Source organism: Priestia sp. SRI_019 (assembly GCF_057586255.1).
On sequence record NZ_JBYCZN010000002.1, the window covers coordinates 173015 to 228342 of the forward strand.

Below are 55328 nucleotides of genomic sequence, written 5' to 3' on the forward strand. Positions count from 1 at the left end.
ATGCCAAAAGAGCTGAAGCTTGGTATTAATGGATGCGGTATGGCCTGTTATGGTGCTGTTCAAGAAGATATCGGCATTGTCTATAGAAAAGGTGCGTTTGATTTATTTTTAGGAGCTAAAACCGTTGGACGCAATGCGCATTCAGGTCAAATTGTGGCGGAAGGTATAGCGCCCGATGACATTGTTGAAATAGTGGAGAACATTGTCCATGAATATAAAGAAAAAGGTCATCCTAATGAGCGATTTCATAAATTCTTTAAGCGTGTGAAGAACGTTTATGGATTCGACTATCAAGATATAACACCAAAAATAAAAGTAGAACCAGCTCCGTGTGGAGATTAAAAAATAGGAGGGCATTATATGAAATCAGTTTTATTTGTCGGTCATGGAAGCAGAGATCCTGAAGGGAACGATCAAATTCGCGAATTTATTTCGACTATGAAGCATGATTGGGACGCATCTATTTTAGTAGAAACGTGTTTTCTAGAATTTGAACGCCCAAATGTAAGTCAAGGCATTGATACATGTGTGGCAAAAGGAGCAAAAGATGTAGTTGTAATTCCAATTATGCTCTTACCTGCTGGCCACTCTAAAATACATATTCCGGCGGCTATAGATGAAGCTAAGGAAAAATATCCACACGTAAACTTCGTATATGGACGTCCCATTGGCGTTCATGAAGAAGCCCTTGAAATTTTAAAAACGAGATTACAAGAATCGGGAGAGAATTTAGAAACTCCAGCTGAAGACACGGCTGTTATTGTCTTAGGGCGAGGAGGAAGTGATCCTGATGCAAACAGTGATTTATATAAAATTACGCGCCTTCTTTGGGAAAAAACAAATTACAAAATCGTTGAAACTTCTTTTATGGGCGTGACCGCTCCACTGATTGATGAAGGCGTGGAGCGATGTTTGAAATTGGGCGCTAAAAAAGTGGTTATTCTCCCGTATTTCTTATTTACAGGAGTACTAATTAAGCGTTTGGAAGAAATGGTGAAGCAGTATAAAATGCAGCATGAAAACATTGAGTTTAAGCTAGCCGGCTATTTCGGTTTTCACCCAAAACTGCAGACAATTTTAAAAGAACGTGCTGAAGAAGGATTAGAAGGTGAAGTGAAAATGAACTGCGATACGTGTCAATATCGCCTCGGCATTATGGAGCATATTGATCACCATCATCATCACGATCATGACCATGATCACGGACACCATCACCACGATCACCATCATGACCACGACCACCATGAAGATAAGGTCGGCGAGCTAAAATGATTTTATTGTTAGCCGGAACTAGCGATGCACGTGCATTAGCCGTGCAAGTGAAAAAAGCAGGTCATGAGGTTACGGCAACGGTTGTAACCGAAAACGCAGCTATCGAATTGCAGCGTGCAGAAGTGAAAGTGAAAATTGGACGTCTCACAAAAGAAGATATGATGGATTTTGTAAACGAACATCGTGTAAAAGCTATTGTGGATGCAAGTCATCCCTTTGCGGAAGAAGCGTCTAAAAATGCTATCGGCGTCGCTGCTGAAACAGCACTTCCTTACATACGCTATGAGCGGGCTTCGCAGGCTTTTGCCTATGATAATATGACGATGGTTTCTACGTATGAAGAAGCAGCAGAAGTAGCAGCTGAGAAAAAAGGAGTTATTATGTTGACAACAGGCAGCAAGACGCTGCAGGTTTTTACAGAAAAGCTGCTTCCTCTCTCAGATGTACGGCTTGTGGCTCGTATGCTTCCAAGGTTGGATAATATGGAAAAGTGTCAGCAATTAGGCTTTCCGCAAAAAAATATTATTGCTATTCAAGGGCCGTTTACAAAAGAGTTTGATCGAGCGCTGTATAAGCAATACGGAGTGACGGTTATGGTCACAAAAGAAAGCGGAAAAGTTGGATCTGTGGATGAAAAAGTAGAAGCAGCTAAAGAGTTAGGCTTAGATATTATTATGATTGGGCGACCGAAAATTGAGTATGGGACCGTGTATTCCACGTTTGAAGAAGTGGTTCATGCTTTATTAAACCAAACTAGGAGTTGATTGAGATGGATTTTCGTACAGAATTTAAACCGTTAACTGTTCAGCCTCAGCAAATTGAAGGAAAAAGTTTTGAAATGATTACAGAAGAGCTTGGGCCTCATCCGTTTACAGACGAACAGTACCCAATTGTTCAGCGCGTAATTCATGCGTCTGCAGACTTTGAGCTTGGACGCAGCATGCTGTTTCATCCGGATGCGATTCAAGCGGGAATTAAAGCCATTCGCAGCGGCAAGCAAGTGGTTGCAGATGTACAAATGGTACAAGTAGGAACAAACAAGCAGCGAATTGAAAAACACGGCGGTGAAATCAAAGTTTATATTTCAGATCCGGACGTAATGGAAGAAGCAAAGCGCTTAAATACAACGCGTGCAATTATTTCGATGCGAAAAGCCATCAAAGAAGCAGACGGTGGAATTTTTGCAATTGGGAACGCACCCACAGCTTTACTTGAATTAATTCGTTTGATTAAAGAAGGAGAAGCGAAGCCTGGGCTTGTTATTGGTCTGCCGGTAGGATTTGTTTCAGCAGCTGAATCTAAAGAAGAACTTGCAAAGCTTGACGTGCCGTTTATTACAAACATCGGGCGAAAAGGCGGCAGTACGGTAACGGTTGCTGCATTAAATGCAATTTCAATTCTTGCAGAACAGGTGTAACGCATGAAGGAAGTACCAAAAGAACCTAAGAAACTCAGAGAAGGCTATACGACGGGCGCTTGTGCAACGGCAGCTACGAGAGCAGCTCTGCTTACGCTAATTTCGGGAGAAGTGCAAGATGAGTCAACGATTTACCTACCTGTCGGCCGCTTTGCTACGTTTCATCTTGAAGAATGCGAGTATCGCACAAGCAGTGCTGTAGCCAGCATCATTAAAGATGCTGGAGACGATCCCGATGCCACGCACGGAGCGCTGATTATTTCTGAAGTTTCGTGGTGTAATGGTGCAGACATTATCATTGATGGGGGAGTGGGAGTAGGGCGTGTGACAAAGCCCGGTCTCCCAGTTCCTGTCGGTGAGGCAGCCATTAACCCTGTTCCAAGAAAGATGCTGAAAGAAACAGCTGAACAGCTTCTAGCCCAATACAATATACAAAAAGGCGTTAAGATTGTCATCTCGGTTCCTGAAGGAGAAGAAATGGCGAAAAAGACATTAAATGCGCGTCTAGGTATTTTAGGAGGCATTTCGATACTGGGGACGCGGGGGATTGTCGTTCCGTTCTCAACAGCTGCTTATAAAGCAAGTATCGTGCAGGCCATCAGCGTTGCTAAAGCGAGTAACTGTGAGCACGTTGTCATTACGACAGGGGGCCGAAGTGAAAAGTATGGAATGAAACAGTTCCCAGATCTTCCGGAAGAAGCATTTATCGAAATGGGAGATTTTGTTGGATTTACTTTAAAACAATGTAAAAAGCAAGGAATGAAAAAAGTGTCGCTCGTAGGCATGATGGGAAAGTTTTCAAAAGTTGCGCAAGGCGTTATGATGGTTCATTCAAAAAGTGCACCCATTGATTTTAATTTTTTAGCAAAAGCAGCTTCTGAGTCAGGCGCTTCTGCTGAACTGGTAGAGGAAATAAAAGGTGCAAACACAGCTTCTCAAGTGGGAGATTTAATGACGCAAAGCGGTCATCATCAGTTTTTTGAAAAACTGTGCGAGTACTGCTGTTTATCAGCATTAAAGGAAGTAGGGGACGGAATCGGTGTCGATACGTCTCTTTACACATTAAAAGGAGATTTTTTAGGACAGGCGGTGCAACATGGCAATTAAAATTATTGGAATTGGTGACGATGGGAAGTTAAGTTTGCTTCCTATGTATGAACAGTGGGTGTATGAAAGTGATGTGCTAATTGGAGGAAAGCGTCACCTGGATTTTTTTCAAGATTTTGAAGGAGAAAAAGTAGCGATTGAAGGGGGTCTTTCTCCTCTTGTCGAACGTTTAAAAAACGAAGAAGGAAATGCCGTTGTGTTAGCCTCAGGCGACCCGTTATTTTACGGAATAGGAAGCTATCTTTCTACGAAGCTAGACGTTGAAATATATCCTTATTTAAGTTCTATTCAGCTTGCATTCTCACGTCTAAAAGAGCGATGGCAAGACGCTTATTTTACAAGCGTGCACGGCAGAAGCATGAAGGGACTGGCTCAGCGTATTGACGGCTATAAAAAAGTGGCGATTTTAACAGATGAGCAAAATTCTCCTAGTGCTCTGGCAAACTACTTATTATCATTCGGCATGACAGAATACAAGATGTTTGTAGCAGAGAACCTAGGTGGGGAAACGGAGCGCTGTCAGCTGCTTTCGCTGGAAGAGGCGGCGAACCAACTCTTTTCTCCGCTTAATGTCGTGATATTAAAGCAGGTAGAAAAAAGCCCAGTTTGGCCTCTTGGAATAGAGGACGATGAATTTATTCAACGCAAGCCGGACAAGGGGCTTATTACTAAAAAAGAAGTTCGTACACTTAGTGTTAGCGCCCTGCAGCTAAAGAGAGACAGCGTCGTATGGGATATCGGAACATGTACGGGTTCAGTCGCAATTGAAGCGGCTAAAATTGCGCGTGAAGGACAAATTTTTGCCGTGGAAAAAAATGAAGCAGACTTAGAAAACTGCAGAGAAAATCTAGCGAAATTTCGAGTAGACGCCCACACTGTGCACGGAAAAGCACCGGAAGGGTTAAGTGAGTTTGCTGATCCTGATGCGGTGTTTATTGGAGGTACAGCAGGAGGCATGGAAACCATTTTGGACGTGTGCTGCAGCCGATTAAATGCAGGAGGGCGCATCGTATTAAATGCCGTAACGATTGAAAATTTAGCAGAAGCGATGAAAGCTTTTAAAGAACGAGGGTTTGAGACTGCTGTTACCCTTGCACAAATTTCAAGAAGCAAGCCCATTTTACATTTAACGCGATTTGACGCTTTAAACCCCATTTATATTATTACAGCCAAAAGAGGAGAATGAATATGATTGGAACATTGTACGGACTTGGAGTTGGACCGGGAGATCCAGAACTTATTACAGTAAAAGCATTTCGTAAATTAAAAGAATCACCCGTTATCGCGTACCCGAAAAAGCAAAAAGGAAGCAAAAGCTACGCTCAAAAAATTATTGATGTCTATTTTAGTGCAAATGAAAAAGATATGCTGGGCCTTGTGTTTCCAATGACAAAAGATCCTGCTATTTTGGAAAGAAAATGGACCGAAACGGTAGAACGAGTATGGGAAAAGCTCCAGGAAGGAAAAGATGTAGCATTTGTCACAGAGGGCGACCCTATGCTTTACAGTACGTTTATTCACATGATGCGTCTAATGCAAGAACGTCACCCCGAAGCTCCGATTCAAGTAATTCCTGGTATTTCATCTATTAATGGAGCTGCATCTCGTTTAGGTATTCCGTTAGCAGACGGGGATGAACACGTAGCAATTGTTCCTGCTCGTGAAGATTATGAAACAATGAAAAAAGTATTAATGGAAAACGACTGCGTCATTTTTATTAAAGTGGCCAAAGTCATCGATTTTATGGTCGGTCTTTTAAAAGAGCTTGATTTGCTTGAAAAAGCGTCAGTGGTGACAAAAGTAACGTCAGATGAAGAAATTATCTGGAAAGCTTCAGAATTAGAAGGAGCCGATTTACAATACTTAACGCTAATGGTGGTGCGAAAATGAAGTTATACATAATCGGAGCTGGACCCGGAGATCCAGATTTAATTACCGTAAAAGGCTTAAAATTACTTCAGCAAGCAGATGTTGTTTTATACGCTGATTCACTGGTAAGTCAAGAGCTAGTTGCTAAGTCTAAACCAGGAGCTGAAGTGTTAAAAACAGCGGGTATGCATTTAGAAGAAATGGTCGGTACGATGCTTGAACGCATGCGTGAAGGAAAAATGGTTGTAAGAGTTCATACGGGAGATCCTGCTATGTACGGAGCCATTATGGAACAAATGGTACTTTTAAAAAGAGAAGGCGTTGATATTGAAATTGTTCCGGGCGTCAGCTCCGTATTCGCTGCTGCAGCAGCGGCTGAAGCGGAATTAACCATTCCAGATTTGACTCAAACAGTTATTTTAACTCGTGCTGAAGGAAGAACGCCTGTGCCTGAGTTTGAAAAATTAACTGATTTAGCAAAACATAAATGTACGATTGCGTTATTTTTAAGCGCGACGCTCACAAAAAAAGTAATGAAAGAATTTATAAACGCCGGTTGGAGTGAAGACACGCCGGTTGTAGTAGTCTATAAAGCAACGTGGCCAGATGAAAAAATTGTTCGCACAACGGTAAAAGACCTAGATGATGCTATGCGAACAAACGGCATTCGCAAGCAGGCGATGATTTTGGCAGGGTGGGCACTTGATCCACACATTCATGACAAAGATTATCGTTCAAAACTTTATGACAAAACATTTACCCATGGCTTTCGAAGAGGAGTGAAGTCAGAATGATTCAACTCCAAGAAGGAAAAAAAGCCCTCATTACACAGCGCGGAGAGTATGCCGTTGTAGCTATCACAAAACACGGCGTAGAAATTGCAAGAAATCTAGGCCGCACTTTTCAGCAGTCTGACGTGTATTACATGAGCAAGTTTGAAAAAGGAGACGAACAAGAGCAGAACATCCAGCTGTTTTCAGGAAGTGTTCGGATGCTTTTGCCTTCTCTTTTTGAATCGTATAAAGGACTTATTATTATTATTTCACTCGGAGCAGTTGTGCGTATGATTGCCCCTATTTTAAAAGATAAGAAAACGGATCCTGCGGTTGTTGTCATTGATGATAAAGGTGAAAATGTCATCAGCGTGCTTTCGGGTCATATCGGAGGAGCAAATGAGCTAACGCGTGAAGTTGCGGCAGCTCTTGAAGCTCATCCTGTTATTACAACAGCATCCGATGTGCAAAAAACAATTCCGGTTGATTTATTTGGTAAGCGCTTTGGATGGGTGTGGGAATCAGCAGAAAAACTAACGCCTGTCAGCGCTTCTGTGGTGAATGAAGAAGAAATAGCGGTGGTTCAAGAATCAGGTGAAAAGGGCTGGTGGCATTATGAGCACCCTGTTCCAGCTAACATTAAAACGTATTCATCGATTCAGACAGCTCTTGGAGCATCGCCACATGCAGCCTTGGTTGTAACGCATCGCAATTTAGAAGAAGAGGAAGAAGCGATCTTAGAAAACGGTGTTCTTTACCGTCCAAAAGTACTGGCGATTGGGATGGGGTGCAACAGAGGAACAAGCGCAGCGGAAATTGAAGCCGTTATTGAAAAAACGCTTGCTGAACTTCAGTTTTCCATGAAAAGTGTAAAAGCATTATGTACAATAGAGATAAAGAAAGATGAAGAAGGGCTGTTAGAAGTGGCGTCTAAGTACGGCTGGGAGTTTGTCTATTATTCGCCCCAAGAGCTAAACACCATAAGTATCCAACAGCCTTCAGATACTGTCTTTAAATATACAGGTGCATATGGCGTTAGTGAACCTGCTGCTATGTTATACAGCGGTGCTGATAAGCTTGAACTTGTGAAGAAAAAGTCAGGGAATGTCACCATTTCAGTGGCGCTTATTCCCTATGACTAAAGGAGAGAACAACATGTCAAACAGAAGACTCGTCATTGCCGGTACCGGAAGTGGCGTAGGGAAAACAACACTTACAATCGGGCTGATGGCAGCATTAAGACAAGCTGGTTACAGAGTTCAAGGGTTTAAATGCGGACCCGATTATATTGATCCAACGTATCATACGGCTGTTACAGAACGAACGTCTCGAAATATAGACAGCTGGATGCTTGAACACGATATGGTTAGAGAAATTGTCGCTCGTGCTAGTGAAGATGCTGATATTTCCATCATGGAAGGAGTTATGGGATTTTTCGATGGGAAAAACCCGTTAACGAACGAAGGAACAACAGCAGAAATCAGCTTAATCACCAATAGCCCTGTCCTTTTAGTTGTCAATTGTGCTAGTATGGCTAGAAGTGCAGCGGCGATTGTAAAAGGGTTTCAGCAATTTTTACCGGAAGCTAACATCGTCGGTGTAATTGCTAACCGAGTTGGAAGTGAAGGGCATTATAAACTTGTTAAGGCGGCGATTGAGCAGGAATGTCATATCCCTGTAGTAGGCTACTTGAAAAGAAACGATGATCTTACGATTCCTGAACGTCACCTCGGGCTCATTCCGTCGATTGAACGAGGAGAGTTAACACCGTTTTTTGAACAGTTAGGAAAGCTTGTTCATGATACAATTGATATCGAAAAAGTATATGAACTGGCTTTAGCTCCTAAAATAGAAATTAATGATCCTATCTTTACAAAGCCGTCCGTACCTCAAGTGAAAATTGCTGTAGCGAGAGATGCGGCTTTTAACTTTTATTATGAAGAAAATTTCGAATTGTTAAAAGCTTACGGAGCAGAGCTTGTAGAATTTTCGCCTTTAAAAGGAGAAACAGTTCCCAAAGATGCTGATGGCCTTTATATAGGAGGCGGATTTCCAGAAGAATTTGCTGAAACGCTGGCTCAGCAAATCGACGTTAAAAACTCTGTTCGAGCAGCCATCCAAAGAGGGCTGCCTACGCTTGCTGAGTGCGGAGGCTTTATGTTTTTAACAGATGGTATTGTCACAACAAATGATACATGCCATGAAATGGTGGGGCTTATTCCCGGACAAGTAAGAATGCAGACAAAATTAGCTGCTTTAGGGTACCGAGAAGTGACGGGAAAGCCGGGGAATTTTTTATTTAAAGGCGATATACAAGCTAAAGGCCATGAATTTCATTATTCAACCTTTCATTCAGAGAAAGAGTTTTCGCCTGCCTATGATACAAAAGGGATGCGAGGAATGAAAGAAGAAGGCTATATGAACAATAATTTAATTGCCGGCTATACGCACTTTCATTTCGGCTCTTCTACGAAGATGGTAGAAAACTGGGTGGAACAGTGTAAAGCGGTAAAAAAAGAAAGAAGAGATGCCGTGTGACAGTTGGAAAAGTATATTTAGTAGGAGCCGGACCAGGAGATCCGAAGCTGATAACCGTATATGGAATGGAGTGTATTCAAGAAGCGGATGTCATTTTATATGACCGCTTAGCTAATGAACAGTTGTTAAACTATGCTAAAAAAGACGCGGAGCTTATTTTTTGCGGAAAATTACCGGGCAAGCACGGAGTCATCCAAGATCGTATTCATGAACTGCTTGTTGAAAAAGCACTTCAAGGAAAAGTAGTGACACGCTTAAAAGGAGGCGATCCTTTTGTGTTTGGCCGCGGAGCAGAGGAAGCTGAAGTGCTTGCTAATCAAGGAATTCCTTACGAAGTAGTGCCTGGTATCACGTCAGGAATTGCAGCTCCAGCTTATGCAGGAATTCCTGTTACCCATAGAGATCATGCCACTTCTTTTGCGATTGTAACAGGTCATGGAAGAGAAGAAAAAGGAAAAGATTATTTAAATTGGTCAGCGCTTGCTCAAGGAATAGATACAATTGCGTTTTACATGGGCGTTGGAAATTTACCTCATATATGCAAGCAGTTGATGGACCATGGACGAGATAAACATACGCCAGTAGCGCTTGTTCAATGGGGCACAACGAAGTATCAGCGCACCGTAACCGGAACGCTTGCCACAATCGAAGAAATAGCAAAAAAAGCAGAAATTGCTCATCCTGCCATTGTGCTTGTAGGTGAAGTAGTGACAATTAGAGAAAAAATAAAATGGTTCGAAGAAAGAGCGGAAAATATTCTGCTTTAACGTTAAAAGGAGGAGACAATATGACGATTATCTCACAGCTAAAAGAACGAAGAGCGGTACGAGATCATGAAGCACGTGAAGTGGAGCAAGAGAAAATCGAACAGCTGCTTGAAGCAGCGACATGGGCTCCAAATGACCGAATGAGAGAGCCTTGGAGCTTTTATGTGATTCAAGGAGAAGCAAAAAAGAAGTATGAAGAACTGGCTGAAGCGTATTTAAAGGAGCGCTTTCCTACAAAGCCTCATTTAGTAGAAAGTTCGTTAAAAGCAGTGAAAAATACGCCTGTACATATCGTCGTAACAGCTGATACAGTTGAAGGAGACGACGAAGCCACTGAAGACAATAAATATGCGGTTTCATGCGCGATTCATTCCATGTGGCTAGCAGCTAAAGAACTAGGTCTCGGATTCGTTTGGAGAACAAGAGGCGTTGGTCTTGTTCGAGACGAGAGGCTGTATGAGTTTATCGGCAAGCCTTCAGGTAAAGTCGTAGTAGGAAACGTATTTCTAGGCTATCCAAATGAAGAGTCTCTTACAAAAATGAAAGAGCCTGCTAGAACACCGTTTACAGAAAAAACAACATGGCTGTAAACTGAAATTCGAAGAAAAAGAGGTTTTTAGATTGAAAGACAAACGGGGTCTTACGTTAATTTATACCGGAGACGGAAAAGGGAAAACAACCGCTGCTTTAGGTCTTGCGTTGCGCGCTACGGGACGCGGACAAAAAGTATTAATGATTCAATTTATTAAATCTCCTCAGCGTACATATGGCGAAAAGCTGATGTTTGACAGAATAGGAATTGAAATGATTCAAACCGGAGTCGGCTTTACGTGGACAAAAACACCGCCTGAACATCGTGAAGCGTTGCAAAAAGCTTGGGCGCTAACGAAGGAAAAAGTCTTCTCGAACGAATATGATGTAGTTATTTTAGACGAGTTAAATAATGCACTGGCTATCGAGAAATTTCCTATTGATGATGTGCTACCGCTACACGAAGTAATTGACCTTATTCAAAAGCGCCCTGAGCATATGCATTTGGTCATTACCGGGCGTTCTGCCAAAAAAGAAGTGATGGATGCAGCAGATCTTGTGACGGAAATGAAGCCTCATAAACATTATTATGACGAAGGAATTCCGGCTGTAAAAGGAATTGAATTTTAAAAAGCCCTCAGTGAAGAGGGCTTTTTTTATTGAGCAGGAGCATCTACTTTTTCAGCTTGCCAGTAAAATTGGCTAATGACATCAGACAGTGCTTTTGTTGTGTTGGTTAGTTCATCAAAGTTATTATCAACCCCGCCCACTTCAATTAAAATCGCATTTTTAGAAACATCTTGGTTATATACACCGTTACCGCTGGATTTGTTTTTGCCAATAACTCCACGGCTTAACCCAGGGTATTTCTTTTCAAGACCTTCATGAAGCGCTTTTGCCATTTTTAAGTTTTGTTCAAAGTTTTGATTCGCTTTCCCTAAAACAAACACAACTTTTGCATACGATTTATTGTTAATCTTAATGGTTGTATTATCTTTTCGAAGCGAATCTCGGTGCAAATCGATAAAGTAAGTTAAATCTCTATTCTCAGTCATCGCCGTTTCAATTACTGTGCGAGACATGGCGTACGATTGGTTGGTGTTCCAGCCTTTTTCTTTTAATTTCTGTCCAATATTGGTTTGATCCACTTCTGCCCCAATTCCCTGAGCCTCTAAATCTTTTCCTAGCATATTTGCGACTATATTAATATTGGTTTTGCTATCCACTGCTTTATTAGCATCTGGATCACCTTCAAGCCCTAACAGAGGCAAGTAAGATTCCCAGCTGTGTGTATGATAAATATAAAATACCTTTTTTCCGCCAGTTGTATTATTATTTGGAGCGTTCGTACCATTGTTTTCTTTAGGCTGTTGAACTTTTGTAGTAGAATTTCTTTCTTTTAGTGTTTCATCTAGCGGCGGTGCAGATTCTCTAGGGAAGTTGGTGAAATTTGTGCCTTCACCGGCGATAATGATATTGGAGTCGTAAATACTGAATCCAGGAAGTTCGGAACCAAACAAGCTTCTCGCGTCTTCTGCTCGAATACTTGTTGACAACTCGAGCAGTGTAGAAGAAAGACCTGGAGGCGAGTAATTTTTATCAAAAGCCGTTGAAAAGTGGTGGTTTTCCTGGCTCATCAAATAATAAAGGCTTTCTGCTTTATGCTTTGATAACGTTTGATAGACAATAGAAGAATTGAACTGTTCTTTAAATGCTGAGTAACTTACTAGAACAATGATAGATGATGTCATTAAAACAACGGATAAAATAACAAGAACCATCTTATATGTTAACACTACAAAATTGGCGCGATTACTAGATTTCAATGGCGAAATCTCCTCTCTATGTCAGCGTCAGGCTAATAGGTATGAAGGACTTTGCTAATCTAGTAATGATTATATGAATGGAGGTTTCTAATTATGATAAGCATTTAATAGAGAAAGTAGTCTTCAAAATCAAAAAAGAAGAATCACGTGAGATATAATCTCATATTCTCCGTGATTCTTCTTCAAATAGACATCGGATGGCTTCTCCTTTTGGAGTGAGGCTGAATCCTTTTTTCTCTTTTTTAAGCATCTGATAGTTTTGTAATTCTTGTAAATACGTAACAATGCGCTTGCGCTTTATGGAATTTAATAATCCAAACGCGGGTATTATATCGAGCTCTTTTTGACGAATACTGTTAGTAGAAACGCCTTCTAAAATTTGTACGTAAACCTGCTGAGTTTCCGTTTTTTTTAAAGTATCTATAAGTGTTAATAGCCGTAACATTTGGTTTGAATCAAAAGTTATTTGACCGATTTTTAGCGGAGTTGAAAGCAGGTCCTGACGCTGCTTATGAAGTTCATTTTCTATCTTAGCGCTTATTTCTGTCAGCTTCGTTTCTATTTCGTTTGGACTCATATAACATGTAAATTTGTTTGTTTCCTGCAGCAGAGTGACATCTGGAAAATCCCACTGTGAAAACCATTGAATGGAACCAACTTTGAGATTGGCATTCGGTGTCTTTACATGTAATACGTTTTGAATGAAGGAAAGAAAGGGATCGTTTTTCTGTAAAACTTGTTCTTCATTAAGTTGATAAGTGGTTAGGCTGCACAATTTGTCTTGGATCTCTTTGATGTGCACTTCATGGTGCTTTAAAAGACTTTTCCATTTGAAAAAGACAAGCAGTTTTTGAATTACTTCTTCATTTTCATCTATAATCTCTTCGAACTGCCGCTGAGTTGTAGCTAATCGTTTCGCTGCTAGCACTACATTATACTCATCATCGAGTGAAATAGTATCATTTGTGACATCATATGTTACGGCGAGACCCCTGTTTTCTGAAGTTAAGCGAATGATCTCGTTTTCTCCATGAACAGTTAATACCGTATCTTCCGTATCTGAAAAACCTCCCTCAAAGGCGGTGGAAGAAAGAGAGCGAAAAGGTCTCATAATGATTTCAATCCGATTGCGCCAAAAAGCAATTTGCTCAGGGTTTTTCATAATAAAAAGCAAAGGTGATTTTTTTGATTGTTCAATTGCTTCAATCACATCTGCATTTCGATGATAAAGGGAAATGAGCGGATGTTTGAAGAAACACTTATTAATATGTTGAATCCATTCTTCTTTGGAAGAATCATGTATCCTAGCGCAAAACATGTAATCTTTCATAATACTTCCGAGGTAGTTTTCCAACTCATTTTTAGTTAAAACCGTAAAATCTTGAGAATAAAGCTCATCATGATGAATAGGAATGCCGCGATTCTTATTATATTCTTTCCATAGGAATGAAGTTGGTTTCCAAAAGTGAGGATAAACGTCTTCATTTTTATCAATTGCGACGGGAAAACCGCCCCTATGACTTCCATATAAGAACGTTTGAAAAAGGACTATATCTTCTTGAGATAACTCATTCATTGCTCGCTCAAAGTAGTCATTTAAACGTCCAAGCAGCCCTTTAGTATGTTTACTTCCTACGGACCGAATCGATTTATTTTTGCGTCCGAGCGGAAGGAATGTTAAGTGGTTGTAAGCTGTAAAATCAACAGGCAAATTTTCTGGTAAAGTCATTTGTCTAACTCCTTTCATTTATTGAGTATTTTACCTATTAAAGAAGAGAAGAAAAAGTTTTAGTGTGTCTTGAATATAAGAGTTATTCTTTAAAATTTTCTGTTAATTAATCTGTATAAATTAAGAAAAGGGATTCAAAGTGATTTTGAATGGGTATAGTAATAAAAATTTTGACACATATTATCGAATATATATGAATGTTGTCAAAAAAAACAACAAAAGTGATGATTCATCCAAAGGAGGAAGCTTATGGAGAATAAAGGTCCGTTTAAAAAGACGATATCCCTATTAGATTTAACATTGATTGGATTAGGGGCTATTTTTGGCTCCGCTTGGCTGTTTGCCGTTAGTAATGTCGCTACGCAAGCAGGTCCTGCAGGAAGTTTTTCTTGGGTTATTGGTGGAGTTATTATTTTATTAATAGGCCTTGTATACGCTGAGCTAGGGGCTGCCTTGCCTCGTACAGGAGGAATTATTAGATATCCTGTTTATTCACACGGTCATCTTGTAGGCTATATGATTTCGTTTATTACTATCGTAGCTTACACTAGTTTAATCGCTATCGAAGTAACAGCAGTGAGACAGTATGTGGCTTACTGGTTTCCAGGTTTAACAAAATCCGGTTCTGACTCACCAACGATATCCGGATGGATTCTACAATTTGTGTTGCTTTGCTTATTCTTTTTACTCAATTACTGGAGTGTAAAAGCATTTGCGAAATCGAATATTATCATTTCTATTTTCAAATATTTTGTACCGCTTACGGTAATTGTAACGCTGGCATTTTATTTTAAGTCAGGAAACTTTACGATGGGAGAGTTTGCTCCCGGGGGGTTTGATGGTATCCAGGCCGCCATTGCCACAGGCGGGGTTATGTTTGCCTACTTAGGCCTTCATCCGATTGTATCTGTAGCTGGAGAGGTGAAAAATCCTCAGCGTAATATCCCAATTGCTCTTGTGATTTGTATCATTCTAGCGGCACTTATTTATACCGCTCTGCAAGTCTTATTTATCGGGGCCATTCCATCTGATATGATCACGGGCGGTTGGTCGGGCATTCAAGATAAATTTTCACTGCCGTTTAAAGACATCGCTGTTGTTCTTGGCCTTGGCTGGCTAGCAACACTTGTTATTTTAGACGCTATTTTATCACCGGGTGGTAACGGTAATATTTTTATGAATACAACATCTAGACTTATCTATGCTTGGTCTCGTAACGGTACGCTATTTAAAACGTTTGCTCATGTGGATAAAAAAACAGGGATTCCTCGATCATCTCTATGGCTTTCATTAGGACTTTCGATTTTTTGGACACTGCCATTTCCTTCATGGAATGCACTCGTAAACGTATGCTCTGTTGCGCTTATTCTTTCTTACGCGATTGCACCAATTTCATCAGCGGCCTTTATGGTGAACGCAAAAGATTTGGAAAAGCCTTTTAAATTAAGAGGAATGAGTATAATTGGTCCATTATCCTTTATTTTTGCTTCCTTTATTGTCTACTGGTCAGGATGGAAGACTATTTCATGGCTGTTAACTTCTCAATTGGTTATGTTTGTTATATATTTGATTTTTGCTAAATATGTGCCTAAAAATGAAGTAAGTCTTCGTCAGCAGATTAAATCAACATGGTGGTTAGTTGCTTATTATATCATCATGCTCTTTATTTCTTATATCGGTTCGTTCGGCGGAGGGAAAGGTTTAATTGATACGCCTGTAGACTTAATTATCATAGCGGTCGTATCTCTTGGGATTTATTATTGGGCTAAATATACCGGCCTTCCAAAAGCGCTTATTGATTACGATCACCATCCTGAACAGGAAGAAAAAGCACCTGTATAACCTGTAAAGCAGCGATATTCGCTGCTTTTTTCTATGTTATTTGAACATGAATTTCTAAAGTTTGTCGTATAATTTAGTAGGAAAGAAGGAATTAGCACATTATTGTTTAATTAATGTAATGTAACCGTTTTAAATCCAACGCTTGGAGGAAGAGTATGATTGAAAAAATAATAAATTCACTTCGAAAGCGGCTGTGGGAAAACAATAATGTTATAGAAGTGTGTAAAAATGAAGGAGAAGTATACAGAACCACGTGTGCTTTTTTTGATGGAGTAAGCAAGAATCAACTGAATGTTTTTGAAGAAGAAATGCATGTATCACTTCCTGAAGACTACAAGCAGTTTTTGCAGCTAACAAATGGGTGTAATTTGTTCATTGATGCTGACAAAAAAATAGCAGGGAATCTTTATAGCTTAGAAGATGTAAGAGAAACAGCTTATAAAAGTCAGAGTCTTTATATGACAATTGGGTCTGTCGGAGAAGAAGAGATTATCATTGACTCTAAAAAATCAGCGCACTCTGCATATATAATAGTAAAAAAGCGGAACGCATCGTTTCAAGATGCACATGTATTACATATGAATTTTCAGAAATGGCTGGATTGTTTTATAGTGAGTCAAGGGAATTGTTTTTGGCACTGGAATGGGCTTTGTAATAAAGCTCATTCAACGGATAAAAAGACAACGGCTCAATAACGTTATCTTCTCGAATGTAAAAGCAGAGCGTGTTAATCGCTCTGCTTTTTATGTAGTCATCATAAGCTAGAACAGCGTATTCATTCTAAAAGGTTATGTATATGCTTATAAAGCACTTGTCTAATATTTGAATTGTGGATAAGTATAAGTATAGGTAGGTAATAGTAAGATGAATTTAAATAAAATGAAAAGGGAGAATGGGGATGAGTCTAACAAAGCGAGGTCCTATCATTTCATCATTGGTGATAGTATTTTAAATGAAATGCTTATGACCATGTTAAAAGGATTAAATGAACCGAATACAGCTTTAGCACAAGTAAATGCGCTGATTTTCAGATAGCAGCAAGCACTTCTTATTGCTGCTATCGTTGGAGTGATTGCCCACGTCTTATCTTTTTTCTAAAATGAATGCATGCTCGGGAAAATGCTTCAACAAGTGTTTCTATATAAATAAACGAGCACGTTAGTGTGCTCGTTTATTTATATAGAAGGAAGACGTTCCCAACCGTAAGCTTCGTCTTCAACTTTAGTTTCTCCAAACTGACTTGTGCGATTCAAGATTTTTTTGCCGCCTAATTTTTTATAAAACTGAGTCGCTTTCTTATTTTTCTTCATAGCCCAAATAATCATAGACGTATATTGCTGATCAGCAAATTCTTTTACTGAATGAGAAAATAGAAGATGACCAATTCCTTGGCTTTGCACTTCCTTGCAAACGTATAGCGCGTATATTTCAGCGCGTGACAAATGAGGCTTACCCGCTGAAAAGCCGACGATCTCTCCTCGTTCATCGATAGCGAGCAAAATAAAATGAGAAGGATCGGTAAGAAAAAGGGACCATTTTTCTGCACTTTGTTTATAAGACAAGTTGTTTAAATAAGCATCAGGTACTAACTCTTTGTATGTAATGCGCCAGCTGTCTACGTACAGACGGGCAACAGAAGGGATGTGAGAGGAAGTAGCTTTAATAATTTTCATTAAAAAATCTCCTTTTTTAAAATATTAAGGCATATAGTATACCTTTCAGCCTAAGAATATTATGAAAAATAGATCATAATTTTCCAGTAATTCATAAAATGGTAAAAAAGGTGGTGTTCATTCTCACTCTATCACGGTAAAGTGAGAATATACATTTGTTTTGTTGTTTTAATTTTTGCTACATGTATAATGTCTAACGATCTATTTGTTATTCACCTTTACTAGTCTATCAAATAGTTTTGTTAAAGCCAAAGGGGCATAGGGTAAGAAATGTCAATTCAGCTGCGTTTTGTTTTAACGTATATCAGTATTGTGTTTGTCTTTATTATTTTGCTTTTTTTATCGGGCTTTCTCATTTTCTTCTCCATTACTGGAGACGCCGATTTTGTAAGAAAACTGTACAGTCACTCCTATGAGTACAAATTGTTAACGCCAGAAGAAGAAAATGCATTCTTGGATTTAAAGTTATTGAGTGAAGAAAAACCGGAGCAGCTGCTGCGGCCGGATATGGTTAAAAAATATGAATTTGAAAATATTGATATTGTGATTCAAAAAAACACAGAGGTTGTATATGCTTCAGAATCCATTAAAGGAGAAAACCTTCGTAAATACTTGCCAAAGCATCAAAAAAGTAAAGGAAATCATTCGTATCAGCAGGACATGCTGCGCATAGGCAAGCAGTACTTTACATATATCAACCTTGATTTTCCTTTCTCGAATCAAGAAAAAGGAAGCATTTACGTTTTGCGAAAAATCAGCCCTTATGTAGGTATTATTAATCGAATTTTCCCTTTTTTAATCTTTCTACTATTAATTTTAGTCATTGTTATTATTGGATTTTTAAACTATCTTGTTTCAAGAAGCATTATTAAACCTATTCGTGAATTAAAAGAAGCGGCTGAAAAAATAAAACAAGGTGATCTTCACTTTGAGATCTCTGCTAATTCAAAGGATGAAATAGGCGAATTAACGCAAGCTTTTGAAGAAATGAGGCAAAAACTAAAATCTTCTGTTGAACTGCAAATTCAATATGAAGATAATCGAAAGCAGCTGCTTTCAAGTATTTCACACGATTTACGAACTCCTATTACTTCCATTGTAGGATATGTAGAAGGAATTCAAGATGGAGTAGCTAATACGCCGGATAAGCTTTCTAAATATTTATTAACGATTTCAACAAAAGCAAAAGACATGAATGCGTTAATCGATGAGCTGTTTTTATTTTCTAAATTGGATTTGCACGAAATTCCATTTGTGTTTAAAAAACTTAATATTTCAGCATTTATGGAAAGTTATGTGCAAGAGCTTCAGTTTGAAATGAGCGAACATGATATTGATGTTTTATTTTCTAATGTTTCTCTAACAACGCTGTATGCCAAGGCAGATGCTGAGCAGCTGCGAAGAGTTTTAATAAATTTAACAACCAACAGCATTAAATTTATGGATAAAGAAAGAAGAAAAATCGATATCGTTCTTTCTGCTACCGAAAGTGAACTCATTATTGAAGTAAAAGACAACGGCTCTGGGATTTCACCGGAAGCATTAGCGCATATTTTTGACCGGTTTTATCGAGCAGAACAGTCCCGCAATAGCAATACTGGAGGAAGTGGACTTGGACTGGCCATTGCAAAACAAATTGTTGAACGCCACGGGGGAGACATCTGGGCACTAAGTAAGCTTGGCGAGGGAACAAGTATTTTCTTTTCTTTGCAAAAAATGAATGAAAATGGTGATACACATGAAGAAGATATTATTAGTTGAAGATGAAGTAAGTATTGCTGAATTGCAAAGAGATTATTTAGAAATTAACGATTTTGAAATAGACGTTCAATATAGCGGGGATAAGGGATTAGAAAAAGCGTTAAATGAACATTTTGACCTGGTTATTTTGGATATTATGCTTCCTAAAGTGAGCGGATTTGAAGTGTGCAAGCAAATTCGAGCTGCAAAAGATATTCCAATCATTTTAGTTTCAGCTAAAAAAGAAGAAATTGATAAAATTAGAGGGCTCGGTCTAGGTGCAGATGACTATATTACAAAGCCATTCAGCCCTGGGGAGCTGGTCGCAAGAGTCAAAGCGCATTTAGCTAGATATGAAAGACTCTCTGATAAGCAGGAAAAGCGTATGATTCGCATTCATGGCTTAGCGATTGACACGCTCGCTAGAAGAGTATTCGTGAATGACAAAGAAGTGTTTTTTACAGCGAAGGAATTCGATTTGCTGAAGTTTATCGTTTCTCATCCAAATCAAGTATTAAGTAAAGAACATCTATTTGAAAAAATTTGGGGATTTGATTCTTCAGGAGATATTTCAACCGTAACAGTTCACATTCGAAAACTGAGAGAAAAGTTAGAAGAAAACCCAGCAGATCCTCAGTACCTAGAAACGGTTTGGGGAGCAGGATACCGGTTTAATATTTAAAAAAAGAGATCCGAACGATTAATCGTTCGGATCTCTTTTTTATTACGTAGTAACGATTCTATGACGAGCTTTAATCTTACTCACGGGAGGTTCGGAAGAAAATATATTTTTTTCACCGATTTTATCATATAGACCGGTTGACTTTAACATTTCTTTCGGCTGGTGCTGTAAGCCAGAAATAACGACTTGGCTATGCGAATCTTTCAAACGTTCGACCACCTTCGATAGTAAAGCTTCTCCAGATGTATCAATAAAGGAGACTTGGCTCATTCGAAGCAATAAAACTTTCGGTTTCGCTTCAGCGATGTTATCAAAGGAATCTTCTAATACTTCAGCTGATCCAAAGAAAAGAGATCCTTGCATGGTATATTCCATCAACTCAGATTTGTGAGCGTTTTCAGATGTTTCCGCTAAAACCTTTGATATCTTCAGTGATCCGCTCATTCGTTTCACGAACATAACAATAGCTAAAAGTAGACCCACGCCTACACCTGTTGTTAAATCGATTGAAACTGTTAATAAAAACGTAGCTACAAGTACAAATGAATCAGCCGACTTTGTTTTTAAAATATGAACAAATTCTTTACGCTCACTCATATTCCAAGCGACAAACATTAAAATAGGGGCCATACTTGCCAGCGGAATGTTTGATGCATAAGGAGCCAGCATCACAAGGACTAATAAAACAACTAAGCCGTGTATGACTCCTGATAGCGGAGAAGCTGCGCCGTTTTTGATATTAGTAGCCGTTCTGGCGATAGCACCAGTTGCTGGAATTCCACCAAACAGTGAGGTAGCAATATTAGCAATTCCTTGGCCCACAAGCTCTTTATTGCTATTATGCTTGGTTTTGGCCATATTATCAGCAACAACAGCCGATAGTAAAGACTCAATACCTCCAAGCATCGCAATTACGCAGGCAGCCGGAAATAGCATCACGATGTTATCCCATGTTAAATCTGGAAAGCTAAAAGATGGTAGTTTACTAGGAATGGCACCGTAAGTAGAGCCAATCGTTGCAACTTTTCCTGGGAACAGTGTAATGGCTACAAGTGTGGAAACAAGAAGACCTAGAAGGGCACCCGGAATTTTAGGTAAAAACTTTGGCGTTGTAATCACGATAGCTAAACAAATAGCGGCTATGATGACGCTGTAAATGTTAATCGTTGCAATTTTTCGTAGGATTTCAATCATATTTAAATGAAATTCCTCATGTTTTGCAATTCCTTTTAATCCTAAAAAGTTAGCGATCTGACCTGAGAAAATAATAATCGCAATTCCTGCTGTAAATCCAATCGTCACAGGGCGCGGAATAAACTTTATAAATTTCCCTAGCTTAAATATTCCGAGAAGCGTAATCATAATTCCAGCCATAAAGCCGGCGATAATGAGGTTCTCGTAATCATATTGCATGACAACTCCAAGCAGCACCGGAACAAATGCACCTGTTGGACCTGCAATTTGAAATTTCGATCCGCCTAATATTGAAACCATAATCCCTGCGATAATGGTTGTATAAATCCCGTATTCAGGTCTTACACCAGAAGCGATGGCAAAGGCCATTGCTAAAGGAATAGCAACGACCCCAACAACCAAACCGGCGATAATATCTTTTTGTAAATGCCCTGCTGAATAGCCTTGAAATCGGTTATCTTTTAGCATTCGATAAAATCCTCCTTCATGAGCTTACGGTTTCAGTTCGGTCTTTAGAATAGCCGTTTACAACAACGTCAAGCTTTCCTGTTGAGGGGTGAATAACCATTCCAGAAACAAGCACGTCTTTTGGTAATAAAGGGTGATTTCGAATCATATCCACACTGTTTTCGACACTATCTTCTACACATTCAAACCCAGTCAACCATGATTCTAAATCAATACCGGCATATTTTAGATTACGAATCTGTTCCGCGCTGATCCCTCTTTGTTCAGCAGAGGCTAAAATAGCTTCAGCTTTCATGCCTGTCATTCCACATTCATGATGACCGATGACACATACTTCATCAGCTTGCAAAGCGTAGACGGCAACCAATATACTTCTCATGACGCTGCCAAAGGGATGGGAGATAACAGCTCCGGCATTTTTCACTATTTTTGCATCTCCATTTTTTAGCCCCATGGCTTTAGGAAGTAATTCTAACAAACGTGTATCCATACAAGTTAAGATGACTATTTTTTTGTTAGGAAATTTGGATGTTTGAAAAGCCTCAAATTGATTATTTGTTACAAATTTTTCATTAAACTTTAAAACTTCAGATAGACAAGTCATTGTTTTCCTCCTGCGTTATTTATTTTTAACTTATTTTTTAGTCTAAAGATAAAGTTTAAAAACGAACTAAATAAAATATTAAAATTTTCTTAAAATATTCAGAAAAAACTTATAAATAAATCACATTTATATGCGTGAAATTATGTAAGCGCATTCTTTATTTGTTTTCACGAAAAATAGGAATTATATGTTAAAATGGTACAAAGTTGGAATTGTCTAAAAGAATGGTAGGAAGGAGGAAGGTAAAAGTGAAGGCTCTTATAGCAATAGGCATTATTTTTTGTTGTTTAGTAGGGTGCAGTTCTAATGCTCAAGTGACCAACGACAAAGAAATGGGAGAGAATATTCAGCAATCATTTGAAAAAAAAGGTGTAAGGTCAGTGGATGTATCGAAGTTAAGTGATTTTAAATGGGAAAAAGGATATTTATTCACAAACAAAAGCAAGAAAGCCGACGTAGAAAAACTTGTAAACGCACCGATCAGTGAAGAGGTAATGAAAAAAATATCTGCTGCTAATCAAATGCTTGTATTTGTACACGAAGGAGAAGTTGTCCGCTATGTAGAACTACCCCAAGATTTCATAGCGCATGATAAAAGACAACTTGAATTTTCATCTTCTCATTCTGAACTAAAACTTAATAAAAAAAGGGAGGGCAAGCCTATAAAAGCAGGAGATAAAACGTTAAGTTCAGAAGATGCTTTAGCTGTAGAATCAATTATGAAACAAATTCAATGGAAAAAAGCTGATTACAGCGTCGCTCTTGACCCAGATGTACAGCTTACTTATGAAGGAGTCGTATACAATGTACGATTCACCTCCGAGAGTGCGGAACTTATTTCTAAAAGACGGGGAGTATATGGTAAAGTAACAGGAGAAACAGCACAGCAGCTATATGACCTATTGATGTAACCTATTGATTTATCAATAGGTTTTTTGGTGCACATATTTTTTAAATTTACATAAAATGTCTTGGTATTGTTGACATTAACGTTAACGTTAATCTATAATGGTAATATACAATTGACGTTAACGTTAATGTTAAAGAGAGGTGAAGGGGAAAGCATGTATCTAATCGATGACGTGACGAAAATGACCGGTTTGACCAAGCGTGCTCTTCGTTATTATGAAGAGATTGGACTCATTTTGCCCCCGCAGCGCACGAAAGGAAATGCACGGATTTATTCCGAAGAAGAGGTAAAAGAACTAAAAAAAGTAGCAGAAGCAAAAGAAGTTCTCGGTTTTTCTTTACAGGAGCTGCAGCAGTTTATGTCGCTCAAAAGAATGATTGAAGAAAGAAGTGAGCAGCAAGGGTTATCAGCCAAAGAGATAACTAAAATAGAAAATTTACTGGAAAATCAAATCAAGATGATTGGATTTAAAGTGGTTAAAATGCAGGCATTTAAAACAGAATTAAAAGAAATGCGAGAATCTGCTATGGAAATACATGAAAAAACAAAAACAAAAGGAGAGATGAAAGAGTGGAAGGACAGCATTCAAATAACCGATTAGGTCAAATTATTACGGTAGTAGCTACTTTTTTAGCGTTTATGGGGATCGGGGTAGTAGATCCGATTTTACCGGAGATTGCTAAGCAAATTGGAGCTTCCCATTGGCAAGTAGAAATGTTATTTACTTCCTATTTGCTAATGATGGCTATTATGATGATTCCAGCAGGCATCTTAGCATCACGTGTAGGAGACAAGCGTTTGATGGTAACAGGACTTATTATTGTGACGATTTTTGCAGCACTATGCGGGTTTTCTAACAATATTCCTCAGCTTTCTATTTTCCGAGCAGGATGGGGACTTGGCAATTCGTTTTTCTTTGCAACAGCTATGACGCTGCTTATTGCATTATCAGGTGAAGTGAAAAAAGCAGTAGGGTTATATGAAGCTGCGATTGGTTTGGGAATGGCCGGAGGACCGCTTGTAGGAGGCGTGTTAGGAAATGCTTCTTGGAGATTGCCGTTTTTCGGTACAAGTGCTTTAATTTTTATCGCCTTTATTTTAGTATTAACGATTGTTAAACAGCCTACAAGCACTAAGCCTCGTAAAGCAGCGGGTTTTAAAGACATGGTAAAACTTTATAAATTAAAACCATTTACTCAAGGCGCTGTATCAGGCATGCTTTATTACTACGGATTTTTTACAGTGTTAGCTTATACGCCGCTTATTCTATCGATCGGAGCTCTTCAAATTGGCTTTGTTTTCTTTGGATGGGGATTATGTTTAGCTTATGGCTCAGCGGTTTTAGCGCATCAGTTAGAAAAAAGATATCAGCCAAAACAAGTGTTACATGTTAGCTTAATTGTCTTTTCACTTATTTTAATTTGTTTATTTGCCTTTGATGCAACATGGTTACGCATTGTTTTAATCATGGCCGCAGGTCTTGTATCAGGACTTAATAATGCATTATTTACGAGTCATGTCATGGAAGTATCTCCTTATGAACGAGGAATTACATCTGGAGGATATAATTTCTTAAGATGGTTAGGTGCAGCGTTTGCTCCTTTATTATCAGGAGTTATCGGCAATGCCGTAGCGCCTCAAGCTCCTTTTCTCGTAGCAGCAATTCTTGGGTTGCTCGCTTTTGTTATTATGGTTATAAAAGTAAAAACAACTTCTCAAACGAATGAAGCTGTATCTAAATAAACGTTGAAATAAAAGGCTTTTTCTTGTGAAAAGCCTTTTATTTTGTTTTATGTTATAATAGTAAAAACGTTTTTAATCATAAAAATGAAACTCTTTACCAACTTGTACGTATACTTTATATGTACATAAATCTTTTTAGGAGCGTGATGCCCATGGCCACCTGTCAAAATTGTAATCATAAATGGAACTGGAGGACAACCTTTAAACAACTGTTAACATTTAGAAACGTTTTAGAATGCCCACACTGTGACAAACAACAGTATATCTCTGCAAAATCCCAAAAGCGATTATCAATCTACTCATTTGCACCCCTTATTATTTGGCTTATTCTCTCACTATTTGACTTTTCCTTTCCATCCATTGTTGTCGCGGAGCTTATTTTCTTCATAGCAGCGGTTGTTATGATGCCACTTTCTTATGAAGTAAGCAGCGAAGAAGAACCCTTGTGGTAATAAAAAAACCTTCCGTTAAAACGGAAGGTTTTTTTATGCGGCTTTACCGTCTAGCTGTTGTCCATGATGGCGCTGATAATACACCCACCCAGCATTCAACAGTAGAAGAACACTCGTTGTTAAGAATACGTAAGGAATTCCTTTAGCTCCGGCAATTTGTCCGCCAATGACTGGACCGGCTAAATTTCCAAAATATTGCGCTGTTTGATTATAGCCAAACATTTTACCTGTAATAGAGTCCGGTACAATTTTCTTTAAATAAGAATTAATAGAAGGTAATAATCCTCCCATTGCAAAACCGAGTAAAAAACGAAGTAAGAATAGCTGCCAAGTACTATTCACAAAGGCCTGCAAGCCGCAAATAACCGCTACGATAAGCAAGCATATTTGAAGTACATTTTGAGGGCCCACGCGATCGCTGACTTTGCCAAGTTTTGATGCAGCTAAAATATTTGAAATTCCTGTTGCCGCCACGACAAAGCCTGAAATAAGGGCAAGGTGATCGGTATGAGTAGACAGTTGTTTTACATACAGTGTAACGATTGGCTGAATAGCCATAACCGCAAGCTGCAGTAAAAAAGTTGTAACAAATACACCAATCACGGCCTTTGAATTTTTAAGAGACAGTAACCCAATGTTAGATTTTTTCGTCGTTTTCGCCGTCTCTTTTTTGTCTTCTTGAATTAAATTTACAATTAAAAAAGACAAAAACATAAATGCACCCGTCACGAAAAAAACGTGACGCAATCCAATTGTATCTCCTAAGTAGCCGCCTACTAGCGGTCCTAATAAAGATCCTGATACAGCCCCTGTAGACAACATACCTAATGCTTTACCGCTGTGCTCTTTAGGTGTTTGAGTCGCTACTAACGTAATGGCTGCAGAGATGAAGCCGGAAACGGCCCCCATTAAAAAGCGCAGTCCGACAAGCTGATAGACATTTTGAACAAAACCAATAGAAGTCATAACAATTGCCATACCCAAGCTTGCGCGAAGGAGCATAAGCTTTCGGCCATATTTATCGGCCAAACTCCCCCATAAAGGAGAAACAATAGCCGCCATTAAAAAGGTAGATCCAAATGCAATACCAGCCCATCTGCTGATGGAGCTTGTATCGTGAACGCCCAGCTTTTCAATATAAAGCGGTAAAAACGGAATAACTAAACTCATCCCGGCTGTGGTGCAAAAAGAACCGAACCAGCAAATGTACAAGTTTCGTTTCCATAATTCCATTCTATTTCCTTCTTTCGTTGTACCGCATGGCGTGAAAACAACAAAAGAGCGAAACCATACGGCCTGCTCTTTTAGCATACATGCAGCATCTTTTTATCAATATAAATTATACCATATATCAGAAATGTTTAAAAATAAAATGATTTACTTAGTGAACTATTAACGTAAAGTGAAAATAGAAAGGGGTACAGTTTTACGTCAGGTTTTTTAGCCGCTTGAAGATGGTAATGATTCGTTCTTTTCGGGTATAATGTGGCGTGAAGCGTCCTCAATTTATTTTCGTTTGAGCATTTATTTATAATAGAAGACATATAAAAGGACGGTGGTATGTAAATGACTAAAAAAGAAAATGAATCCATTTATATTCAGCAGCATTTAGCAAATGAACGAACGTATTTAGCGTGGATTCGAACGTCTATTGCCACACTCGGCATTGGCTTTGTTGCAGGCGGCCTACATTTCAATTCCGGAAAAAAATTAAGTGAAGCAGCCGATACTCTTATTATTGCTGTTATCATCTTTTCTTTAGCTGCAAGTGCAGGTTTGCTTCTCTTCTCAACCTATCATTATTTTTCAACCCGCAAAAAAATTAACAGCCAAACGTATCAATCTTCTCACGCTTTGGTTATTTTTGTTTTAATGATTATGCTGATGCTGATCGGCGCTCTTATGTTTTACTTTTTTAACATTGCATAAAAAAGTTTAAGATGCAAGAAAAAAGGGAAAGCAGTCCCAGAGAATTTACGGTTTTATGAAAGAAAAAGAAGATCTATTGATATGGTGGTAATGGCAGATGTAATTATAATAATATCTTCTTTATGAACCGGCTGTATAATTTTACAGGTTAAATTCTTTGTTAACCGCGGATAATGGAAAAGGAAAGCTTTATAAGCCGAAACTTATCCAATACATGTTGAACATAAAAATTGAATATGAATTTCACTACAGGGTGAAGCGAAAGTAAAGGAGAACGCTGTTATGATTCAAACATCTAAGACCGTTGCCGCTCGTTTTTTTACGGAGCGTTTCTTTGATCAGGCTGCTCAAACAGCCTACTATTTTTTATTATCTTTTGTACCGTTTATTATCTTTCTTTTTTCTCTGCTGAGTTTCTTTCCAATTGATACAAATAATTTGCTGATATTTATTGAACCATTTACGCCTAAAAGCGCCTACGACGTAATTGAACGGTCAATTGAAACAGTTAACAATAGCGGGAAAAAAGTTTTATCTTTTAGTTTATTGGCGACTTTTTGGCTCGCATCTATGGCTATACAATCTTTGGTTCGCTCGTTAAATGACGCGTATCATATTCAAAGAAAACAAACGTTTTTGCGCGGTTTAATCAATGATTTGATTTTAACTTTTGGTTTTATGGTTGTGGTAGCTATTTCATTGTTTGTACCAATTATTGAAGAGGTTATTCGACATTTGGTCCTAACAAAAGTCCATGTTCCTGATATATGGTTTCAAAGCTGGACGACAATTAGATGGGGAATTGGGACATTATTTTTATTAGGCTTCTTCATTCTTTTTTACAAACTGATGCCAAGCGCAAGAGTAACGTGGAAAGATGTACTTCCAGGGGCTGTTTTCTCCACGCTAGGATGGCAAGTTGTATCTACCGGATTCGGATACTATGTCCAGTTTGGAAGCTACTCGCAAATCTATGGTCAGCTTGGAAGTATTATTATTTTAATGGTCTGGTTTTATTTAACGGCCGCTATTTTATTAATTGGCGGTTTAATAAACGGTAATAAGTTCATCAAAGCTCACAAGACAACGTATAGAGACGCGGAAAATGACTAGGGAAACCTAGTCGTTTTCTTTATATTCAGTTTTACAGTTAGAAAGTTTATCAAAAAAATATTGCGGGTAACTATTGAATATCTCGTTGCCTTCCCTTTACACACAACAAAAAAGCAGTAGGAGTTCACGTTGAGATGAGGTGGAAAATTGAATAATTTTAATCGGTTTTTAATCGCAATTATTGGAATTGCAGGACTGATTTGTTCCGGTATGTTAGCACTGATGGTTTATAGGGTTCCTCACCTTTCAAGCTGGTTAGAAAAGTGGCAGCATCAGGAGTGGTTTTACTACACAGTTTTATCAATAAGCGCATTTTTAGCTGTTATTTTTATTATTTTTCTTTTAACAGGCATATTTAGCAGACCGCCTAAGAAGAATTTAGCAATTGTAACTGGTGAAGGCAAAATAACAATTTCTAAAGCAACGATCGAATCTACAGCTTTACGAGCAATTAGAAGCTTTCAGGGAATACGCTCTCCTGAAGTCCATGCCTCTATTCATTCTCGCAAAGAAAAAGTTAGTCTGTATATCAACTGTTCGTTGTTTGGACGAGATGGACTACCAACACTAGGAAAAGAGATGCAGCTTGAAACAAAACGCGCCGTGGAGGCCTTACTCGAGCTTCCCGTTCACTCCGTCCGTATTGACTTAACAGATACACAAACACGAAAGAAAGAGCGTGTTGTGTGATGAAGGAGGGACATAATGAGTACTCCAGATAAATTGATTCCGTACCGTGGCCGAGTACTTGGTATTCTGGCAGGTTTAGTGTTGGCAATTTTGCTGTTAACAATTGGTTTTGGCCCCACGCTGCTAATTGTAGCTTTTATGGGAATTGGTTATGTAATCGGGAAGTGGCGAGACGGTCATTTAGACATAAATGCTTGGGTAGGATTCTTTACTAAAGGAAGATAGAAAATCACTTTAAGGGAGATGTTAGTTATGGCAGTTAATGAAACAAATACAGCAGTAAAATCTCAGGAAAATACACATCAAAATACATTAACATTTGAAGATCAAGTCATTAAAAAAATTGCTGGAATTGCAGCTAATGAAATTAAAGGAATTTTATCAATGAGCGGCGGATTTATGAGCGGGTTAACAGATCGCTTCCGCAGCACTGAAGATATCACAAAAGGGATTAACGCTGAAGTAGGAGAAAAGCAAGTTGCCCTTGATTTAAAAGTAATTGTCGAATACGGAAAAAATGTTCCAGCTATTTTCTCTGAAACTGTTAATAATGTGAAAAAATCAGTTCATGATATGACGGGATTAGAGGTAGTAGAAGTAAATATGCATGTAGAGGACGTAATGACTCGCTCTGAATTTGAAGCGAGAACGGATCGAGACAAAGAGCAGGAGTCAAAGCGTGATCTTGAATAAAATATAAAAGGTAAACACTTCCATTCATCATATATTCTTTGTATGATGAATGAGAAGTGTTTTTTTATGGGAGGGAGAATTCTGTGATTTTGGTTAGTTCCTGCTTAGCAGGTCAAGCTTGCAGATATAATGGAAGCAGTGCCTTAGTTAAGGTAATTGAAGCGCTCGTTGAAAATAAAGAAGCGGTGATGATGTGTCCGGAACTGTTAGGTGGATTTCACACGCCTAGAGAACCGGCAGAAATTATAAAAGGAACGGGAATAGACGTAATAAACGGAAATGCGCGAGTTATTGAACGATCGGGAAAAGACGTGACAGATATATACATAGACGGGGCCTATAAGGCACTGAGCATCGCAAAAGAAATAAAAGCTACTGTTATTGTACTAAAAGAAAACAGCCCTTCATGTGGAAGTGAACATATATATAACGGAGCATTTTCAAATGTTAAATTAGCCGGTGAAGGGGTAACGACTGCGTTGCTAAGAAAGCATGGTTTTATCGTTATGTCCGAATCTCAATTTGCAGCTGAAATGCATGAAGACCCATCATAATCAAAAAAAGCGTACACACATAGTGTACGCTTTTTTTATAAAAGCTTATTTACTGTGAAGCGTATCTGCTGTGCTTTCTGTTCGTGTTACCGCATAAAGAGAGCAGAAAAGACCAAGCAAAACAAAAATAGACCCGACCCAGCCGTTATAAATAACAGAGTATTGATTAACGACAATTCCTCCAACATAGGAGCCGATCGCAATTCCTACGTGTGAAATCGCTGCATTAGTGCTGATTAAAATGTCCGACGTGTCGCGTGCACTATGGATAATTAAATTGCTTTGAGCTGGTGAAACCGCCCAGCTGAGCGCACTCCAAATGATCATAAGAAGCAAGAATACAATAAATGGTAAATGAACGCCAAAAGGCATAGCAATCATGCTAACAAAAAAGAGAGCAATCATGGTGATAACAGATGAAGAAGGGTTCCATTTATCAGAAACAGCTCCTCCAAGTCCTCCTCCTGCCACGGCAGCAAGACCGAAAATACCATAAATAATGGTCACCATCGTTGTATTTAATCCTAGTGTTTCTTGTAAAAATGGTGTGAAGTACGCATAAAGCGTTAAATGGCCCGCAAGTACAAATAATGTTGCTAGGTGAATAGCGAGCATTTTTTTATTGCGTAAAGCTTTTACCTGAGTTTTTAGCGGTACAATTGGCGCAGGAGCTAGACGCTCCATTGTAAACCAAACGGTAATCATAATAATGGCAGTCAAAATTGCAATCATAACAAATACTTGACGCCAGCCAAGCGCATTTCCAATCAAAATACCAAGAGGAATGCCTAAAACAAGTGAGCCGCTGATTCCCATAAATACGATGCCAATTGCTCTGCCTTGGTATTCAGGTTTTACCATTCTAGAAGCCATTGTGGTAGATAGTACAATGATAAAAGAACCGCTCGCAGCAGCAAGAATACGTCCAATCAGTAGCATATAATAGCCCGAACTGTAGGCTGAAAATACATTGCTCAATAAGAAAATAAATAATGTCCACATATAAACTTTTTTACGCTCTATCTTAGCCGTCACATTTAGTAAAATCGGCGCAGACAAGGCATAAACAAACGAATAAATAGAGATTAAATAACCTGCTTTTGCTAATGATACATGAAATGCATCGGCAATTAAGTCTAAGATGCCTCCTAGAATTAATTCGACCGTTCCAACAACAAAAGAAGCAATCGCAAGTATGTAAACTTTTTTATTCATCAAAAAACCCCCTCTTTAAAAAGTTACAACTAGAATAGTAACCTTTTTTAGAAGGGATTTCAATAGGTAATATTAAAAAGGTTACTAATGAATTAGTAACCTTTTTAATATCGCAGGCGAGTAAGCAGCTCCATGATCTCAGAATCTTGAAGAAGCTGCTCTTGATATTTCTTTGTAATATGGGTAAGTGCAACGTCATGATAAAAGAAATCAGCAAAAACTTTTACAAGCGGCTGCGACATGGTTTTTATTGCTTTCCATGTCTCATGTTCAATGCCGGCAAATAAAAGGTAAGCATCGTCAACAATAATCAACTGCGACGGCTCAAGGTTTTTATGATCATCTATTGGATTTAATGTATGTAAATGTTTGAGGGCAGTCTGCAAGTTTCCTATGGTTAAGACCTCGACGTTTACGCCTTGTTTCTCTTTTTCTTCTAGCAATGAGCGGTAATGTGCTAACTCATCATTCCACGCGGATAAAATAATAGAAGATTCCGCTTCATGAATCAATTGTTCGATGTGAGCAGAAATAGAGGATTTATCTTTTAAACTCCAAACATGATCATCTGTAAACGTTTTTTTAATTTTATATGTTTTTAATTCATTAATGTCATTTTCAAAATCAGCAGTAAGTTTTTGAATGACGGTTTGAAGGGCTACCGCTGAGTAAAGTTTCTTTTTCCCGGACAATGTATTTACTACAATACCTTTATCAATTAAACGATTAAGCACTTCATAAATTTTTGCTTTTGGAACATGCGAATACGTAACAATTGAACTAGCATCCAGAGGGCCATCATTCGCAAGCAGCGCTTCATATACTTGACTTTCATACTGAGAAAAACCAAATTTTTGCAGCATAATTTTCTATTCATCATCCTTTCTTTTTTTAAGTATATCACGGTTTGTAAAAGTATTACTAATTGTATCAGATGTAGTAATCTTATTAAACTGTGTTCTAAATAATCATTAAAAATAAAATAAGCTATTAAAGGATCTTTATTACAGGAGAAATATTTTTAACCATATACTTTCTATACTAAAACACTCAACATGGGGTAAAGAAAAGAAAGAGGTGAAAAAATGAAGAAAAATGAAAAACTACTGTTGAAAAAAATGAACATAAAACAGCAAAGAGAAGTAGCTGCTCAGCTTGAAGACGTACTGGATTCCTTACTGTCCCTTGAAGAAAAATTATGCTCAGCACCTGATAATAGCGAGTGGCTTTCTTTACAAGCTCAGCTTGAAAAAAGAGAACATGAGCTGAAATTCAAGCATAAAATGCTGTGCGAAGAATGGACAGCACTATAAAAGACAGGCATTTTGTCTGTCTTTTATTGCATCTAAATTTTCATTACGCGAATAGGGCTAACCATCAAAATAGCTAACATAATCATAAGGTAAGGATTCACGTAATAAAACATGCCAAGCAGTGCGATAATTAGAGCGGGAAAAGGAATAGGAAACCCTATAAAATAACCTATGGTTGGATTTGCACTAAATTTAGCTAATCTTAATGCGCCCATGCTTGGATAAATCATAAAAGCGAGTACGGTTAGCCAAGAGTGGGGAGAAAGAGTATGAAATAGCATTGCAGGCGCTACGCCAAAGCTTATAATATCAGCCAAAGAATCTAGCTCTACACCAAACTCACTGTTAACTTTCAGCTTTCTCGCAATTTTGCCGTCAAATAAATCGAAAAAAGCGGCTAGAAAAATAAAAAGAGCAGCTAAGCGTTCGTAGCTATTCATATTAAAAGCTATGGGAAATACGCCGCTTAGCAAATTTCCAATCGTAAAGAGATTCGGAACCCATTTTAACAGTCGAAGAATCAATGTCATACAACCGCCTTTCACAGTGTGTACGATTAGTGTAACTGTTAAATCGTATTATTATGTGAGATGTCAGATAAAAAGCAGGTAGTATTGAAACCTGGCTGTCGTTCCTGCAATATATATCGTATAATACGATAATAACTAAAAATACGATATAAAGGAGCAAGATCATGAAAATAGAGGAGTTAAACAGCTATTGGACGTCTATTTATTATCATTTGCACTATACGCATGAAGAGAAAATAACACACCAAACAATACGTCTTTTACAGCATATAGATAAATCATCTTCGGTTGGAATAAAAGAAATTGCGGATTATTTACACGTTTCACATAATACGGCATCTGAACACGTAAAGAGAAATATTGATAAAGGGTATGTATATAAAAATAGAGATATACATGATGAAAGAAAAGTAATTCTGCATTTAACAGAAGCAGGAAAAGACCTATTAAAACGGAATTCAAGCTTGGATGAAGAAAAAGTATCAGCTATTTTACGCGAAATGACAGCATCTGAAAAACAGCTGATTCAACAGGCTTTTCAGTTATTGAGCGAGCGTGCAAAACATGTATAGTATCATCAAAATTTTAATGTCGGCTCTTATTATTGCAGGGGTAACAGAAATGGCCAAAAGATTTCCCACATACGGTGGAATTGTGGCTGCCCTTCCAATTGTGAGCTTACTAAGTATTATATGGTTATCAGTGCAAGGAGAAAAAAAGGAAGTGGTCAGTCAGTTTACGCTAGGCGTTCTTTATGGACTGCCAGGCACTATTTTACTACTTGCTGTCGTCTATATTTGCTTAAAAAACTCTCTTCATTTGTTTATGAGTTTATCGATAGGAGTCATGTGTTGGGGCCTGTTTTTAGGCCTTCAAAAGATCGTGGTTAAACTAATTAATACATAAACTATCGGAATTTAATCCAATTTTCTGTAAAATGAAAGTCTAAGTGAAAGATAGGAGCTGAGTAGAGTTGAGTTTAGCAGAGAAAAAGTTAGGAATTGACCGAGTTGTTTTTATTGGCAGAACGTTTGAAGAGTATAGAGCTATGTTTAATTTGAATGAAAAGTATTTAAAAGGAAAAAAAGTGTTAGATTGTGCTGGCGGGGCCTGTTCTTTTACTGCTCATGCCTTGCAGCAAGGTACGGAGGCTATTAGCTGTGATAGTGCCTATACATTTACGGCAGAAGAGCTTGAAAAGAAAGGAAGCCTGGATTTAATTCATACGATGAATCAAATGCAGCATGTACAGGAACAGTATGTGTGGAAGTATTTTTCGTCTATTGATGATTTAACTGAACATCGAAAAAGAGCACTAAAAGATTGTATTGCTCATATGAAAAAGAACCCCGAAGCCTATGAGTACGGAGCCCTTCCTAATTTGTCGTTTCAAAAGAACGAGTTTGATTTAACGCTTTGTGCAAACTTTTTATTTATGTACAGCGACCGTTTAGATTATGCGTTTCATTTAGAGGCTTTAAAAGAACTGATACGCGTTACAAAAGAGGAAGTACGCTTGTTTCCTTTAACGAATTTAAGCGGAAAGCTTTCTACTTATTTGCCGCAGCTGTTAGAAGAGATTGCGCCTCTAGTAAAAGGAACAGAAATAGCAGACGTCCCGTACGAATTTCAAAAAGGTGCCAATCAAATGTTGAAAATATATGTATAACAAATATAACGAAAGCCGCTTTTAGTTAAAGCGGCTTTTTAACATTCAAACGTTTTTTGGCAGTTTGAGTATGCTTCGTTATAGTTTCAGATCCAAGCGCTTTAGCTAAGCCGAACGAAGGCATATTCACATATACTGATTCATAATTTCCTGCAGGAATGACGTACGTTTCATGATAAATGCCAACTGCATTTGTTTTTGAAGCCTGTTTATAAAAAGAATTCCACGCCTTTAAGTGCTGAGGGCCCTTGGCATAGGAGGTCAATTGATCAACTGACTCCCAATATTGTATCAGCGTGATGGTTCTTAAATTAAAAGATCCTTGTAGAGATAAAAAACCGAGATCTTTATTTGCATACAATTCGCGAATCATGGGAGGCATTGCTTTAAATACAGGAAACCACTTGTGTACAGCTGTCCATTTATTAATGCGCATTCCTATAACGAAGACCACCAAATCCTGACCGGGCTTAGCCATCACACGATTGGCATGAATCATCAATTATGCCCCTCCTCATCATATAATTTATTAATCGTATCTTTGCACCATTCTATTGAAGCACACGTTGTGCGTTTCCCGTAGTCTAGGGTAATAAGCCAATACGTTCGGTCAGGAGAAGTGCTGTTAGAAATGCTGTCTTCAATTCCGCAATACGTGTAATAACGTTCAGTTAATTTCTGCTGAGCGTTTTTTAACTGCGAAATTGTAAGGTCCTTTTCTTGATGACTACTAAAGAAGAGTTTTAACAAAAGTTCATTTTGTTCGGAGGAGAGCTGTTTAATAGGTTCACGCAGCCAATTTTGTAGGACTTCTTTTCCCTTATTCGTTATTGCATACTCTTTTTTATCTGGTTTATCAGTTTGAGCAACGGAATTGACCGTTGCTAGTTCATCATTCACAAGCTTTTGTAAAGTGGGATAAATTTGGCCATAACTGATTTTCCAAAAATGATTTAAACTTCGATCCATTAACTGCTTAATTTCATAACCAGTTCTGCATTCCGTGGTAAGCAGTCCCAAAATTGCATATGTTGTTTGATTTTCCTTCATTTATTTTCCTCACCTATATCTTTTTGATATATATTACCATAAATAGGATGATATTCAATAAAAAAACGCGAGAGTTATGCACTCTCACGTCTAAAAAAAGGTTTGTATTGCTGAACCACCATTTGCGAAGCAGCAATAAATAAAAAGATAAAGCCTCCACACATTAGCAACATGACAGCACCTATTCTCCATAAAAGCTTTGGCATCAGCATATCTCCTTTTTTGAAGTTATTACCTATAGTGTAAAGAATAGCGTGCAAAAATTCTAGTCATAACTAGATATAATTTTATGCCTTTTTTAAACTGACTCTTCCTTTGGGTCGTCTTCTAGATCCTCTTCGTCAAAAATAGGAACTTCCGTATATATTTCTTCTTTTTCGAAAGTGGAAGAAGAATTTTCTTTTTCCTCTTGTGCAGGCTTCGTTTTACCAGAAGAAATATCTGATTTAGCGTTTTTTAACTCTTCCATATCTTTTTGGATTTGGTCCGTGAAATCCTTTGGTATCGCTCCGCTTCCATATGTAGCTCCGATGTTTAAAGTACCGCCGAGCTCCTTAATGCCAACTTGGCCAATATTGTTGTTTTGTTCGTATTTATCAAGAAAAAATTTATCAATATGAATAGGTGGGGGAGCATTTTCTAAAAGTGTGCCTTTTTGGTGAATCAATTTTACTTCTTCTTGAAGGGAAGACGTTCGTTTTAGCATGTCCACCTGTACTTCGGTTAAAAGCGACATGCTGCGCTCTAATGCTGAAACTCTTTCATCTAGTTCGGTCATTCTTTTGAGATAAGGAGCCATTTTTTTCTCTACAGATTGTTCTACCAAGCCAGTTAAATCCGGATAAGGTACAGTTTCTATCTTTTTATCGCGAGGGGGTTGCGTGGAGATCGCTTGTTCTAATTGCGCTACTTTTTCCTTTAAAAATTGAAGCTGGTTAGCAGTCTCTTTCATATCTTTTGCATATGCTTGTTCAGCATTTTTATGAGCGTTTCTTTGTGAAGATGAAGAATCATTGGAGTGCGAGTGCTGAGCCTCCAGCTTTTTTTTGAGCATTATGAGAGAACCAATTTGCGGTTCGAGTTTTAAAAAACGGTTCATGTGAACTTCAAGCGTGTTAATGCGCTTGATTTGATGTTTGAAGTCCGCTAGCTCAGTATGAAGCTGTTGGTTAGTCTGTTTGGGGTTGAAAAATCCTTTCATAGACATTTCGCTTCTCCTCATCTTGGGCTTATTTCCAATGTAATAACAGTTAGATAAATATATATTGGTCCAGTTTGGAAATTCACGTTAAATTCTTTGCGTTTATAAATGCTTATGTGAACTATTGAATTTCATTCATAAAACTACTAAGCCTTATTCAATGTGAATACGTTCTTCTTGGAAAAACTGCCTGTGATAAGAAAGAATAAGCAGTCCATTTTCAAATTTTGCACGCAGATGATGCGCATCCGTAGGCTCTGGCAATTCAATAATTCGGTTAAAGTCTCCAGAAGGTCGTTCTTGTACAACCGGCTGTCCTGTGATGAGAGGGTGCGGTGAGCCTTTTAACAAAAGCCGGCTGCCTGAAACAGACACGTGCAAATTTTCTTTTAGATAGCCGGGCAAGTCAGCGATAATAATGATTTCATGGGGGGTAACGTAAATGTCAACGAGTGGAAAATTACTTTTAGAAGCCTGAGGTGCCTGATATGAATCAGGAGCATTCATGTCCATATTTTCTTTCATAAATTCGTTAAAAGCAGTTTGATCAAAAACACCGTTCCAAAAGTCATTTGTTTGATATTTTTTAGCAAATTCCATCCACTGCATAAGTTTATCAAAGTCCATATGGTTTCCTCCTTACACACATCATAAAAAGATGGAATTTGAATATAGTTTGAAAGGGGGGTGGTTTAAATGGCAGGTGCATCTATAAATATTAATATTTTAATGCTAAAGATAAATTCCTTTGAAAATGCGTCTGCAGTAAATATCGGACAGAATTTACTAGCAGACTGGAATAATTCAGATAAAAAAACACAGGGATTTGGGCAAAACTTTGGTGATGATAGCGGCTTTATAGGAACGAGAAGCTGTGTCGATGATCGAGATCAAATTGACAGCCCATCATCTTTTCAAAAAGTGCCCATTTCATAGAAAAAGCCTAATAAATATAGCCAGTTCAGATGCAGGTTATATTTATTAGGCTTCCGATTGAATGCTAATAGACGAATAGATGAAGATATGCTGCTCGTTGTGCGCAGTAGAGGTAGAGGAGATGAAAAAATTAAATTACGCTATTTTTAACTGAGTTTGAATCATTTACATCTGAGTCTATAATCCATGAGAACGGAGTTACGTTCGGAGAAAAATCTCCGTTTGATTCTCCCAGACCTTGATTACGTTTATAAGATACGAACACATCAAGCTGCTGATTAGGTCCTATGCTTAAAACGGATGAATTATCCAAAACGTTCACTTTGAAGGCTTGTAAGTTAATGACCATGGGCGAAAAAATCATATGGTTTCCTCCTTATTTATCATTTTTTGTTGCAAATGCATCTACATAATCGTTATCTACAGTTTTTTGAGCAGATCCTGCTGTAAAACATTGATCAGCGTGCTGCTGTCCGAAGGCCTGATTTTTCTTTGCTGTGACATATCTTGTAACTTTTGACGTATTTCCAATAGAAATACTGCTTGCTTGATCAGCACTGCGAACGTTCAAATTTCCTAGGTTGATTTTTGTTGAGTCGAATAGCATATTATTCTCCTTTCAAACGACAGTTCTTCTAAGTCTTTAAAAGCTTATTGTAGCTTCTTTGAAAATATGAATAATACATGGATTCATTCAGAGAATAGAAGTGGTCTACTGTAGCGTATTGTAGTTCTGTGTAAAACGTGAAAAGATTTTAAAACCTCGACAGGAAAAGGAGGGAATAATAAAAATGCACGATATTTTACATGCTGTAAACACATCAGCAGTAAAAAGTGTGTTATCACTCTGCACAGAAGCTGCCTATTTTCTGTTCGTATCATTGCCTCTTCATTCATTAAGCCCCTAACGCTTTTCTTTTCTGTCATGTTTCATTAAAATGAACATAAACATATATGTAGAGAAAAGAATAGTGTAGTGTTTTCTAACGTTATAAAATAGCTTACTATACGAAGAAAGCGTCTATAATAAAAGAAATGAACCTTTTGCGTGGTCAGCTGACGATGCTTTTTATTTTTACAAACTGGTGTGAAGGCAGAAAGGAGAGAATTCGATGAGTTTGCGCGAGCGGCTGCTGTATGTAGCGGAACATTATAAACAAATGGGTGGAGATGTACTTGTGAAACATGAAATAGAAAATATGCTTACACGCAGGCTTCCGATTTCTCTTTATCGATTGGAGCATATAAATCGAGAAGAAATGCGTATATCGGGACACCATGCTGAAACATTTCCTTACGTGACCCTTGCGAATAAGAATATAGAGAGTGACGTGATGGTCGCGTATTTATTCAGTGAAGACGGTCAGCGCATTTACTTAGTCATGATGAGAGGAGACTCAGAAGAAGGAACCGATCTGAAAGACATTCGGTTTTTCACTCCTGAACATGCCCGCGTATTGAAAGATAATCATATTGTCATTGGTACAAGCATGGAAGCGAAAAACTTTGAGGATAGAGTAGCTCTTTACCTCCCTTACAATATAGCAGACTTACCTAGCAATGATCAGCTTCAAGATGACTTGTATTTACTGCTAAGTATGCATGAACAGTATATAAAAACATACGGAATGAGCAAAGAGATGATGGGAGACAAAGACGCCATCGTCCATATTCATGAGTATATTAGGAAATCTGGATTTACATATGAACGACATGATATAGCCAACGCCTACTTTGCTTTAAAGACCAAACCGTTTATTGTTTTATCAGGAATGAGTGGGACAGGAAAAACAAAGCTTGCTCAGCTCTTAGCAGATAGTATCGGTGCTACGATTGAAAATGGAAGACAAGTGCTCATTCCGGTTCGACCCGATTGGCACGATAGTTCAGATTTATTAGGATATATTGATTTAAGAGGAGATTTTCGCAGAGGATCGTTTCTGTCGATTATGCAGCAAGCCATTCAGCACCCAGCTTACACATATGTTGCCATATTGGATGAAATGAACTTAGCTCGAGTTGAACATTATTTTAGCGATATTTTAAGCGTAATGGAAAGCAGGAGCTGGTCAAAAGGGAAAATCAAAACGGCTCCGTTATTCCCGGGACATAAGATGTTCCGAGATATTTATTTGCCGTCCAATCTTCTCATTATCGGTACAATTAATATGGATGAAACAACTCATGGGTTTAGTCAAAAGTTGTTAGATCGTACCAACACCATTGAGTTAAATAAGATTCAACTAGATTCTTTTGATTTTTTAGATGATAAAGATCCGTCTCAGCACGGCATTCAAAATGTACAAATTCAAAGTCAATATGTTCACTTAAAAGATGCGTATGTTGAACATGCTGAGCTCATTCACGAAGTAACAAATGAACTTCTAACCGTCAACGAGATGCTTATAGAAGTCGATCTACAAATAGGTTACCGCGTACGCGACGAAATATGCTTTTATTTAATTTACGCGGTGAAAAGCGGGATGTTTACATTTGATCAGGCGTTTGATTTTCAGATTTTGCAAAAAGTTTTGCCTCGTATTTCAGGAAGCGATGGGTACACATTTGACTTATTAAAAAACCTTTATTATTACTGTACAAATACACTGTTAGATGATGAATTTGAGACAGCTGTCGTAAATGCAGATGGAATGAGATTTCCTAAAAGCGCACGCAAAATAATGGAGATGATGAGACGTTTTGAAGTATACGGATACACGTCATTTTGGATTAATACCGTACGTTGAAATTGAAACCGACACATGTACGGTGGTTATAAAAGGGAAAAATAAGAAAAGAATAAAATCTGCCGAAGAAGTGATGTTTTTTTCTTGTACGGGAAAAGGAATTACACATGTAAAAGTATTAAAGCCAACAAAAGGCATGATGACTTCAAAACCGCCGCTTGAGCCTTTATTTTTTGAAAATGAAACCTATCAAATTACAGTTGTTTCTAAAAATGAAACAAGCCTGTTTGTTACCCACGATTCAAAAGCAGTTGAACAAAGTTTTCAAACCGTAGGATTTCCCTACATTTTGACGGGAAATATAAGCTTTCAAAATGAAGTAGGGTATTCTACGTTTCATGTTTACAGTGAAAGAGAAAAAGAGCTGTCCTTTACTCTTGAAATTTTCCCATCAAAGATGAGCTACAAGACAGATTATGTACACATGGTTGATGAAGTGAACGGATACATTCATGATTTGGCATACGATATGCTTCGTAAAACATATATTGAAGCGAAATCTGTTTGGTCTAAGCAAGCAACATGGACGGAATTTTATCATGTGCTCTCTCACTATATGAAACCCTTTCTTCATTCTGTGCGTCAGATTGAAAATCAGCCGTTTCAATCGGTAAAAGTTGAACATGAGCTCATGAGAGGCGATCAAATAAAAAAACAAGATAGCCGTGCTATATCTTTTGTCCGAACACACCCTACCTATCTTGCATCTTCAAGCAGGGGGATTAAAATTAATCGAAATATAAAAGTAGTACCCACAAAAGCAATTGGCACCAGGCATGTGTCTACCTATGATAATCTTGAAAATCAAAGTGTTAAATGGATGATGACGCAGCTGTACCATAAGCTAACTGCACTAATTGACAAATTAATAGAAGACAGATATGTAAAAAAAGAGGCGGTGTCGGCTCTAGAAACTAATCATACCGAATTAAAAAGACTGTTAAATAATGTGTTTTGGCAACGGGTGAAGACCCTCCAAGCTTCAACTCTTCCTTCTACACTGCGTACGGCACCCCGCTACCGGGAAGCAAGCAGATACTTTATGTTCTTAACGCGAGGATTGGCTCTTAACGGAGAATTTTACCAGCTTTCATTAAAAGATATTGCAACTCTCTATGAATACTGGACGTATGTTAGTCTTTTAAAGAAGTTGAAAACTTACGGCAAGCCGATAGAGCAAAACATCATGACAACGACAGAAAAAGGGTTGAACGTCAGGATGCAGCCGTCTTATCATCGTTTTCAAGTGGGGAAAGCAGAAGTCACGCTATGGTATCAGAAAGCATATCATCATACTCATACCGTTATTCAAAAGCCTGATTTACTGCTTGAAGTAAAGCAAGGGGAGAAAAAAAGTGTATATCTTTTTGACGCTAAGTATCGCATCAAACCAAATCACGATACGCCCTCTCCTAGAGAAGAAGATATTAATACCATGCATCGTTACCGAGACGCTATTGTAGAAGAAAATGGGATAAAACCGGTACAAACAGCGATTGTGCTGTTTCCAGGGAAAGCAGAGGGCTATAAGCAGCATCATTTTTATAAAAGTATTAAACGTGTTGGAGTCGGTGCGCTGCCTTTTTTGCCGGGAGAAGAAGGGTTAGTAGAAGAATTTATTGAAGCTATTTGTACGGTAGAACCACATTTTTTCAGCGCTGAGTAGGTGAATAGGTAGAAAGTGAACAAGTCTTTTTTTATGGGTTGACATAGTGTTAAGTTTTTTATGTTTTGATGACATTTCGAGATTTTAGTTGTATTTTCCTGTTGAATTTTCTAGAATAGTAGAGAATAAAACCGTATCGAAAAGAAGTCGTATCATGTGCAGAGAACGTATCAGGAGGACAACGAAGTGAAAAAGATTCTACTATTCACGTTAGTAGCGCTATTGGCAACTTTTTTTATTGACAGGGTATACAGCGAACGCAACCAGGCGCAACTTCAGCAAACTGTAATTAATGAAATTAAAAAAACAAATCAAAGTAAAGAAGAAGCTTCCATCCTTGATTTTAATGAATTATGTGATTTTAGATGGGATAAAGTATATGTTTTTGGACCAGAAACGACTCGCAGTGAGGTAAATGAAAAGCTGGGCTTTACGTGGTCTGAAGCAAAAGCAAAAGGTATTGGAAAAGATAAAAAAGATAACTTTATTGTCTTTGTAGAAAATAATCAAGTAACGCAATATTTAAAAATACCGGCGTCATATGGAACTATTGTTCCTAAGACTTCTGTTGCAAATGAAAGCTAACGAATTTCTTCGTTAGCTTTTTTATGCTTTCTTTTTTAAGGATGAAGTTTTTTTCTCTGCTGTTGATTTTGTCGGGTGTAAAGTAGAAGGATCTATGCTCACTTTTAACATTTCCATTAAATGTCGAATATCTCGTTCTTCGCTTTCGCTGCCTTTTGTAACTTCGCCTTGATTTATTTTTTGTTGAATGACGTTTTGTAAGGCGTCTCGGTAGTTGTTTTTGTAAATAGATGGATTAAAAGAAGTAGATAGCTTCTCAATTAATTCCACCGTCACTTGTGTATCACTTTCATTAATGGAAGAAGTACTGGATAAGTTAGGCACATCTGTGACTGAACGAAGTTCTTCTTCAAAATGCATCGTGTGAAGAATAAGAGATCCGCCCACGGAACGAATAATTGCCATTTGCTGCTTGGAATATAAAAATACATCCGCAATACCGACTTTATTCGTTATTTCAAGTGCATTTAATAAAGTATAATAAGCTTTTAGGCTTGTTTCTCCAGGAGAAATATAGTAGGGCTTATCAAAAAACAGGGGATCAATGTCATCTAACGAAACAAAGTGTAACAATTCAACGGCTTTGTTTGCTGCAAAGGGCTCTTTGACACTGTCAATTTCCTGTTGTGAAAGTACAACAAACTGACCGGTCGCAGTTTCGTATCCTTTAACCAGTTCATCGGATTCTACTTCTCGTCCGCACGTTTGGCAATGTTTTTCTTGATGAATAGGTGTATGGCAAACGGAGTGTAGCGTGCGCAGCTTTACATCTTTTTCTTCAATTGCTCCGTGCAGTTTAATAGGGATATCAATTAATCCAAAGCTGATTTTACCTTTCCAAGCAGTATGAAGCATAAACGTTCTCCTTTTACTCTTTTTTTAGTAGTGTGCCGTAAAACAAATTAGATATCCCATTGTTTTGAAAAGAAGAATATTCTTAAAAAACTATGTGCTAAATAAACAATTAAATAGTTCCAATAAAGCTGCAGAGACAACATCTGCAGCTTTATTGGAAATCAATAGGGACTATTTGCTGATTAGATTCATTTGTCTCATGTTTAGAAATCGTAATTTCGAGGATTTCGTTACTAAATGTAGCGGTAATTTTTTTATTCATCAATGGAAATGGAAAGTCGATTGTACGTTCAACGCTTTCTTCCATTTGTTCTCTTGCAAGCGTTCCTTGCTTTTCATCATGAAATTCTCTAATGCAGTATTTTTTGGCTGTCAGCTGTAAGTGGGCAGGTTGTATCTGAACGATAATATCCTTAGGGTGATACCCTAATAATTCAGCTTCGACAATAAATGATTGTTCTGTTTCAAATAAATCTATACGAACAGAATCATAATCTAAATAACTCATAAAGGGATTTGAAAGCATGACTTCTAACAACTCTTGAAAGCCTTTTACAAACATTTGGTCTGCTGGCAGACGCTTGTTTTTCATTTCTGCGTTCCTCCATTATTTAAACTGTTTCACTTTACTATCATATGCGCGTTTATGTACTTAGTGAACTCCTGCGCAAAGAATAAGCTTGAAGTACTAGCTGTCTTTTCTACGCATAAAAAAGCAAGCTCTGTAGAGAGCTTGCCGCTGTTTTACATATCATGTCCGCTATTGTGTTTTTGACGAGAATGCTTACGGTTTTTTACTTTATGAGATCCGCTTAGCGGTTCTGGCTGTCCAGAATTGCTTTTTGGCGCATTTCTTCTGATGTCTTTGCTGCTGTTTTTGTTCATAGTTAAAGCCTCCCTTTCATTATTAGGGTAGGATAGTGACAGGGAATTTATCCGATGAAAAATTCCCCTTTCTAAAAATAGGTTTAACAAAAACAGGAAATGGGAACAGAAAAAAAGCGTCATATATAATGACGCCTTCTCGTTAGATTTCATGGAGTTAAACGATTTTGCTTTTCTAACTAGTGATTAGTATATCCAATAAGAGATTGTTTTACTGATTTTTTTTGCGTTTTTTATTATTTTGTTTCTGTTGTTCCGTTAATGGTTCATTTGAAAATTCTTCATTATAACCCGCTCCTTTTCCTTGAGCGCTAGCCGCATTAGCTCCAGGAATGACGTGGTTTGACTTGCGTTTAGCCATGTTGAATCACCTCCGTTTCTAGCATGCGTAAAAATCAATGAAATATGAATTATTAGAAAAATAAAAGGGAGATGGAAAAGGTTATAAGTGAAACTTATGTTAATTAATAACATTCTTTTTATTTACTTATGTATAATATTATATTAAGATAGATGGTGAAGGGAATAGAGGATGGGGTAAGTAAATCCTTTATACATAGAATTTTAAGGGGGTAAAAGCAATGACTAAAAAAGACGTTTTTAACGCTCGTTCGTCATTCGATCTTAATGGCAGCACATATAATTATTACCGCTTACAAGCTTTAGAGGAAGCAGGTTTAGGTAACGTTTCTAAGCTGCCGTATTCAATTAAAGTATTATTAGAATCTGTTCTTCGTCAGGTAGATGGCCGTGTTATTACAAAAGAACACGTCGAAAACCTTGCAAAATGGGGAACAAAAGATATTAAAGATATCGATGTTCCTTTCAAACCATCTCGCGTTATTCTTCAAGATTTCACTGGAGTTCCAGCGGTTGTAGACTTAGCGTCACTTCGTAAAGCAATGGCTGATTTAGGAGGAGATCCTGACAAAATCAATCCAGAAATTCCAGTAGACCTCGTTGTCGACCACTCCGTACAAGTTGATAAAGCAGGTACAGCTGACTCATTACGAATTAATATGGACCTTGAGTTTCAACGTAATACAGAGCGCTATAATTTCTTAAGCTGGGCTCAAAAATCATTTAATAACTATCGTGCAGTTCCACCAGCTACAGGTATCGTGCACCAAGTAAATTTAGAATATTTAGCAAACGTTGTTCATGCTGTTGAAGAAGATGGTGAATTTGTAGCTTTCCCTGATTCTCTAGTAGGTACTGACTCTCATACAACGATGATTAATGGTATCGGTGTTTTAGGATGGGGTGTTGGCGGTATTGAAGCGGAAGCAGGTATGCTTGGTCAACCTTCTTATTTCCCAGTTCCTGAAGTAATCGGTGTTAAACTTGTGGGTGAATTACCAAACGGCACTACAGCTACAGACTTAGCGTTAAAAGTTACGCAAGTGCTTCGTCAAAAAGGAGTAGTCGGAAAATTCGTGGAATTCTTCGGTCCTGGCGTAGCAGAACTTCCATTAGCTGACCGTGCAACAATCGCTAATATGGCTCCTGAATACGGTGCAACATGTGGATTCTTCCCAGTTGACGCAGAAGCATTAGCATATATGCGTTTAACAGGAAGAGATGAAAAAGACATTCAGGTTGTCGAACAATATACAAAAGCAAATGGTTTATTCTTCACACCAGAAAATGAAGATCCAATTTTCACTGACGTTGTTGAGATTAACCTTGCTGAGATTGAAGCAAATCTTTCTGGTCCAAAGCGTCCGCAAGATTTAATTCCACTTTCTCAAATGCAAACAGAATTCAAGAAGGCTTTAACAGCTCCTGTTAGCAACCAAAGCTTCGGACTTGATGCTAAAGACGTAGATAAAGAAATTACGTTTAAGCTTGCAGACGGTTCAGAAACAACAATGAAAACAGGTGCCATTGCCATTGCGGCTATCACAAGCTGTACGAACACATCAAATCCTTACGTATTAGTAGCAGCTGGTTTAGTTGCCAAAAAAGCAGTAGAAAAAGGATTGGATGTTCCAGCTTACGTGAAAACGTCATTAGCACCAGGTTCAAAAGTAGTAACGGCTTACCTGCAAAATTCAGGGCTGCTTCCATACTTAGATAAAATCGGCTTTAACATCGTAGGTTACGGCTGTACGACTTGTATCGGAAACTCTGGTCCATTAGAAGCTGAAATTGAAGAAGCGATTGCAGACAACGACTTGCTTGTAACGTCTGTTCTTTCAGGAAACCGTAACTTTGAAGGACGTATTCATCAATTAGTAAAAGGTAACTACCTTGCTTCTCCGCCGCTTGTTGTAGCATATGCACTGGCTGGAACGGTAGATGTAGATTTACAAAAAGATCCAATCGGTATTGATACAGACGGCAATGAAGTATTCTTTAGCGACATCTGGCCTTCTCAAGATGAAATTAAAGAAGTTGTTAGCCGTACGGTAACGCCTGAATTATTCCGTAACGAGTATGAGCGCGTATTCGATGATAACGAGCGCTGGAATGAAATTAAAACAAGCGAAGATGCTCTTTATACGTGGGAGAATGATTCAACGTACATTCAAAACCCACCTTTCTTTGAAGGGTTATCAGAAGAGCCAGGTGAAGTAGAACCGTTAAATGATCTTCGCGTAGTAGCGAAATTTGGTGACTCAGTGACAACGGATCACATTTCACCAGCGGGTTCAATTGCAAAAACATCACCTGCAGGTCTTTACCTTCAAGAAAACGGTGTAGAACCAAAAGACTTTAACTCATATGGTTCTCGTCGTGGTAACCATGAAGTGATGATGCGCGGTACATTTGCAAACATTCGCATTAAAAACCAAGTAGCTCCTGGTACAGAAGGCGGCTGGACAACACACTGGCCAACAAATGACGTAATGAGCATTTATGATGCTTGTATGAAATACAAAGAGCAAGGTACAGGTCTTGTTGTACTTGCAGGTAAAGATTACGGCATGGGAAGTTCTCGTGACTGGGCAGCAAAAGGCACAAACCTTTTAGGTATTAAAACAGTCATCGCTGAAAGCTTTGAGCGTATTCACCGTTCAAACCTAGTATTAATGGGTGTTTTACCTCTTCAATTTAAAGATGGTGAAAGCGCGGATACATTAGGTTTAACTGGAAAAGAAACAATTGCAGTAGCAGTTGATGAAACAGTAAAACCACGTGATCTTGTAAAAGTAACAGCAACTGATGAAGCTGGAAACAAAAAAGAATTTGAAGTGCTGGTTCGTTTCGACAGTGAAGTTGAAATTGATTACTATCGCCACGGTGGTATCCTGCAAATGGTGCTTCGTGATAAATTACAGTCTAAAACACATGCGTAAGTTATAAAGAAAAAGAGCGGTTCTTGTGAGCCGCTCTTTTTTTATGCAAACACACCGTTTTCGACAAAAAATGAAAGGGAAATATGCTATATTATAAAAGAAAATGCCCTATAAAAGGATTATTTTAGTAGATATTGCACATATCTATTAATACATAGATTATCACTTTTTAGAAGAAATAAAGGAGCCGATCATATGGTTAAAAAAATAATTGCGGTCTTGCTTCTAGTAGGCTTTCTTAGCTACGCACTTTGGCAAGGGCTTTCTCCAAATGAAGCATCCGATAATTCTAACTTAAGCGAATACAAGGATTTAAATATCAAAAAAGACGATAGTGCTCGTCAGGCTTCGGGTCAAGCTTATGGGTTGGAACCAAAAGATACAGCGCCTCCGTTTACACTGTCAGATACGAGCGGGAAATCCGTTCAATTATCGGACTTTAAAGGAAAAAAAGTCATTTTAAACTTTTGGGCAACATGGTGTCCGCCGTGTCAAAAAGAAATGCCCGATATGCAAGCGTTTTATGCGAAATATGGAAACGATGTACAGCTGCTTGCGGTTAATTTAACTTCGTCAGAAGGCAGTAAACAGGCAGTATCTAAGTTTCTTAAAGAAAAACAGTTTACGTTTCGTGTATTATTGGACGACCAAGATAGTGTAGGAAGTAAAAAATATCGGGTTTCCACCATTCCGACATCTTACTTTATAGATGAAGAAGGGAAAATTGTTCAACGAGTGAATGGTCCAATGACGCTTAAACAAATGGAAACCTTTGCTCAACAAGCAGCGAATTAACTTCGCTGCTTGTTTTATTAAAAATGAAACTTATTTACTTTACCATCGTATACATAGATAAGTCAGTAAACATGTCAAACTTTCTTACAACTTTTCAAAAAGTATGTTTACTTATCTGACAAATTGGTTACAATATAGATAGTTATATGATATCAGTTTCTTTAGATTTTTCAGATTTTTCATAAAAATTACATAAAGTAGGTGTTGGAATCATGAGAAAATTACGCAAACGTTCATTTGAAGAGTTAGTGCAAGAAAATAAAACGCAACTGTTAAAAGATCAGTCAGAAATTGAACGCATTGAAATGGAAATTGAAAAGCGGTTAGAAGATCGTATGCTTGAAAGAGCTGAATAATTTCAAAGTAAGTTGGTTAGAGTAACGGTGAGGAGGGGATAAGCATGGGAAATCCTAAAAAACAAAGCAAATCTTTTGTTCCGAATCACATCGGCACTCAACCGAGAGAAGCTGGTGGAAATAACGGAAAACAAATGCAAGATACATCCGGCAAGCATCCTCAAGTTATTCAAACCAAAGGTGAATGAATAAAAAGTCGCTGAATTCAGCGACTTTTTATTATTTGAATTCTACTGTGAATAAATAAACGTAAGGATTGCTCGAAATAAGCTCTTTAACAACTTCTCCATCGTCGGTTGAAAGCGGAGCAACTCGTATGCCACTGCCATCGTCACCAAATAAAGCAGCAACTGGATATGTTTTATTCATTTTTACCGTTTGTTTTTTCTCTAATCCAGTAAAGGAATAGCCGTTCATTTTTTTTTGCTTTTCCGCTTCTATTCCTAGGTTTGTATCGTTGCTGCCTACATTAAACATAACTTTATGAGTATCATCATCGATTTTATATGTAATAGCAAACATGTCAAATTCTTTTGAAACAGTCAATCCTCCTGAAAATAAAGGCTCTTTTGCTTTTCCCTTTTCGTAATAAGTAGCTTTTACATAAGCTTCTTTTGCGTGATTAGGAGCTTTCACATCGTATGCAATGATATTGCTTTTGTAGTCTAGGTTTGTCACAGCTAACATTTTTTCTTCATGTTTTGAGTAATGATGAGGCTTCATAAAGGCACTTGCTGTCAACTTTGATGCCAATGAGGTTTGCGACATAAAAAATACGGCAAGCACTGCAATAAAAATGACGCTTAGTAATGTTATCATTCGTTTGGTCATAGCGATTCCCCCTTTGTATGTATATATTACCATATTATGTATGTTTTATATATACATTTTAACTTAATTATAATTATATTATGTAAACTAAAATCATTTTTTTCCACTTATAGAGATGAACAAATCCGGCATACTACAATTGTAACAAAGTTATTTTGAGGAGGAAGATACAATGGCATGGAATAAATCGAATCCAGACGATCGCAGTGATAACGTTGAAAAATTACAAACAATGGTCCAAAATACAATGAAAAACATTGAAGAAGCAGAAGAAGCAGCTGCATGCAGCACTGAAGAAGAACGTCAGCGCATTCAGCAAAAAAATCACAATCGTGAAGTAAGTATCGAAGCAATGCGCAGCGAAATAAAAGATGAGTCAGAAGCTCGTCAAAATGGTTACGAAGGTACGATTTAATAAATAAAACAACGACAATAAGCAGCTAAAAATAAACGGTTTTAGCTGCTTTCTTTCTATATTTTTTTAGTAAGGTCAATACTAATACAAACTAGCGAAGAGGCTTATGTAGGTGAAAAAGCACGTAAAAAAGAAAGTAGTAAGGATTTTGGTCAATTTACTTGTTGTCTTGATTATTGTGGGCTCTTATCACACGCATAAGCCCTTGCCTAAAGGAGTTTCATACGAAAGTAAGCCCCACAAAGTAGAAGATGTATTTCTTTTATCAGACCTAACGTATCAAGACCAGCAGACGTCTGTTTCTGAACAACATATTTTTCAAGCAGTTACAAATGCGATTGATGACGCAAAAGCTTTTATTATTATGGATATGTTTCTATTTAACGGCTACTATAACCAAGGCGAAACGTTTCCTCACCTTAGTGATACGCTTGCAAGTAAGCTGATTGAAAAGAAACGAAAACATCCTACTATCGAAATCGTCTTTATTACAGATGAAATCAATACAACCTACGGCTCACATGATTCAAAGTGGTTAGATTCACTGCGGCTAAACGGAATCAAAGTGGTGCAAACCAATTTATCTAAGCTCAGAGACTCCATTCCACTGTATTCTTCAGTGTGGAGAACGTTTGTTCAGTGGTTTGGTGAAAAAGGAATCGGATGGATCACCAATCCTTTTGGAAATAATGCGCCTAAGACGACGGCTCGTGCTTATTTTAAGGTGTTAAATGTAAAAGCGAATCATAGAAAAGTAGTAGCAACGGATCAAAGCGTTATTATCTCCTCTGCCAATCCTCATGATGCAAGTTTTTATAATTCTAACATGGCCTTTGAAGTAAAAGGGAATATCATTGGAGATGTGGTGAAAAGTGAACAAGCGGTGTCAGATTTTTCTTATGGAGGAAAGTTACCTCGGTATAAGAAGAAAGAAAAAGAAAAGGGAGACCTCTATGTTCAGCTGTTAACAGAAGGCAAAATCTATAAGCACATATTACATGATTTACGTCATGCTAAAAAAGGCGACGATGTATGGCTCGGCATGTTTTATCTTGGAGATCGAGACGTAATAAAGGCGCTTTTGAAAGCTTCTAAACAAGGCGCAAACGTACGATTAATTTTAGATCCTAATGAAAATGCGTTTGGAAGAAAGAAGTTCGGACTGCCTAACCGTCCAGTCGCAGCAGAACTTGTGAAAAAATCTAAAGGAAATATTAAAGTTCGCTGGTATCATACGGGAAAAGAGCAGTATCATCCTAAAACTTTATTTATTCGGAACAAAAGAAAGGCAACGATTATTGCAGGGGCAGCAAATTTTACAAAACGGAATTTAGATAACTTGAACTTAGAAACGGACATTAAAGTATCAGGCCCTTCTAACAAAAAGGTTATGACCGAACTAAACGCTTATTTTGACCGCTTATGGACAAATAAAGAATACACATATACACTTCCTTATAAAAGGTATGAAAATAAGATGACGCGGCTGGAAATGCTGATATATCGCATTCAAAATGCGCTTAGTCTTACAACATATTGAGTAATAACCAAACTAGTAGGAGTATATTCTCCTTATATGGTAAGATAAAACAGGAACAGTGCAAGAGGAGGTAAAATCATGCTAGTATCGAAGAAAGAAATCGAAGTGCGCTATGCAGAAACTGATCAGATGGGCGTTGTGTATCATGCTAACTATTTAGTATGGATGGAAATAGGTCGAACGCAGTTTATTAGTGATTTAGGTTTTAGCTATGCACAAATGGAAAGAGACGGTGTGCTGTCGCCAGTTATTGATATACAGGCTTCATATAAAAAGCCGCTTCATTATGGCGAGACAGCTGTAGTACATACTTGGGTTGAGAGCTATGACGGGCTACGCGTTGTGTACGGCTACGAAATTTTTAATTCAAATGAAGAACTTGCGTTAACAGGAACATCGTCACACGTATGTGTGAAAAAAGAAAACTTTAAGCCTATTTCAATTCGCCGTAATTATCCGGAATGGCATAAAGCCTATGAAAATGCCAAAAAGCAGGGTTAAGCGCAAGAATAAAAAGCATCGATAAATCGATGCTTTTTTTCTTACGCTTCGTAATGAAAGTCAGGTTCTTTTGTTTCTTCATTATAATTTACGGTCAAATCATGACCATCAAAGTACCAAAGGTCTTCATCTTCTACGAAGAATGTTAAACCGTCAACTTTTGTTTCAACGCCAACGTTTTTAGGAGAATCTGTGTTTACACCTAAAGAAAAACCTTTTTGAACGTTACTGCATCCGCCGTAGCGAACAAAAAAGCGAATTGTTTCGTTTCCTTCTAGCATCATTTCGTCTTTGTACCACGTAGCAGCTGCTTCTGTTACTGTTAATTTCATTAATTATGCTCCTTCCAATACTGCGGATACATTTATTATAGTAGAAAGGTAGATAAATTACCAATATATACGAATCCAGCTAGGAAGGAATGAGATAAAATAAAACGATTTAATATAGAGGTGAAGGCTTCATTTCTATATTAAATCGTTTCATTCTTTCATTTGAAATCATATTGTTTTCCAATGGTCTCCCAGCAGTGAACGCAGTAGCGGCTTCCTTCTAGCTGTGAATCCATTTTCTTATTTCGTTTGCAAATGGGGCATTTTTTCTTCACATCATTCACCTCCTTATTTTAGTATCAGTATAACTAATAAATAAGAAATGTATTCGCTTACAAGGTGGTTATAAAAAAAGAAATAAGAGGAAGATCCTCTTATTTCTTTTTACCTGACAAAAATGTGACTTTCGGTTCTGTTTTGTTAAGAATTCGGGTAATGTTTGCGCGGTGTCTGTAAATGACAAAGGCTACAATTAAACCAATAATCATAATAAGCATGTAGTCTTGCTTAAATAGCGTGTAGATAAAGGTTAATACCCCGGTAACCATTGATGACAGTGATACATACTTCGTTATGTATAAGCAGATAAAAAAACATAATAGTACGAAAGCAAATAAAAGAGGTTCATAACATAAAATCACTCCGGCGGACGTGGCAACAGCTTTCCCGCCTTTAAATTTCGCGAAAACAGGAAAAATATGACCAATGACAGCAAATAAACCAATGAAGAGAATGTTTTGATTCGTATCAAATAAAAGCGGTAAAGAAGCTGCTAGGGTTCCTTTTAGAATGTCTCCCAGCGTAACAATAATTCCGGCTTTTACACCCAATGTACGAAAGGAGTTGGTGCCGCCTAAATTGCCGCTTCCATGCTCTCGTATATCGATGCCGTATCCTAGTTTTCCAACAACTAGTCCAAAAGGAATAGAGCCCAAGATATAGGCAAGAATAGGTAATAAATAATTCATGTTTGAAAGCTCCTTTATTTCTATATCGTTTCTATTTTACCATGAGATACTTAAAAAAACATAGCTAGTTTTGGGTGAGAGACAATTATTTTAAAAAAAGAAGACGTTTACAAAAATAGAGAAAACGGGTACTATATGCAGGAAATCAACTGTAAATCACGAATGTTGTTCAGTACATATTATATAGCTAAGAGAGGTAATAGACATGTCCATTAAAATTCCTTCCCGCCAAGAGCTTGGTAAAATATTAAAGAGAAGCAAGCGCATTGCTGTAGTAGGTTTATCAGATAACCCTCATCGAACGTCTTATATGGTTTCAGAAGCCATGCAGCAGCAAGGCTACGAGATTATTCCGGTGAACCCGACAATTAACTCAGCGCTCGGCGTAAAAGCCGTATCTTCATTAAAAGAAATTGAAGGGCATATTGATATCGTTAATGTATTTCGTCGCTCTGAGCATTTGCTTGAAGTTGCAGAAGAGTTTTTAGAAGTAGACGCAGACGTATTTTGGGCACAATCTGGTTTAATTAATGAAGAAGCATATGACCTGCTCGCTAAAAAAGGGTATACTGTAGTTATGGATCGTTGTATAAAAGTTGAGCATGCTTTAACAAAGTAAGATCTATAAGCAGAACAACCAACCCATGCACACTGCTTGCATGGGTTTCACCATGCATTGAAATAGTAAGAGCGTTTCCGCTACAATAGACGTTAGACAGCTAGCTTTATAATGCTTATAATCCATGAATACACAAGATATTGCTTTTATAATACGGAAATTTGTGCTAAAATCTTGTAAGTACGCAAAAATAGAAACATACGTTCTGTTTATGCGAACACTATAAAATCAAAAGATAGGATACATGATCATTTATTCTTAGACACGAAGCGCAAACGTTTGTGTTTCATACATAATGTAGTAATGTTCGTTGTAATGAAAGGGGTAGTATGAATGGCTCGGAAACAACAATTTAATTATAATGAAGATGCAATTCAAGTACTAGAAGGATTAGATGCCGTTCGTAAACGTCCTGGTATGTATATTGGAAGTACGGATACACGAGGTCTGCATCATTTAGTATATGAAATCGTCGACAACTCTGTCGATGAAGCTCTAGCAGGCTACGGAGAAGAAATTATTGTAACCATTCACAAAGATAATTCAATTTCTGTACAAGATAAAGGTCGAGGTATGCCAACGGGCATGCATAAACTAGGAAAACCAACGCCTGAAGTTATTTTAACCATCTTGCATGCAGGAGGTAAATTCGGACAGGGTGGATATAAAACAAGCGGAGGCTTACATGGAGTAGGTGCATCTGTTGTAAATGCGCTGTCTGAATGGTTGACTGTAACCATTCATAGAGATGGATTTATTTATGAACAGCGTTTTGAAAATGGAGGAAAGCCGGTTACGACGCTAGAAAAAATAGGGAAAACGAAAAAAACAGGAACAACGATTCATTTCAAACCGGATGCTACGATCTTTTCAACAACTGTGTATAATTATGACACGCTTT

The 55328-nt window shown here is 37.9% G+C and carries 68 protein-coding genes (2 of these 68 running past the window's edge); 45 read left to right on the plus strand and 23 right to left on the minus strand.

Annotation, left to right across the window (positions count from 1 at the left end):
• The 13 genes in view from cobJ to cobO are tightly spaced (at most 31 nt apart) and all read left to right on the plus strand, a layout consistent with a single transcriptional unit that may run on beyond the window.
• Positions 1 to 342, plus strand: the 3' portion of a protein-coding gene (gene cobJ / locus AC2YJL_RS11145) for a precorrin-3B C(17)-methyltransferase (RefSeq protein ID WP_195696873.1). The gene continues 1281 nt to the left of window position 1, outside the view; only the last 342 of its 1623 coding nucleotides appear in the window; its start codon lies off the left edge, out of view; its stop codon occupies positions 340 to 342.
• 18 nt (positions 343 to 360) lie between these two features.
• The gene (locus AC2YJL_RS11150; RefSeq protein ID WP_047933570.1) at positions 361 to 1272 is read left to right on the plus strand and encodes a sirohydrochlorin chelatase; all 912 of its coding nucleotides are present in this window, start codon (positions 361 to 363) and stop codon (positions 1270 to 1272) included.
• Entirely contained in the window at positions 1269 to 2036 is a 768-nt protein-coding gene (gene cobK, locus AC2YJL_RS11155; RefSeq protein ID WP_230932722.1) for a precorrin-6A reductase, read from the plus strand. Before AC2YJL_RS11150 ends, cobK begins: the two co-directional genes overlap by 4 nt.
• A gap of 5 nt (positions 2037 to 2041) precedes the next feature.
• Positions 2042 to 2689, plus strand: a complete 648-nt coding sequence (locus AC2YJL_RS11160; protein WP_153252109.1) for a precorrin-8X methylmutase — start codon at positions 2042 to 2044, stop codon at positions 2687 to 2689.
• Positions 2690 to 2692: 3 nt separating this feature from the next.
• A complete protein-coding gene (locus tag AC2YJL_RS11165) occupies positions 2693 to 3796 on the plus strand; it encodes a cobalt-precorrin-5B (C(1))-methyltransferase (RefSeq protein WP_230932721.1) in 1104 nt (367 codons plus the stop codon).
• On the plus strand, positions 3786 to 4982 hold the full coding sequence (gene cbiE, locus AC2YJL_RS11170; RefSeq protein ID WP_195696877.1) for a precorrin-6y C5,15-methyltransferase (decarboxylating) subunit CbiE: 1197 nt from the start codon (positions 3786 to 3788) through the stop codon (positions 4980 to 4982). Before AC2YJL_RS11165 ends, cbiE begins: the two co-directional genes overlap by 11 nt.
• A 2-nt stretch (positions 4983 to 4984) precedes the next feature.
• Entirely contained in the window at positions 4985 to 5686 is a 702-nt protein-coding gene (cobI, locus tag AC2YJL_RS11175) for a precorrin-2 C(20)-methyltransferase (RefSeq protein WP_013057310.1), read from the plus strand.
• A complete protein-coding gene (cobM, locus tag AC2YJL_RS11180; protein ID WP_028408307.1) occupies positions 5683 to 6459 on the plus strand; it encodes a precorrin-4 C(11)-methyltransferase in 777 nt (258 codons plus the stop codon). Before cobI ends, cobM begins: the two co-directional genes overlap by 4 nt.
• Entirely contained in the window at positions 6456 to 7580 is a 1125-nt protein-coding gene (locus AC2YJL_RS11185; protein ID WP_230932719.1) for a cobalt-precorrin 5A hydrolase, read from the plus strand. The genes cobM and AC2YJL_RS11185 overlap by 4 nt, the downstream gene beginning before the upstream one ends.
• Before the next feature lie 13 nt (positions 7581 to 7593).
• Positions 7594 to 8976 carry a cobyrinic acid a,c-diamide synthase CobB gene (locus AC2YJL_RS11190; RefSeq protein ID WP_487374756.1) on the plus strand — a complete coding sequence of 461 codons (1383 nt, stop codon included), beginning with the start codon at positions 7594 to 7596 and terminating at the stop codon, positions 8974 to 8976.
• Positions 8973 to 9743: a uroporphyrinogen-III C-methyltransferase gene (cobA, locus tag AC2YJL_RS11195; protein WP_050690211.1), complete on the plus strand. Its 771-nt coding sequence runs from the start codon at positions 8973 to 8975 to the stop codon at positions 9741 to 9743. Before AC2YJL_RS11190 ends, cobA begins: the two co-directional genes overlap by 4 nt.
• 20 nt (positions 9744 to 9763) lie before the next feature.
• The gene (locus AC2YJL_RS11200; protein ID WP_016764358.1) at positions 9764 to 10333 is read left to right on the plus strand and encodes a nitroreductase family protein; all 570 of its coding nucleotides are present in this window, start codon (positions 9764 to 9766) and stop codon (positions 10331 to 10333) included.
• A gap of 31 nt (positions 10334 to 10364) precedes the next feature.
• A complete protein-coding gene (cobO, locus tag AC2YJL_RS11205) occupies positions 10365 to 10904 on the plus strand; it encodes a cob(I)yrinic acid a,c-diamide adenosyltransferase (protein ID WP_013057304.1) in 540 nt (179 codons plus the stop codon).
• Positions 10905 to 10930: 26 nt separating this feature from the next.
• Here the strand turns inward: cobO and spoIIP are convergent, their stop codons facing one another.
• Complete coding sequence (gene spoIIP / locus AC2YJL_RS11210) at positions 10931 to 12100, minus strand: stage II sporulation protein P (protein WP_045291726.1); 1170 nt, start codon at positions 12098 to 12100, stop codon at positions 10931 to 10933.
• A gap of 160 nt (positions 12101 to 12260) precedes the next feature.
• The gene (locus tag AC2YJL_RS11215) at positions 12261 to 13829 is read right to left on the minus strand and encodes an RQC-minor-2 family DNA-binding protein (protein WP_487374757.1); all 1569 of its coding nucleotides are present in this window, start codon (positions 13827 to 13829) and stop codon (positions 12261 to 12263) included.
• 249 nt (positions 13830 to 14078) lie between these two features.
• Between AC2YJL_RS11215 and AC2YJL_RS11220 the strand changes: the two genes are divergently transcribed.
• From AC2YJL_RS11220 to AC2YJL_RS11230, 3 genes are all read left to right on the plus strand, one after another.
• Positions 14079 to 15671: an APC family permease gene (locus tag AC2YJL_RS11220; protein ID WP_050690215.1), complete on the plus strand. Its 1593-nt coding sequence runs from the start codon at positions 14079 to 14081 to the stop codon at positions 15669 to 15671.
• Positions 15672 to 15826: 155 nt separating this feature from the next.
• On the plus strand, positions 15827 to 16366 hold the full coding sequence (locus AC2YJL_RS11225; RefSeq protein WP_195696881.1) for an SMI1/KNR4 family protein: 540 nt from the start codon (positions 15827 to 15829) through the stop codon (positions 16364 to 16366).
• A 169-nt stretch (positions 16367 to 16535) separates the two neighbouring features.
• Complete coding sequence (locus AC2YJL_RS11230; RefSeq protein ID WP_195696882.1) at positions 16536 to 16706, plus strand: hypothetical protein; 171 nt, start codon at positions 16536 to 16538, stop codon at positions 16704 to 16706.
• Positions 16707 to 16846: 140 nt separating this feature from the next.
• Here AC2YJL_RS11230 and AC2YJL_RS11235 read toward each other — a convergent pair whose 3' ends face one another.
• On the minus strand, positions 16847 to 17344 hold the full coding sequence (locus AC2YJL_RS11235) for a GNAT family N-acetyltransferase (RefSeq protein WP_195696883.1): 498 nt from the start codon (positions 17342 to 17344) through the stop codon (positions 16847 to 16849).
• Between the two features lie 270 nt (positions 17345 to 17614).
• On the opposite strand from AC2YJL_RS11235, the gene AC2YJL_RS11240 reads away from it, so the two are divergent.
• Together AC2YJL_RS11240 and AC2YJL_RS11245 are read left to right on the plus strand one after the other, a co-directional pair.
• Positions 17615 to 19105, plus strand: coding sequence for a sensor histidine kinase (locus AC2YJL_RS11240; protein WP_487374758.1), 1491 nt, complete (start codon positions 17615 to 17617; stop codon positions 19103 to 19105).
• Positions 19083 to 19766 carry a response regulator transcription factor gene (locus AC2YJL_RS11245; protein WP_028408317.1) on the plus strand — a complete coding sequence of 228 codons (684 nt, stop codon included), beginning with the start codon at positions 19083 to 19085 and terminating at the stop codon, positions 19764 to 19766. The genes AC2YJL_RS11240 and AC2YJL_RS11245 overlap by 23 nt, the downstream gene beginning before the upstream one ends.
• Before the next feature lie 42 nt (positions 19767 to 19808).
• Here the strand turns inward: AC2YJL_RS11245 and AC2YJL_RS11250 are convergent, their stop codons facing one another.
• A complete protein-coding gene (locus AC2YJL_RS11250; RefSeq protein ID WP_487374759.1) occupies positions 19809 to 21428 on the minus strand; it encodes a SulP family inorganic anion transporter in 1620 nt (539 codons plus the stop codon).
• A gap of 16 nt (positions 21429 to 21444) precedes the next feature.
• Complete coding sequence (locus AC2YJL_RS11255; RefSeq protein WP_050691664.1) at positions 21445 to 22032, minus strand: beta-class carbonic anhydrase; 588 nt, start codon at positions 22030 to 22032, stop codon at positions 21445 to 21447.
• Between the two features lie 248 nt (positions 22033 to 22280).
• On the opposite strand from AC2YJL_RS11255, the gene AC2YJL_RS11260 reads away from it, so the two are divergent.
• The 4 genes from AC2YJL_RS11260 (at position 22281) to AC2YJL_RS11275 (ending at position 25137) form a co-directional block, all read left to right on the plus strand.
• Positions 22281 to 22943: a hypothetical protein gene (locus tag AC2YJL_RS11260; protein WP_195696886.1), complete on the plus strand. Its 663-nt coding sequence runs from the start codon at positions 22281 to 22283 to the stop codon at positions 22941 to 22943.
• A 153-nt stretch (positions 22944 to 23096) separates the two neighbouring features.
• Complete coding sequence (locus tag AC2YJL_RS11265; protein WP_487374760.1) at positions 23097 to 23543, plus strand: MerR family transcriptional regulator; 447 nt, start codon at positions 23097 to 23099, stop codon at positions 23541 to 23543.
• The gene (locus tag AC2YJL_RS11270; RefSeq protein ID WP_014459848.1) at positions 23513 to 24685 is read left to right on the plus strand and encodes an MFS transporter; all 1173 of its coding nucleotides are present in this window, start codon (positions 23513 to 23515) and stop codon (positions 24683 to 24685) included. Before AC2YJL_RS11265 ends, AC2YJL_RS11270 begins: the two co-directional genes overlap by 31 nt.
• A 152-nt stretch (positions 24686 to 24837) precedes the next feature.
• Positions 24838 to 25137, plus strand: a complete 300-nt coding sequence (locus tag AC2YJL_RS11275) for a TIGR04104 family putative zinc finger protein (protein ID WP_016764349.1) — start codon at positions 24838 to 24840, stop codon at positions 25135 to 25137.
• A 33-nt stretch (positions 25138 to 25170) separates the two neighbouring features.
• On the opposite strand, the gene AC2YJL_RS11280 is transcribed toward AC2YJL_RS11275, so the two are convergent.
• Positions 25171 to 26370, minus strand: coding sequence for a multidrug efflux MFS transporter (locus AC2YJL_RS11280; protein ID WP_230932826.1), 1200 nt, complete (start codon positions 26368 to 26370; stop codon positions 25171 to 25173).
• Between the two features lie 333 nt (positions 26371 to 26703).
• Here AC2YJL_RS11280 and AC2YJL_RS11285 point away from each other — a divergent pair, with 333 nt between their 5' ends.
• From AC2YJL_RS11285 to AC2YJL_RS11310, 6 genes are all read left to right on the plus strand, one after another.
• Complete coding sequence (locus AC2YJL_RS11285) at positions 26704 to 27066, plus strand: YidH family protein (protein ID WP_013057288.1); 363 nt, start codon at positions 26704 to 26706, stop codon at positions 27064 to 27066.
• Between the two features lie 282 nt (positions 27067 to 27348).
• On the plus strand, positions 27349 to 28179 hold the full coding sequence (locus AC2YJL_RS11290) for a YihY/virulence factor BrkB family protein (RefSeq protein ID WP_013057287.1): 831 nt from the start codon (positions 27349 to 27351) through the stop codon (positions 28177 to 28179).
• A gap of 147 nt (positions 28180 to 28326) precedes the next feature.
• A complete protein-coding gene (gene amaP, locus AC2YJL_RS11295; RefSeq protein WP_251568217.1) occupies positions 28327 to 28869 on the plus strand; it encodes an alkaline shock response membrane anchor protein AmaP in 543 nt (180 codons plus the stop codon).
• Between the two features lie 15 nt (positions 28870 to 28884).
• On the plus strand, positions 28885 to 29094 hold the full coding sequence (locus AC2YJL_RS11300) for a DUF2273 domain-containing protein (protein WP_016764344.1): 210 nt from the start codon (positions 28885 to 28887) through the stop codon (positions 29092 to 29094).
• Between the two features lie 27 nt (positions 29095 to 29121).
• The gene (locus AC2YJL_RS11305; protein WP_195696889.1) at positions 29122 to 29562 is read left to right on the plus strand and encodes an Asp23/Gls24 family envelope stress response protein; all 441 of its coding nucleotides are present in this window, start codon (positions 29122 to 29124) and stop codon (positions 29560 to 29562) included.
• Between the two features lie 83 nt (positions 29563 to 29645).
• Positions 29646 to 30116: a 2-thiouracil desulfurase family protein gene (locus AC2YJL_RS11310; RefSeq protein WP_195696890.1), complete on the plus strand. Its 471-nt coding sequence runs from the start codon at positions 29646 to 29648 to the stop codon at positions 30114 to 30116.
• 45 nt (positions 30117 to 30161) lie between these two features.
• Here the strand turns inward: AC2YJL_RS11310 and AC2YJL_RS11315 are convergent, their stop codons facing one another.
• Together AC2YJL_RS11315 and AC2YJL_RS11320 are read right to left on the minus strand one after the other, a co-directional pair.
• Entirely contained in the window at positions 30162 to 31331 is a 1170-nt protein-coding gene (locus AC2YJL_RS11315; RefSeq protein WP_025751718.1) for an MFS transporter, read from the minus strand.
• 104 nt (positions 31332 to 31435) lie between these two features.
• Positions 31436 to 32194 carry a TrmB family transcriptional regulator gene (locus AC2YJL_RS11320; RefSeq protein WP_050689717.1) on the minus strand — a complete coding sequence of 253 codons (759 nt, stop codon included), beginning with the start codon at positions 32192 to 32194 and terminating at the stop codon, positions 31436 to 31438.
• 222 nt (positions 32195 to 32416) lie between these two features.
• Here AC2YJL_RS11320 and AC2YJL_RS11325 point away from each other — a divergent pair, with 222 nt between their 5' ends.
• On the plus strand, positions 32417 to 32644 hold the full coding sequence (locus AC2YJL_RS11325) for a hypothetical protein (protein WP_016764339.1): 228 nt from the start codon (positions 32417 to 32419) through the stop codon (positions 32642 to 32644).
• A 32-nt stretch (positions 32645 to 32676) separates the two neighbouring features.
• On the opposite strand, the gene pssA is transcribed toward AC2YJL_RS11325, so the two are convergent.
• The gene (gene pssA, locus AC2YJL_RS11330; RefSeq protein ID WP_487374871.1) at positions 32677 to 33168 is read right to left on the minus strand and encodes a CDP-diacylglycerol--serine O-phosphatidyltransferase; all 492 of its coding nucleotides are present in this window, start codon (positions 33166 to 33168) and stop codon (positions 32677 to 32679) included.
• A 170-nt stretch (positions 33169 to 33338) separates the two neighbouring features.
• On the opposite strand from pssA, the gene AC2YJL_RS11335 reads away from it, so the two are divergent.
• The 3 genes from AC2YJL_RS11335 (at position 33339) to AC2YJL_RS11345 (ending at position 34843) form a co-directional block, all read left to right on the plus strand.
• Entirely contained in the window at positions 33339 to 33746 is a 408-nt protein-coding gene (locus tag AC2YJL_RS11335) for a MarR family winged helix-turn-helix transcriptional regulator (RefSeq protein WP_230932710.1), read from the plus strand.
• Positions 33739 to 34080, plus strand: coding sequence for a DUF3147 family protein (locus AC2YJL_RS11340; RefSeq protein WP_050689720.1), 342 nt, complete (start codon positions 33739 to 33741; stop codon positions 34078 to 34080). The genes AC2YJL_RS11335 and AC2YJL_RS11340 overlap by 8 nt, the downstream gene beginning before the upstream one ends.
• A 67-nt stretch (positions 34081 to 34147) precedes the next feature.
• The gene (locus tag AC2YJL_RS11345; RefSeq protein ID WP_487374761.1) at positions 34148 to 34843 is read left to right on the plus strand and encodes an SAM-dependent methyltransferase; all 696 of its coding nucleotides are present in this window, start codon (positions 34148 to 34150) and stop codon (positions 34841 to 34843) included.
• A 25-nt stretch (positions 34844 to 34868) separates the two neighbouring features.
• Here AC2YJL_RS11345 and AC2YJL_RS11350 read toward each other — a convergent pair whose 3' ends face one another.
• The 5 genes from AC2YJL_RS11350 to AC2YJL_RS11370 all read right to left on the minus strand — a co-directional run bounded on the left by AC2YJL_RS11350 (position 34869) and on the right by AC2YJL_RS11370 (position 37721).
• Entirely contained in the window at positions 34869 to 35342 is a 474-nt protein-coding gene (locus AC2YJL_RS11350; protein ID WP_369360382.1) for a DUF4188 domain-containing protein, read from the minus strand.
• The gene (locus AC2YJL_RS11355; RefSeq protein ID WP_251568211.1) at positions 35342 to 35893 is read right to left on the minus strand and encodes a PadR family transcriptional regulator; all 552 of its coding nucleotides are present in this window, start codon (positions 35891 to 35893) and stop codon (positions 35342 to 35344) included. The genes AC2YJL_RS11350 and AC2YJL_RS11355 overlap by 1 nt, the downstream gene beginning before the upstream one ends.
• 74 nt (positions 35894 to 35967) lie before the next feature.
• Positions 35968 to 36099 (minus strand): hypothetical protein, encoded by a 132-nt coding sequence (locus AC2YJL_RS11360; RefSeq protein ID WP_276511005.1) that lies wholly within the window; start codon positions 36097 to 36099, stop codon positions 35968 to 35970.
• A 92-nt stretch (positions 36100 to 36191) separates the two neighbouring features.
• A complete protein-coding gene (locus tag AC2YJL_RS11365; RefSeq protein ID WP_487374762.1) occupies positions 36192 to 37100 on the minus strand; it encodes a hypothetical protein in 909 nt (302 codons plus the stop codon).
• A 147-nt stretch (positions 37101 to 37247) separates the two neighbouring features.
• A complete protein-coding gene (locus AC2YJL_RS11370; RefSeq protein WP_195696896.1) occupies positions 37248 to 37721 on the minus strand; it encodes an Hsp20/alpha crystallin family protein in 474 nt (157 codons plus the stop codon).
• 69 nt (positions 37722 to 37790) lie between these two features.
• Here AC2YJL_RS11370 and AC2YJL_RS11375 point away from each other — a divergent pair, with 69 nt between their 5' ends.
• Entirely contained in the window at positions 37791 to 38030 is a 240-nt protein-coding gene (locus tag AC2YJL_RS11375; protein WP_013057271.1) for a hypothetical protein, read from the plus strand.
• Between the two features lie 130 nt (positions 38031 to 38160).
• Here AC2YJL_RS11375 and AC2YJL_RS11380 read toward each other — a convergent pair whose 3' ends face one another.
• Together AC2YJL_RS11380 and AC2YJL_RS11385 are read right to left on the minus strand one after the other, a co-directional pair.
• Positions 38161 to 38394, minus strand: coding sequence for a hypothetical protein (locus tag AC2YJL_RS11380; RefSeq protein ID WP_013057270.1), 234 nt, complete (start codon positions 38392 to 38394; stop codon positions 38161 to 38163).
• Positions 38395 to 38406: 12 nt separating this feature from the next.
• Complete coding sequence (locus AC2YJL_RS11385) at positions 38407 to 38637, minus strand: hypothetical protein (RefSeq protein ID WP_195696898.1); 231 nt, start codon at positions 38635 to 38637, stop codon at positions 38407 to 38409.
• Positions 38638 to 39142: 505 nt separating this feature from the next.
• On the opposite strand from AC2YJL_RS11385, the gene AC2YJL_RS11390 reads away from it, so the two are divergent.
• The 3 genes from AC2YJL_RS11390 to AC2YJL_RS11400 all read left to right on the plus strand — a co-directional run bounded on the left by AC2YJL_RS11390 (position 39143) and on the right by AC2YJL_RS11400 (position 43028).
• The gene (locus AC2YJL_RS11390) at positions 39143 to 40777 is read left to right on the plus strand and encodes an MrcB family domain-containing protein (RefSeq protein ID WP_195696899.1); all 1635 of its coding nucleotides are present in this window, start codon (positions 39143 to 39145) and stop codon (positions 40775 to 40777) included.
• The gene (locus AC2YJL_RS11395; RefSeq protein ID WP_251568209.1) at positions 40731 to 42443 is read left to right on the plus strand and encodes a DUF2357 domain-containing protein; all 1713 of its coding nucleotides are present in this window, start codon (positions 40731 to 40733) and stop codon (positions 42441 to 42443) included. Before AC2YJL_RS11390 ends, AC2YJL_RS11395 begins: the two co-directional genes overlap by 47 nt.
• A 186-nt stretch (positions 42444 to 42629) precedes the next feature.
• Positions 42630 to 43028 carry a hypothetical protein gene (locus AC2YJL_RS11400; RefSeq protein WP_013057259.1) on the plus strand — a complete coding sequence of 133 codons (399 nt, stop codon included), beginning with the start codon at positions 42630 to 42632 and terminating at the stop codon, positions 43026 to 43028.
• 21 nt (positions 43029 to 43049) lie between these two features.
• On the opposite strand, the gene ku is transcribed toward AC2YJL_RS11400, so the two are convergent.
• The 4 genes from ku to sspO form a co-directional block, all read right to left on the minus strand.
• The gene (gene ku / locus AC2YJL_RS11405; RefSeq protein ID WP_230932704.1) at positions 43050 to 43883 is read right to left on the minus strand and encodes a non-homologous end joining protein Ku; all 834 of its coding nucleotides are present in this window, start codon (positions 43881 to 43883) and stop codon (positions 43050 to 43052) included.
• 151 nt (positions 43884 to 44034) lie between these two features.
• Positions 44035 to 44475, minus strand: coding sequence for an Hsp20/alpha crystallin family protein (locus AC2YJL_RS11410; protein ID WP_050689730.1), 441 nt, complete (start codon positions 44473 to 44475; stop codon positions 44035 to 44037).
• 152 nt (positions 44476 to 44627) lie between these two features.
• On the minus strand, positions 44628 to 44768 hold the full coding sequence (locus AC2YJL_RS11415) for a small acid-soluble spore protein P (RefSeq protein WP_013057256.1): 141 nt from the start codon (positions 44766 to 44768) through the stop codon (positions 44628 to 44630).
• A gap of 211 nt (positions 44769 to 44979) precedes the next feature.
• Positions 44980 to 45129 carry a small acid-soluble spore protein SspO gene (sspO, locus tag AC2YJL_RS11420; RefSeq protein ID WP_013083371.1) on the minus strand — a complete coding sequence of 50 codons (150 nt, stop codon included), beginning with the start codon at positions 45127 to 45129 and terminating at the stop codon, positions 44980 to 44982.
• Between the two features lie 220 nt (positions 45130 to 45349).
• Between sspO and acnA the strand changes: the two genes are divergently transcribed.
• The 4 genes from acnA (at position 45350) to AC2YJL_RS11440 (ending at position 49409) form a co-directional block, all read left to right on the plus strand.
• On the plus strand, positions 45350 to 48070 hold the full coding sequence (gene acnA / locus AC2YJL_RS11425) for an aconitate hydratase AcnA (protein WP_050689731.1): 2721 nt from the start codon (positions 45350 to 45352) through the stop codon (positions 48068 to 48070).
• 195 nt (positions 48071 to 48265) lie between these two features.
• On the plus strand, positions 48266 to 48865 hold the full coding sequence (locus tag AC2YJL_RS11430; protein ID WP_251568207.1) for a TlpA disulfide reductase family protein: 600 nt from the start codon (positions 48266 to 48268) through the stop codon (positions 48863 to 48865).
• Positions 48866 to 49077: 212 nt separating this feature from the next.
• Positions 49078 to 49221 carry an FbpB family small basic protein gene (locus tag AC2YJL_RS11435; RefSeq protein ID WP_013057252.1) on the plus strand — a complete coding sequence of 48 codons (144 nt, stop codon included), beginning with the start codon at positions 49078 to 49080 and terminating at the stop codon, positions 49219 to 49221.
• A gap of 44 nt (positions 49222 to 49265) precedes the next feature.
• The gene (locus AC2YJL_RS11440) at positions 49266 to 49409 is read left to right on the plus strand and encodes an acid-soluble spore protein N (protein WP_014459885.1); all 144 of its coding nucleotides are present in this window, start codon (positions 49266 to 49268) and stop codon (positions 49407 to 49409) included.
• A gap of 31 nt (positions 49410 to 49440) precedes the next feature.
• On the opposite strand, the gene AC2YJL_RS11445 is transcribed toward AC2YJL_RS11440, so the two are convergent.
• Complete coding sequence (locus AC2YJL_RS11445; RefSeq protein WP_195696904.1) at positions 49441 to 50052, minus strand: hypothetical protein; 612 nt, start codon at positions 50050 to 50052, stop codon at positions 49441 to 49443.
• 172 nt (positions 50053 to 50224) lie between these two features.
• Here AC2YJL_RS11445 and tlp point away from each other — a divergent pair, with 172 nt between their 5' ends.
• The 3 genes from tlp (at position 50225) to AC2YJL_RS11460 (ending at position 52508) form a co-directional block, all read left to right on the plus strand.
• On the plus strand, positions 50225 to 50467 hold the full coding sequence (tlp, locus tag AC2YJL_RS11450; protein ID WP_014459887.1) for a small acid-soluble spore protein Tlp: 243 nt from the start codon (positions 50225 to 50227) through the stop codon (positions 50465 to 50467).
• A 112-nt stretch (positions 50468 to 50579) separates the two neighbouring features.
• Positions 50580 to 52007, plus strand: a complete 1428-nt coding sequence (locus AC2YJL_RS11455) for a phospholipase D family protein (RefSeq protein ID WP_487374763.1) — start codon at positions 50580 to 50582, stop codon at positions 52005 to 52007.
• A 78-nt stretch (positions 52008 to 52085) separates the two neighbouring features.
• Complete coding sequence (locus AC2YJL_RS11460; protein WP_195696906.1) at positions 52086 to 52508, plus strand: acyl-CoA thioesterase; 423 nt, start codon at positions 52086 to 52088, stop codon at positions 52506 to 52508.
• Positions 52509 to 52549: 41 nt separating this feature from the next.
• Here AC2YJL_RS11460 and AC2YJL_RS11465 read toward each other — a convergent pair whose 3' ends face one another.
• Together AC2YJL_RS11465 and plsY are read right to left on the minus strand one after the other, a co-directional pair.
• Positions 52550 to 52840, minus strand: coding sequence for a HesB/YadR/YfhF family protein (locus tag AC2YJL_RS11465; RefSeq protein WP_013057245.1), 291 nt, complete (start codon positions 52838 to 52840; stop codon positions 52550 to 52552).
• Positions 52841 to 53214: 374 nt separating this feature from the next.
• The gene (plsY, locus tag AC2YJL_RS11470) at positions 53215 to 53808 is read right to left on the minus strand and encodes a glycerol-3-phosphate 1-O-acyltransferase PlsY (RefSeq protein ID WP_013057243.1); all 594 of its coding nucleotides are present in this window, start codon (positions 53806 to 53808) and stop codon (positions 53215 to 53217) included.
• A gap of 205 nt (positions 53809 to 54013) precedes the next feature.
• On the opposite strand from plsY, the gene AC2YJL_RS11475 reads away from it, so the two are divergent.
• Together AC2YJL_RS11475 and parE are read left to right on the plus strand one after the other, a co-directional pair.
• Entirely contained in the window at positions 54014 to 54427 is a 414-nt protein-coding gene (locus tag AC2YJL_RS11475) for a CoA-binding protein (RefSeq protein WP_050689736.1), read from the plus strand.
• A 333-nt stretch (positions 54428 to 54760) separates the two neighbouring features.
• On the plus strand, positions 54761 to 55328 hold the start of the coding sequence (parE, locus tag AC2YJL_RS11480) for a DNA topoisomerase IV subunit B (RefSeq protein WP_028408350.1). 1409 nt of this gene lie beyond the right edge of the window; only the first 568 of its 1977 coding nucleotides appear in the window; its start codon is at positions 54761 to 54763; its stop codon lies off the right edge, out of view.

Coding starts and splice junctions, on each gene's coding strand:
- cobK (WP_230932722.1), top strand. CDS start 1,269: ATGATTTTATTGTTAGCCGGAACTAGCGATGCACGTGCATTAGCCGTG.
- AC2YJL_RS11165 (WP_230932721.1), top strand. CDS start 2,693: ATGAAGGAAGTACCAAAAGAACCTAAGAAACTCAGAGAAGGCTATACG.
- AC2YJL_RS11215 (WP_487374757.1), bottom strand. CDS start 13,829: ATGACTTTACCAGAAAATTTGCCTGTTGATTTTACAGCTTACAACCAC.
- cobI (WP_013057310.1), top strand. CDS start 4,985: ATGATTGGAACATTGTACGGACTTGGAGTTGGACCGGGAGATCCAGAA.
- AC2YJL_RS11275 (WP_016764349.1), top strand. CDS start 24,838: ATGGCCACCTGTCAAAATTGTAATCATAAATGGAACTGGAGGACAACC.
- ku (WP_230932704.1), bottom strand. CDS start 43,883: ATGCTTCATACTGCTTGGAAAGGTAAAATCAGCTTTGGATTAATTGAT.
- AC2YJL_RS11435 (WP_013057252.1), top strand. CDS start 49,078: ATGAGAAAATTACGCAAACGTTCATTTGAAGAGTTAGTGCAAGAAAAT.
- AC2YJL_RS11355 (WP_251568211.1), bottom strand. CDS start 35,893: ATGAAGGAAAATCAAACAACATATGCAATTTTGGGACTGCTTACCACG.
- AC2YJL_RS11320 (WP_050689717.1), bottom strand. CDS start 32,194: ATGCTGCAAAAATTTGGTTTTTCTCAGTATGAAAGTCAAGTATATGAA.
- AC2YJL_RS11315 (WP_025751718.1), bottom strand. CDS start 31,331: ATGAATAAAAAAGTTTACATACTTGCGATTGCTTCTTTTGTTGTTGGA.
- AC2YJL_RS11390 (WP_195696899.1), top strand. CDS start 39,143: ATGAGTTTGCGCGAGCGGCTGCTGTATGTAGCGGAACATTATAAACAA.
- AC2YJL_RS11380 (WP_013057270.1), bottom strand. CDS start 38,394: ATGATTTTTTCGCCCATGGTCATTAACTTACAAGCCTTCAAAGTGAAC.
- AC2YJL_RS11190 (WP_487374756.1), top strand. CDS start 7,594: ATGTCAAACAGAAGACTCGTCATTGCCGGTACCGGAAGTGGCGTAGGG.
- cobM (WP_028408307.1), top strand. CDS start 5,683: ATGAAGTTATACATAATCGGAGCTGGACCCGGAGATCCAGATTTAATT.
- plsY (WP_013057243.1), bottom strand. CDS start 53,808: ATGAATTATTTATTACCTATTCTTGCCTATATCTTGGGCTCTATTCCT.
- AC2YJL_RS11475 (WP_050689736.1), top strand. CDS start 54,014: ATGTCCATTAAAATTCCTTCCCGCCAAGAGCTTGGTAAAATATTAAAG.
- AC2YJL_RS11185 (WP_230932719.1), top strand. CDS start 6,456: ATGATTCAACTCCAAGAAGGAAAAAAAGCCCTCATTACACAGCGCGGA.
- AC2YJL_RS11280 (WP_230932826.1), bottom strand. CDS start 26,370: ATGGAATTATGGAAACGAAACTTGTACATTTGCTGGTTCGGTTCTTTT.
- AC2YJL_RS11305 (WP_195696889.1), top strand. CDS start 29,122: ATGGCAGTTAATGAAACAAATACAGCAGTAAAATCTCAGGAAAATACA.
- acnA (WP_050689731.1), top strand. CDS start 45,350: ATGACTAAAAAAGACGTTTTTAACGCTCGTTCGTCATTCGATCTTAAT.
- cbiE (WP_195696877.1), top strand. CDS start 3,786: ATGGCAATTAAAATTATTGGAATTGGTGACGATGGGAAGTTAAGTTTG.
- AC2YJL_RS11415 (WP_013057256.1), bottom strand. CDS start 44,768: ATGAACAAAAACAGCAGCAAAGACATCAGAAGAAATGCGCCAAAAAGC.
- AC2YJL_RS11150 (WP_047933570.1), top strand. CDS start 361: ATGAAATCAGTTTTATTTGTCGGTCATGGAAGCAGAGATCCTGAAGGG.
- AC2YJL_RS11385 (WP_195696898.1), bottom strand. CDS start 38,637: ATGCTATTCGACTCAACAAAAATCAACCTAGGAAATTTGAACGTTCGC.
- AC2YJL_RS11285 (WP_013057288.1), top strand. CDS start 26,704: ATGACTAAAAAAGAAAATGAATCCATTTATATTCAGCAGCATTTAGCA.
- tlp (WP_014459887.1), top strand. CDS start 50,225: ATGGCATGGAATAAATCGAATCCAGACGATCGCAGTGATAACGTTGAA.
- AC2YJL_RS11375 (WP_013057271.1), top strand. CDS start 37,791: ATGGCAGGTGCATCTATAAATATTAATATTTTAATGCTAAAGATAAAT.
- AC2YJL_RS11220 (WP_050690215.1), top strand. CDS start 14,079: ATGGAGAATAAAGGTCCGTTTAAAAAGACGATATCCCTATTAGATTTA.
- AC2YJL_RS11200 (WP_016764358.1), top strand. CDS start 9,764: ATGACGATTATCTCACAGCTAAAAGAACGAAGAGCGGTACGAGATCAT.
- AC2YJL_RS11360 (WP_276511005.1), bottom strand. CDS start 36,099: ATGCCAAAGCTTTTATGGAGAATAGGTGCTGTCATGTTGCTAATGTGT.
- AC2YJL_RS11335 (WP_230932710.1), top strand. CDS start 33,339: ATGAAAATAGAGGAGTTAAACAGCTATTGGACGTCTATTTATTATCAT.
- AC2YJL_RS11255 (WP_050691664.1), bottom strand. CDS start 22,032: ATGACTTGTCTATCTGAAGTTTTAAAGTTTAATGAAAAATTTGTAACA.
- AC2YJL_RS11250 (WP_487374759.1), bottom strand. CDS start 21,428: ATGCTAAAAGATAACCGATTTCAAGGCTATTCAGCAGGGCATTTACAA.
- AC2YJL_RS11230 (WP_195696882.1), top strand. CDS start 16,536: ATGAATTTAAATAAAATGAAAAGGGAGAATGGGGATGAGTCTAACAAA.
- AC2YJL_RS11225 (WP_195696881.1), top strand. CDS start 15,827: ATGATTGAAAAAATAATAAATTCACTTCGAAAGCGGCTGTGGGAAAAC.
- AC2YJL_RS11340 (WP_050689720.1), top strand. CDS start 33,739: ATGTATAGTATCATCAAAATTTTAATGTCGGCTCTTATTATTGCAGGG.
- AC2YJL_RS11300 (WP_016764344.1), top strand. CDS start 28,885: ATGAGTACTCCAGATAAATTGATTCCGTACCGTGGCCGAGTACTTGGT.
- AC2YJL_RS11460 (WP_195696906.1), top strand. CDS start 52,086: ATGCTAGTATCGAAGAAAGAAATCGAAGTGCGCTATGCAGAAACTGAT.
- AC2YJL_RS11245 (WP_028408317.1), top strand. CDS start 19,083: ATGAAGAAGATATTATTAGTTGAAGATGAAGTAAGTATTGCTGAATTG.
- AC2YJL_RS11290 (WP_013057287.1), top strand. CDS start 27,349: ATGATTCAAACATCTAAGACCGTTGCCGCTCGTTTTTTTACGGAGCGT.
- AC2YJL_RS11240 (WP_487374758.1), top strand. CDS start 17,615: ATGTCAATTCAGCTGCGTTTTGTTTTAACGTATATCAGTATTGTGTTT.
- AC2YJL_RS11350 (WP_369360382.1), bottom strand. CDS start 35,342: ATGATTCATGCCAATCGTGTGATGGCTAAGCCCGGTCAGGATTTGGTG.
- AC2YJL_RS11440 (WP_014459885.1), top strand. CDS start 49,266: ATGGGAAATCCTAAAAAACAAAGCAAATCTTTTGTTCCGAATCACATC.
- AC2YJL_RS11160 (WP_153252109.1), top strand. CDS start 2,042: ATGGATTTTCGTACAGAATTTAAACCGTTAACTGTTCAGCCTCAGCAA.
- AC2YJL_RS11365 (WP_487374762.1), bottom strand. CDS start 37,100: ATGTCTATGAAAGGATTTTTCAACCCCAAACAGACTAACCAACAGCTT.
- AC2YJL_RS11235 (WP_195696883.1), bottom strand. CDS start 17,344: ATGAAAATTATTAAAGCTACTTCCTCTCACATCCCTTCTGTTGCCCGT.
- AC2YJL_RS11410 (WP_050689730.1), bottom strand. CDS start 44,475: ATGAAAAACAAGCGTCTGCCAGCAGACCAAATGTTTGTAAAAGGCTTT.
- sspO (WP_013083371.1), bottom strand. CDS start 45,129: ATGGCTAAACGCAAGTCAAACCACGTCATTCCTGGAGCTAATGCGGCT.
- AC2YJL_RS11445 (WP_195696904.1), bottom strand. CDS start 50,052: ATGACCAAACGAATGATAACATTACTAAGCGTCATTTTTATTGCAGTG.
- AC2YJL_RS11465 (WP_013057245.1), bottom strand. CDS start 52,840: ATGAAATTAACAGTAACAGAAGCAGCTGCTACGTGGTACAAAGACGAA.
- AC2YJL_RS11265 (WP_487374760.1), top strand. CDS start 23,097: ATGTATCTAATCGATGACGTGACGAAAATGACCGGTTTGACCAAGCGT.
- AC2YJL_RS11430 (WP_251568207.1), top strand. CDS start 48,266: ATGGTTAAAAAAATAATTGCGGTCTTGCTTCTAGTAGGCTTTCTTAGC.
- AC2YJL_RS11370 (WP_195696896.1), bottom strand. CDS start 37,721: ATGGACTTTGATAAACTTATGCAGTGGATGGAATTTGCTAAAAAATAT.
- AC2YJL_RS11325 (WP_016764339.1), top strand. CDS start 32,417: ATGAAGAAAAATGAAAAACTACTGTTGAAAAAAATGAACATAAAACAG.